The 57671-nt window shown below is 61.4% G+C and carries 49 protein-coding genes, 1 tRNA gene and 5 pseudogenes (2 of these 55 running past the window's edge); 29 read left to right on the top strand and 26 right to left on the bottom strand.

What is annotated here, in order from left to right; genetic code table 11:
* From selA to tatA (AB3X86_RS27270), 5 genes are all read left to right on the top strand, one after another.
* Positions 1-967: the 3' portion of an L-seryl-tRNA(Sec) selenium transferase gene (gene selA / locus AB3X86_RS27290; protein ID WP_368598413.1), read on the top strand. Its footprint begins 482 nt before the window's first position; 967 of the gene's 1449 nt are visible here — the last part of the coding sequence; the start codon falls outside the window, past its left edge; the stop codon is at positions 965-967.
* Positions 968-980: 13 nt separating this feature from the next.
* Complete coding sequence (gene selB, locus AB3X86_RS27285; protein WP_368598412.1) at positions 981-2894, top strand: selenocysteine-specific translation elongation factor; 1914 nt, start codon at positions 981-983, stop codon at positions 2892-2894.
* A 51-nt stretch (positions 2895-2945) separates the two neighbouring features.
* Positions 2946-3041, top strand: a tRNA-Sec gene (locus AB3X86_RS27280).
* 7 nt (positions 3042-3048) lie between these two features.
* Positions 3049-3696, top strand: a complete 648-nt coding sequence (locus tag AB3X86_RS27275; RefSeq protein ID WP_368598411.1) for a hypothetical protein — start codon at positions 3049-3051, stop codon at positions 3694-3696.
* A 295-nt stretch (positions 3697-3991) separates the two neighbouring features.
* The gene (gene tatA, locus AB3X86_RS27270) at positions 3992-4225 is read left to right on the top strand and encodes a Sec-independent protein translocase subunit TatA (RefSeq protein ID WP_368598410.1); all 234 of its coding nucleotides are present in this window, start codon (positions 3992-3994) and stop codon (positions 4223-4225) included.
* A 198-nt stretch (positions 4226-4423) separates the two neighbouring features.
* Here the strand turns inward: tatA (AB3X86_RS27270) and AB3X86_RS27265 are convergent.
* Positions 4424-4630 (bottom strand): annotated as a pseudogene (locus tag AB3X86_RS27265) (DDE transposase); the annotation flags it as partial.
* 459 nt (positions 4631-5089) lie between these two features.
* On the opposite strand from AB3X86_RS27265, the gene hemA reads away from it, so the two are divergent.
* Together hemA and AB3X86_RS27255 are read left to right on the top strand one after the other, a co-directional pair.
* On the top strand, positions 5090-6361 hold the full coding sequence (hemA, locus tag AB3X86_RS27260) for a glutamyl-tRNA reductase (protein WP_368598409.1): 1272 nt from the start codon (positions 5090-5092) through the stop codon (positions 6359-6361).
* A 144-nt stretch (positions 6362-6505) separates the two neighbouring features.
* Positions 6506-6673: a hypothetical protein gene (locus AB3X86_RS27255; RefSeq protein WP_368598408.1), complete on the top strand. Its 168-nt coding sequence runs from the start codon at positions 6506-6508 to the stop codon at positions 6671-6673.
* Between the two features lie 58 nt (positions 6674-6731).
* Here the strand turns inward: AB3X86_RS27255 and AB3X86_RS27250 are convergent, their stop codons facing one another.
* The 8 genes from AB3X86_RS27250 to AB3X86_RS27215 all read right to left on the bottom strand — a co-directional run bounded on the left by AB3X86_RS27250 (position 6732) and on the right by AB3X86_RS27215 (position 16741).
* On the bottom strand, positions 6732-7676 hold the full coding sequence (locus tag AB3X86_RS27250) for a LysR family transcriptional regulator (RefSeq protein WP_368598428.1): 945 nt from the start codon (positions 7674-7676) through the stop codon (positions 6732-6734).
* A 563-nt stretch (positions 7677-8239) separates the two neighbouring features.
* Positions 8240-9274 carry a LysR family transcriptional regulator gene (locus AB3X86_RS27245; RefSeq protein ID WP_368598407.1) on the bottom strand — a complete coding sequence of 345 codons (1035 nt, stop codon included), beginning with the start codon at positions 9272-9274 and terminating at the stop codon, positions 8240-8242.
* 206 nt (positions 9275-9480) lie between these two features.
* Complete coding sequence (locus tag AB3X86_RS27240; RefSeq protein ID WP_368598406.1) at positions 9481-11577, bottom strand: FUSC family protein; 2097 nt, start codon at positions 11575-11577, stop codon at positions 9481-9483.
* A gap of 14 nt (positions 11578-11591) precedes the next feature.
* A complete protein-coding gene (locus AB3X86_RS27235) occupies positions 11592-12191 on the bottom strand; it encodes a lactate utilization protein C (RefSeq protein WP_368598405.1) in 600 nt (199 codons plus the stop codon).
* Entirely contained in the window at positions 12188-13561 is a 1374-nt protein-coding gene (locus AB3X86_RS27230; RefSeq protein WP_368598404.1) for a lactate utilization protein B, read from the bottom strand. The genes AB3X86_RS27235 and AB3X86_RS27230 overlap by 4 nt, the downstream gene beginning before the upstream one ends.
* The gene (locus AB3X86_RS27225; protein ID WP_176384753.1) at positions 13558-14301 is read right to left on the bottom strand and encodes a (Fe-S)-binding protein; all 744 of its coding nucleotides are present in this window, start codon (positions 14299-14301) and stop codon (positions 13558-13560) included. Before AB3X86_RS27225 ends, AB3X86_RS27230 begins: the two co-directional genes overlap by 4 nt.
* Before the next feature lie 30 nt (positions 14302-14331).
* On the bottom strand, positions 14332-15321 hold the full coding sequence (cydB, locus tag AB3X86_RS27220) for a cytochrome d ubiquinol oxidase subunit II (RefSeq protein WP_368598403.1): 990 nt from the start codon (positions 15319-15321) through the stop codon (positions 14332-14334).
* Between the two features lie 13 nt (positions 15322-15334).
* Entirely contained in the window at positions 15335-16741 is a 1407-nt protein-coding gene (locus AB3X86_RS27215; protein WP_368598402.1) for a cytochrome ubiquinol oxidase subunit I, read from the bottom strand.
* 427 nt (positions 16742-17168) lie between these two features.
* On the opposite strand from AB3X86_RS27215, the gene AB3X86_RS27210 reads away from it, so the two are divergent.
* Together AB3X86_RS27210 and AB3X86_RS27205 are read left to right on the top strand one after the other, a co-directional pair.
* Positions 17169-17921 (top strand): response regulator, encoded by a 753-nt coding sequence (locus AB3X86_RS27210; RefSeq protein WP_368598401.1) that lies wholly within the window; start codon positions 17169-17171, stop codon positions 17919-17921.
* A 194-nt stretch (positions 17922-18115) separates the two neighbouring features.
* The gene (locus tag AB3X86_RS27205; RefSeq protein WP_368598400.1) at positions 18116-20566 is read left to right on the top strand and encodes an ATP-binding protein; all 2451 of its coding nucleotides are present in this window, start codon (positions 18116-18118) and stop codon (positions 20564-20566) included.
* 37 nt (positions 20567-20603) lie between these two features.
* Here AB3X86_RS27205 and AB3X86_RS27200 read toward each other — a convergent pair whose 3' ends face one another.
* From AB3X86_RS27200 to AB3X86_RS27155, 10 genes and pseudogenes are all read right to left on the bottom strand, one after another.
* Complete coding sequence (locus AB3X86_RS27200) at positions 20604-20993, bottom strand: response regulator (RefSeq protein WP_368598399.1); 390 nt, start codon at positions 20991-20993, stop codon at positions 20604-20606.
* 59 nt (positions 20994-21052) lie between these two features.
* Positions 21053-21832, bottom strand: a complete 780-nt coding sequence (gene tatC / locus AB3X86_RS27195; protein WP_368598398.1) for a twin-arginine translocase subunit TatC — start codon at positions 21830-21832, stop codon at positions 21053-21055.
* 28 nt (positions 21833-21860) lie between these two features.
* Positions 21861-22451, bottom strand: a complete 591-nt coding sequence (gene tatB, locus AB3X86_RS27190; RefSeq protein ID WP_368598397.1) for a Sec-independent protein translocase protein TatB — start codon at positions 22449-22451, stop codon at positions 21861-21863.
* Positions 22452-22461: 10 nt separating this feature from the next.
* Positions 22462-22626: pseudogene (gene tatA / locus AB3X86_RS27185) on the bottom strand (Sec-independent protein translocase subunit TatA); the annotation flags it as partial.
* Positions 22627-22696: 70 nt separating this feature from the next.
* The gene (locus AB3X86_RS27180; RefSeq protein ID WP_368598396.1) at positions 22697-23365 is read right to left on the bottom strand and encodes a YoaK family protein; all 669 of its coding nucleotides are present in this window, start codon (positions 23363-23365) and stop codon (positions 22697-22699) included.
* A gap of 87 nt (positions 23366-23452) precedes the next feature.
* The gene (fumC, locus tag AB3X86_RS27175) at positions 23453-24964 is read right to left on the bottom strand and encodes a class II fumarate hydratase (protein WP_368598395.1); all 1512 of its coding nucleotides are present in this window, start codon (positions 24962-24964) and stop codon (positions 23453-23455) included.
* Between the two features lie 830 nt (positions 24965-25794).
* Positions 25795-26265: an acyl-CoA thioesterase gene (locus AB3X86_RS27170; protein ID WP_368598394.1), complete on the bottom strand. Its 471-nt coding sequence runs from the start codon at positions 26263-26265 to the stop codon at positions 25795-25797.
* Positions 26266-26354: 89 nt separating this feature from the next.
* Complete coding sequence (locus AB3X86_RS27165; RefSeq protein ID WP_368598393.1) at positions 26355-27680, bottom strand: NAD(P)/FAD-dependent oxidoreductase; 1326 nt, start codon at positions 27678-27680, stop codon at positions 26355-26357.
* A gap of 73 nt (positions 27681-27753) precedes the next feature.
* Entirely contained in the window at positions 27754-29406 is a 1653-nt protein-coding gene (locus AB3X86_RS27160; protein WP_368598392.1) for an NAD-dependent malic enzyme, read from the bottom strand.
* A gap of 614 nt (positions 29407-30020) precedes the next feature.
* Entirely contained in the window at positions 30021-30335 is a 315-nt protein-coding gene (locus tag AB3X86_RS27155; protein ID WP_368598391.1) for a DUF4148 domain-containing protein, read from the bottom strand.
* Between the two features lie 208 nt (positions 30336-30543).
* Here AB3X86_RS27155 and AB3X86_RS27150 point away from each other — a divergent pair, with 208 nt between their 5' ends.
* Positions 30544-30765: a hypothetical protein gene (locus tag AB3X86_RS27150; RefSeq protein ID WP_368598390.1), complete on the top strand. Its 222-nt coding sequence runs from the start codon at positions 30544-30546 to the stop codon at positions 30763-30765.
* Positions 30766-30770: 5 nt separating this feature from the next.
* Complete coding sequence (locus tag AB3X86_RS27145; protein WP_176369008.1) at positions 30771-30911, top strand: hypothetical protein; 141 nt, start codon at positions 30771-30773, stop codon at positions 30909-30911.
* A 646-nt stretch (positions 30912-31557) separates the two neighbouring features.
* Here AB3X86_RS27145 and AB3X86_RS27140 read toward each other — a convergent pair.
* The 4 genes and pseudogenes from AB3X86_RS27140 to AB3X86_RS27125 form a co-directional block, all read right to left on the bottom strand.
* On the bottom strand, positions 31558-32073 hold the full coding sequence (locus AB3X86_RS27140) for a YMGG-like glycine zipper-containing protein (protein ID WP_368598389.1): 516 nt from the start codon (positions 32071-32073) through the stop codon (positions 31558-31560).
* 609 nt (positions 32074-32682) lie between these two features.
* On the bottom strand, positions 32683-32997 hold the full coding sequence (locus AB3X86_RS27135; RefSeq protein WP_368598388.1) for a hypothetical protein: 315 nt from the start codon (positions 32995-32997) through the stop codon (positions 32683-32685).
* A gap of 222 nt (positions 32998-33219) precedes the next feature.
* Positions 33220-34317 (bottom strand): annotated as a pseudogene (locus AB3X86_RS27130) (mechanosensitive ion channel family protein); the annotation flags it as partial.
* A gap of 570 nt (positions 34318-34887) precedes the next feature.
* Positions 34888-35199, bottom strand: coding sequence for a hypothetical protein (locus AB3X86_RS27125; RefSeq protein ID WP_368598387.1), 312 nt, complete (start codon positions 35197-35199; stop codon positions 34888-34890).
* Positions 35200-35519: 320 nt separating this feature from the next.
* Here AB3X86_RS27125 and AB3X86_RS27120 point away from each other — a divergent pair, with 320 nt between their 5' ends.
* Positions 35520-35702 (top strand): hypothetical protein, encoded by a 183-nt coding sequence (locus AB3X86_RS27120; RefSeq protein WP_368598386.1) that lies wholly within the window; start codon positions 35520-35522, stop codon positions 35700-35702.
* Between the two features lie 57 nt (positions 35703-35759).
* Positions 35760-36170, top strand: a complete 411-nt coding sequence (locus tag AB3X86_RS27115; RefSeq protein ID WP_368598385.1) for a hypothetical protein — start codon at positions 35760-35762, stop codon at positions 36168-36170.
* Positions 36171-36629: 459 nt separating this feature from the next.
* On the opposite strand, the gene AB3X86_RS27110 is transcribed toward AB3X86_RS27115, so the two are convergent.
* From AB3X86_RS27110 to AB3X86_RS27100, 3 genes are all read right to left on the bottom strand, one after another.
* Positions 36630-37109: an Lrp/AsnC family transcriptional regulator gene (locus AB3X86_RS27110; RefSeq protein WP_008919388.1), complete on the bottom strand. Its 480-nt coding sequence runs from the start codon at positions 37107-37109 to the stop codon at positions 36630-36632.
* Between the two features lie 76 nt (positions 37110-37185).
* Complete coding sequence (locus tag AB3X86_RS27105) at positions 37186-38130, bottom strand: 2-hydroxyacid dehydrogenase (protein WP_368598384.1); 945 nt, start codon at positions 38128-38130, stop codon at positions 37186-37188.
* 41 nt (positions 38131-38171) lie between these two features.
* A complete protein-coding gene (locus tag AB3X86_RS27100; protein WP_368598383.1) occupies positions 38172-38762 on the bottom strand; it encodes an amino acid synthesis family protein in 591 nt (196 codons plus the stop codon).
* Between the two features lie 159 nt (positions 38763-38921).
* Between AB3X86_RS27100 and AB3X86_RS27095 the strand changes: the two genes are divergently transcribed.
* The 16 genes and pseudogenes from AB3X86_RS27095 to AB3X86_RS27020 all read left to right on the top strand — a co-directional run.
* On the top strand, positions 38922-40703 hold the full coding sequence (locus AB3X86_RS27095; protein WP_368598382.1) for a helix-turn-helix domain-containing protein: 1782 nt from the start codon (positions 38922-38924) through the stop codon (positions 40701-40703).
* Positions 40704-40848: 145 nt separating this feature from the next.
* Positions 40849-41829 carry a flavin reductase gene (locus AB3X86_RS27090; RefSeq protein ID WP_368598381.1) on the top strand — a complete coding sequence of 327 codons (981 nt, stop codon included), beginning with the start codon at positions 40849-40851 and terminating at the stop codon, positions 41827-41829.
* A gap of 16 nt (positions 41830-41845) precedes the next feature.
* On the top strand, positions 41846-43357 hold the full coding sequence (locus AB3X86_RS27085; protein ID WP_368598380.1) for an aldehyde dehydrogenase: 1512 nt from the start codon (positions 41846-41848) through the stop codon (positions 43355-43357).
* Between the two features lie 37 nt (positions 43358-43394).
* On the top strand, positions 43395-44462 hold the full coding sequence (locus AB3X86_RS27080; protein WP_368598379.1) for an LLM class flavin-dependent oxidoreductase: 1068 nt from the start codon (positions 43395-43397) through the stop codon (positions 44460-44462).
* 19 nt (positions 44463-44481) lie between these two features.
* Positions 44482-45321: an alpha/beta fold hydrolase gene (locus tag AB3X86_RS27075; protein WP_368598378.1), complete on the top strand. Its 840-nt coding sequence runs from the start codon at positions 44482-44484 to the stop codon at positions 45319-45321.
* Positions 45322-45323: 2 nt separating this feature from the next.
* On the top strand, positions 45324-45680 hold the full coding sequence (locus AB3X86_RS27070) for an NIPSNAP family protein (protein ID WP_176124996.1): 357 nt from the start codon (positions 45324-45326) through the stop codon (positions 45678-45680).
* Positions 45677-46861, top strand: coding sequence for a glycine betaine/L-proline ABC transporter ATP-binding protein (locus tag AB3X86_RS27065; protein ID WP_368598377.1), 1185 nt, complete (start codon positions 45677-45679; stop codon positions 46859-46861). The genes AB3X86_RS27070 and AB3X86_RS27065 overlap by 4 nt, the downstream gene beginning before the upstream one ends.
* Positions 46854-47789: an ABC transporter permease gene (locus tag AB3X86_RS27060; RefSeq protein WP_368598376.1), complete on the top strand. Its 936-nt coding sequence runs from the start codon at positions 46854-46856 to the stop codon at positions 47787-47789. The genes AB3X86_RS27065 and AB3X86_RS27060 overlap by 8 nt, the downstream gene beginning before the upstream one ends.
* Positions 47790-47874: 85 nt before the next feature.
* Positions 47875-48897, top strand: coding sequence for a glycine betaine/L-proline ABC transporter substrate-binding protein ProX (gene proX / locus AB3X86_RS27055; RefSeq protein ID WP_368598375.1), 1023 nt, complete (start codon positions 47875-47877; stop codon positions 48895-48897).
* A gap of 114 nt (positions 48898-49011) precedes the next feature.
* Positions 49012-49404: a 4-carboxymuconolactone decarboxylase gene (gene pcaC / locus AB3X86_RS27050; protein ID WP_008919376.1), complete on the top strand. Its 393-nt coding sequence runs from the start codon at positions 49012-49014 to the stop codon at positions 49402-49404.
* Between the two features lie 422 nt (positions 49405-49826).
* Positions 49827-50931, top strand: a pseudogene (locus AB3X86_RS27045) (S-(hydroxymethyl)glutathione dehydrogenase/class III alcohol dehydrogenase).
* 16 nt (positions 50932-50947) lie between these two features.
* Positions 50948-51385, top strand: a pseudogene (locus AB3X86_RS27040) (alpha/beta hydrolase-fold protein); the annotation flags it as partial.
* Positions 51386-51798: 413 nt separating this feature from the next.
* The gene (locus tag AB3X86_RS27035) at positions 51799-54228 is read left to right on the top strand and encodes a beta strand repeat-containing protein (RefSeq protein ID WP_368598374.1); all 2430 of its coding nucleotides are present in this window, start codon (positions 51799-51801) and stop codon (positions 54226-54228) included.
* A gap of 1759 nt (positions 54229-55987) precedes the next feature.
* Positions 55988-56395, top strand: a complete 408-nt coding sequence (locus AB3X86_RS27030; protein ID WP_368598373.1) for a BON domain-containing protein — start codon at positions 55988-55990, stop codon at positions 56393-56395.
* Positions 56396-56688: 293 nt separating this feature from the next.
* Positions 56689-56847: a hypothetical protein gene (locus AB3X86_RS27025; protein ID WP_368598372.1), complete on the top strand. Its 159-nt coding sequence runs from the start codon at positions 56689-56691 to the stop codon at positions 56845-56847.
* 270 nt (positions 56848-57117) lie between these two features.
* On the top strand, positions 57118-57671 hold the 5' portion of the coding sequence (locus AB3X86_RS27020; RefSeq protein WP_368598371.1) for an alpha/beta hydrolase. 463 nt of this gene lie beyond the right edge of the window; the window shows 554 of its 1017 coding nt (coding positions 1-554); it begins with the start codon at positions 57118-57120; its stop codon lies off the right edge, out of view.

The following is a 57671-nucleotide window of genomic DNA, read 5'->3' as shown; positions in this document are numbered from 1 at the left end:
CAACAACGCGGCCGCGGTGCTGCTCACGCTGTCGGCGCTCGCGGCGAAGAAGGAAGTGGTGGTGTCGCGCGGCGAGCTCGTCGAAATCGGCGGCGCGTTTCGCATTCCCGACATCATGAGCCGCGCGGGCGCGAAGCTGCGCGAAGTCGGCACGACGAACCGCACCCATCTGAAGGACTATGAACAGGCGATCAACGCGCGCACCGCGCTGCTGATGAAAGTCCACGCGAGCAACTATGCGATCAGCGGCTTCACGAAGGAAGTCGGTATCGACGAGATCGCGCCGCTCGCGCACGCGCGCGGGCTCGCGGTCGCCGTCGATCTCGGCAGCGGCACGCTGGTCGATCTCGCCGAATGGGGCTTGCCGCGCGAGCCGACGGTGCGCGAGACCGTCGCGGCCGGCGCCGATGTCGTCACCTTCAGCGGCGACAAACTGCTCGGCGGACCGCAGGCCGGGTTGATCGTCGGGCGGCGCGACCTGATCGCCAAGATCAAGAAGCATCCGCTGAAGCGCGCACTGCGCGTCGGCAAGCTGACGCTCGCGGCGTTGGAGCCTGTGCTGCGGCTGTATCGCGCGCCCGAGAAGTTGGCGGAGCGGCTGACCACGCTACGGCTCCTCACGCGTCCCGCCGAGGACATTCACGCTGCCGCGCAGCGCGTGCTACCGGCGCTGCAGCAGGCGATCGGCGCGCGCTACACCGTGGCGGCGGAGCCGATGTTCAGCCAGATCGGCAGCGGTGCATTGCCCGTTGACGTGCTGCCGAGCCACGGCCTTGTCATCAGGATGACCGACGGCAAGCGCGGCGGCCGTCATCTGCTCGCGCTCGAAAAGCAGTTGCGCGGGATGGCGCGGCCGGTCATCGGCCGGATCGCGGACGACGCGATGAGGCTCGATCTGCGCTGCCTCGAAGCCGCCGATGAGGCGCAATTGATCGCACAGCTAATCGCGCAACCGAAGAGCAACTGAAGGACAGGCACGCATGATCGTCGGTACAGCGGGGCATATCGACCACGGCAAGACCAGCCTCGTGAAGGCACTGAGCGGCGTCGATACGGACCGGCTCAAGGAAGAAAAAGCGCGCGGCATTTCGATCGAGCTCGGTTACGCATACGTGCCGCTCGAGAACGGTGACGTGCTCGGTCTGATCGACGTGCCGGGCCACGAAAAGCTCGTGCATACGATGACCGCGGGCGCGAGCGGCATCGACTTCGCGCTGCTCGTGATCGCCGCCGACGACGGCGTGATGCCGCAAACGCGCGAACATCTGGCGATCGTCGAACTGCTCGGCATCCGGCGCGGTGCGATCGCGTTGACGAAAGTGGATCGCGTCGACGAGGAACGACTGCGCGAAGTGCACGACGAAGTAAGTGCGTTCGTCGGCAATAGCGTGCTGCGCGACGCGCCGGTCTTCGATACCTGCGCGACTCGCGCGGGCGACGCGGGCGTCGCCGCGTTGAATGCGCATCTGCGCGAGCAGGCCGCGACATGGCGTATGAAGCGCGACGACGGCCTGTTCCGCCTCGCCGTCGATCGTGTGTTCACGCTCGCGGGGCAGGGCACGATCGTCACCGGGACCGTAGTGGCAGGCAGCGTGAGCGTCGGCGACACGATGCTGCTCGCGCCGAAAAATCAGCCGGTGCGTGTGCGCAGTATCCACTCGCAGAATCGCCCCGCCGAAACCGGCCGCGCCGGCCAGCGCTGCGCGCTGAATCTGGCGGGCATCGACAAGAGTGCGATCGAGCGCGGCGACTGGGTCGTCGATCCGCGGCTGTCTCAAGCGAGTGAGCGTATCGACGTCACGTTGACGCTGCTCGCCGACGCGCAGCACCCGCTCGAACACTGGACGCCGCTGCACGTGCATCTCGGCACGCAGCATCAGGTTGCGCATGTCGCGCTGCTCGAAGGCGACACGCTCGCGCCCGGTCAGCGCGCGCGCGTGCAACTCGTGTTCGAGCGGCCGCTGTGCGCGGTACCGGGCGATCGCTTCGTCGTGCGTAACGCTCAGGCCAATCGCACGGTGGGCGGCGGGCATGTGCTCGATCCGTTCGCTCCGGCGCGCAAGCGGCGCTCGGCGGAACGCTTCGACTGGCTCGACGCGATACAGACGCTGCTCGACACCGGCTCGCTCGATGCGCCGTTCGCGCGCGCGCCACACGGTTTGTCGCGGGCGTTGCTGGAGCGCCTGACGGGGAAGCCGGCAGCCGCGCTCGCGTTGCCCGCCGGGACGCGCACGATCGAACTGCCGGGCCATGACGCACTGCTGCTCGCGGACGCGGCATGGCATGCACTGGCCGGGCGCTTGACGAGTGCGCTCGCGCAATACCACGAGCGCTCGCCGGATGAGTTGGGCCCGGACCTGTCGCGCTTGCGGCGCATCGCGGCGCCGCTGGTCGACGACGCGCTGTGGCGCGCGTTGGTCGACGATGCGGCGGCGCGTGGCGAGTTGATCAGACGCGGACCGTGGCTGCATTTGCCCGGCCACACCGTGACACTCGATGCCGCCGATCAGGCGCTTGCCGCGACGCTGCTGCCCGAGATCGAGGCGGGACGTTTCGATCCGCCGTGGGTGCGCGAGCTCGCGAACGGGCACGGTGTGCCGGAGGAGCGCGTGCGTCAGTTGCTGCGCAAGCTCGCGCGTCAGGGCGAGCTGTTCCAGGTCGTGCATGACCTGTTCTATCACCAGCAGGTGATTCGCGAACTCGCGTCGATCGCGGCGACGGAGGCGCACAAGAACGCCGGCACCGTGGCGGCCGCGCCGTTTCGCGACGCGACAGGACTCGGCCGGAAACGCGCGATCCAGCTTTTGGAGTTCTTCGACCGGGTTGGGTATACTCGCTTCCACCGTGGCCTGCACCTCGTGCGCACGGATAGCCGCTGGCTCGATCTGCGTTGATCTGGCTTCTGCGGCCTGTTTCTATCGGGCACGCGTCATTCAATCACCGTAGGAAGGCATTCGTATCCGGTGGTGCGGCTGGGCTTCAAACCCAGTTGAGGGCGTCAGACGCTCTCAGGTCGGTTCGACTCCGGCTGCCTTCCGCCACAAGGCTTTGGGTGATTTTGAACGAAAGCTGCGGGATCTCGGCCGTTCCATCTGGTCGGACGTTGAACGTGGCCTGCCCACACTTATTGCCGCCAGCAAGGACATTCAGGGATTCGTGGAATCCATCAAAACGTTCGAGGCGCGACTTCCGTTCTTAATGCCTTGCTCCCTTAAGCCATATATATGGGATCTCTTCGTCATGTCGCTCGGCTGCATTCGCCTGTTAAAGGAGATTTTGGACGAAGCAGTTGACTTAGCAATCGACGAGGAAATAGAAAGAATCACAGCCGATATTCTTGAGCGTGGCAACCTCAGATTGATGCAGAGAGAAACTCTCGCGAAAGAGTTGCTTGACGGTTTTCGGCTCATTGAAGGGCGCGACCACCCTGACAGGACTCTATTCGAACACGCTTCCAGTTCCGAAACGAACGGGCGCAAATGCCGTCCTGGGACGCGGTCACCGACGCGAGATCCAATCATCTTGGGTATACGCTCACGTTCCGGATCTGTGTCGATAAATTGCGAAATCGACCCACGACAAGCGCGACAAAATGCTCGAAGCGATCAGTCCAAAAAGCGCCACATTGCTCTGTGCGTGTATTGCATCTCAAAAAAGATCACAGTGACGAGAATGGCAGATTTTCTGTTCATTTGACGAACTCCTCATTTTCCATAAAGACATGGACGACGGTGCGCGATGAATGAAGCTGATAAAAAGAGTATCAGATAAACCGGTGACGCAGCTGGACAGCGGGCTTTCGCGATGCGTGCGGTGAATCCGGAACCTGCATTGTCGAACGTTTCAATCGTAATCACGGTAGGGTCGAGATGCAATGGTCGAGTAATGAGGCGGTGGTGAAATCCATTTAGCGCCTGTATGGCCGCGAAGGAGCGCAACGTTTCCAGTCGTGACCAGCGCAGTTTCGATACATTTTCAAGGAGAGCTTGTCATGGGTTCCCTCGGTATCTGGCATTGGCTTGTCGTGCTGACCATCATTTCTCTCGTGTTCGGCACGAGCAAGCTCCGCAATATTGGCAGCGACCTTGGTTTTGCCATAAAAGGCTTCAAGGACGGTGCGAAGGAGCGCGAATCGCTCCACGATTCAATGAAGGTCGACCAGTTGTTCGGGCCGGCCATGCACGACACGGGCGCAGCGCGTGGTGTGAATGAGGCGCGTCGATAGGGCGCATCTGCAATCGATGAAATTCCATCATCAATAGGTTCGACCTGGATCGGGAAGAACAAAGTTTAAGAAGCACGGCATAGCATTGCCGAGTGGAGGGGCCCCAGCAGCAGTGCATGCGATGAGTGTACAAAGCGAAAAATTTGCGTACCTGGCCGGCCGCCTCGCGAAAAAGGACGGGCATATTTGTAGTGCCGTTCAGTTAAGGTTTCTTCTGAGGAAGCGAACGGTATAACGAAAGGCTCGAGCGCAGGTGCGCCCGGGCCGTCTTTCATTGGGAAGTTGATTGAGCCGCTCACGCAGGCGCTTGAGCAGCGCAGGCAATTTGCCGTACGAGGGTGTCACGGCCACCCATGCCATTTCGTACTGGATGGTGTGGACCGCGCGGATAAAGATCAGTGTAGTGGTCGACTTATTTCGGACAGGCAGATAGGTTCCTTCACTTTTGGTGAACCGCTTCAGCGATCCGCTAAACATTTCGAGAAGCGGTGGATGAAGGTTGAGAGTCGCTGGCATTACAAAGGGCTGTCGCCAGCGTCCCACATAGCATCGCGCGAGGGATATGGCGAATCTTCACTGACATGCGTCTGATAGCGACAAGTCCGCGTGCCGAGCCGGATCTTTCGGGATCCAGTGGGGTGAGGAGGCCGATGGCATGTGTCGCCAATTCGGTGAGCGCGGTTGTTCCTCGTCGTCAACATGCACACCGCTTCAGTACCTTAGAAAGCGCCGTCGCGTTCCAAAAGCGTTACATCTGCAATTCGCGCACCATCATCTGGTAATGCGTCCGCAAAAGCGACGATGCATTCTACGACCGATGGCCAAAGACCAAAGCCCACGTGGTAAGAAAGCGAGAGGTTCACGGTGCAACTGACTGCGATCGGAATCAATCACCAAACGGCGCCCGTCGCCTTGCGCGAACGCGTGGCGTTTCAGTTCGAAGAGATCAAACCCGCGCTCGCCCAGTACAAGGCAGCGTGGTCCGGGAAGCGCTCGCTGAGCGCGCCGGAAGCCGCCATTCTCTCCACCTGCAACCGCACCGAACTGTACTGCGCGACCGATGCGCAAAGCTCACGCGACGAAGCCGTGAGCTGGCTGGCGCAGTATCACGGTATCCGCACGGAGGAGCTCGCGCCGCACGTCTACGCGCTGCCGCAGTCCGAAGCGGTCCGTCATGCGTTCCGGGTGGCGTCGGGGCTCGATTCGATGGTCCTGGGCGAGACGCAGATCGTCGGGCAAATGAAGGACGCGGTCCGCACCGCCTCCGAAGCCGGCGCACTCGGCACCTACCTGAATCAGTTGTTCCAGCGCACCTTCGCCGTCGCAAAGGAAGTGCGCAGCACCACTGAAATCGGCGCGCAGTCGGTATCGATGGCCGCCGCCGCAGTCCGCCTCGCCCAACGCATTTTCGACAAGATCGCGAACCAGCGCGTGCTGTTTATCGGTGCGGGCGAAATGATCGAACTGTGCGCGACGCATTTCGCCGCGCAGCATCCGCGTGAACTCGTCGTCGCGAACCGCACCGCCGAGCGCGGCATGCGGCTCGCCGAGCGCTTCAACGGCCGCGCCATTCCGCTCTCCGAACTGCCCTCCCGGATGCACGAGTTCGACATCATCGTGTCGTGCACGGCGTCCACGCTGCCGATCATCGGTCTCGGCGCGGTCGAGCGCGCGGTCAAGGCACGCCGTCACCGCCCGATCTTCATGGTCGACCTCGCGGTGCCGCGCGACATCGAATCCGAAGCCGGCCAGCTCGAAGACGTGTTCCTGTACACCGTCGACGACCTCGGCGCAATCGTCCGCGAAGGCAATGCGTCGCGCCAGGCCGCGGTCGCGCAGGCCGAAGCGATCATCGATACGCGCGTGCAGAACTTCATGCAGTGGCTCGACGCGCGCAGCATCGTGCCGGTGATCCGCCACATGCACACGCAAGCCGACACGCTGCGCCGCGCGGAAGTCGAACGCGCGCAGAAAATGCTGGCGCGCGGCGACGCTCCGGCCGCGGTGCTCGAAGCACTGTCGCAGTCGCTGACCAACAAGCTGATCCATCCGCCCACCTATGCACTGACCTCGGCGCCTGCAAACGAGCGGTACCTGCTAAAGGAAATTGTCGGACGCTGGTACTCGCCTCGCTGACCGTGGCCGCTTCCTGCATCGATAGAAACCGCACGCATTCGCTGCACGATACACGGGGCACGACGCTCGGCGATTGGCTGCTGCTGCCGGCAACACGATGTGGCGTGTAAGGCCTAACGCCTCATCATATTCCCGCGCGCCATCGTGCCGTCGCTGTACGATGACGTGATCACCGCGAGTCAGCAATGCGGTTTCAATTCGCAACACCGCGAGCAATCCACGCAGATCGCGTCGGCCGTCGGCATGGTTGCGGCGGGGTTCGGCGTGACCATCGTGCCGGATTGGATTCGCGATCTCCACAGCAGGGCGTGATGTACCACGACATCGAGGGTAAGCAGCCAACGGCCCGGGGCGGTATCGACGCGTCCGTTCAGGCCGCGACGCCTGGTGCTTCGGTTTCCCGTGCAAGTTCGCTCAAGGCCGCCTCGTCTTTATCAAGACGGGGCGGGAGCCAGTCGCAAATGAAGTTGATCCACGATCGTGTGCGCGCATCGATAAACCGGCGAGAGGGATAGAGAATGCAGATTTCGCGCGTATCGATGGTGTACTGGGGCAGTACGCGCACGAGCGTGCCGTCGCGCAATTCGTCGAGTGCGGCATAGGCGGGCAACGGCGCAATCCCCATCCCCTCGCGCGCGGCCGTTGCCAGCGATTCCGCAATGTTGATGCTGACCACGCTGTCGACGGCGAGCGTGACGCTCACCCGGTCGCGGCCTTCGAGGCACCAGCGTTGCGACGACGAGGTGGCGGTACGCAGCGTCAGGCAGTCATGCAACTGCAGATCGTCCGGCGATTGCGGCACGCCGCGCGCGGCGAGATATCCAGGTGACGCGCAAAGAATGCGCTGCGACCGGCCAAGCTGGAACGACGCAAGGTCGGCGTCCGGCGGCGGCGAGAAAGCGACGATTGACGTATCGCAGCTGCCGTCGAAGAGATTGGCAAGCGCCTGCGACAGGCTCAGTTCCACGTGGACGTCGGGATGGCGTTCCCGGTAGGCCTGGATCGCAGGCATGATGTGCCGATGGCCGAGACTTGCGAAACTGTGCACGCGTAGCAGTCCGCTCGGGTGGTCGGCGGCGAGGGCGGTGTCGTCTTCGGCCCGCGCTACGTCGGCCAGAATCATGCGGCAACGTTCGGCGTAGGCCAGTCCTTCGCGCGTCGGGGAAACGCGGCGCGTGGATCGGTGCAGCAGCCGCGTGCGCAGATGCTCCTCCAGTTCACTGACTGCCCGCGACGCGGTACCGAGGCTCACCTGTAGCGAGGCCGCTGCGGAGGTGAAGCTGCCGGTATCTATCAGGCGGACGAAGATCTGCATGTTGTGCAAGGTGTTCATGCGACGGTGTGCAATCTCAAGTTTGGGAGTGTATGAATTCTTCGGCGCTGCAGTTTCGACGGCGTTTCAGCGTCGATGCGGCGTGTTCCAAATGAAACGAAAAACGCCGCGGCGCGCTGCCGACACGCATTCCCGCACGATCGGTGTGAGGCATCGCACACCGGTGTCGCAACTGTATAGAAAGCGTCCGGCCTCCGAGATGGCGCTGCAAGGGCGGCGGCCGATTCTCTTTGGCCAGCGCAAGTCGCGCGAGAGACGGGGCGTGCGTTCGGCTCCATCTTCGTCGTGCCGACGGGAACCGGGCGCATCGAGTCGACACGCGCGCGGCTTGCCCCGCGCCAGACGACGCCCCTGGAATGCAATCATGACGTGTGCGCAGCCAGCCGTGCATTGGACGAGGTGGCGGGCGAGCTGCAACGACCGCGCAAGCGCCGGCTCAGCAAGCCGCGAGATGGGACGATGTCGGCGCCGTGGAGGTGTGAGCAAGGCGCTTCTCGGGCCCAGGCGAGGTTTGCGCCACGCCCGGCCGGCGTTTCATTCAGCCGTCAGAAGGCCGTTTGCTTGCGCAATTGCCGGCGCATCGCGAGTGTCCCGTCAAGCTGTTCCGGGGTCAAAGCTGGATGCGCAGGCAGCCAGCCGCGAGGGTTGCCGAGGCTCGCGAGCGCAGCTTGATCGCGTGCGAGCGCGGGGGGCAGATACTCGCGCATGTAGTCCAACCATGTGCGCGTTCTGGCGTCGACGTAGCGGCGCGATGGAAAGAGTGCGCAGATATCCTTGCTGTCCAGCGTGTATTCCGGCAGCACGCGCACGAGTGTCCCCGCGCGCAAGCCGGCGAGCGCCGAGTAGACGGGCAGGGGCCCGATGCCCATGTGCGCGCGGATCGCCGCGGCCAGCGACTCGGCGATATTGATGCGAAATACGCTGTTGATCTCGATGTTTTCGGTTTTGCCACTACCCGCCTTTTCGAGCACCCACCCGCTCGACGAACACGTAGGCCTGCTAAGGGCGAGGCAGTCGTGATCGATCAGGTCGCCGGGATGCAACGGCGTGCCGCGCCCGTTCAGATAGCGTGGCGAGGCGCACAGGATGCTGCAGCTCGAACCTAGCTGGTGCATGACGATCTCCGAGTCCGGCAGGCCGGAGACCGCGAGAATTGAGGTGTCGCATTTACCGTCGAACAGGTCCGGCAAGTTTTGCGAAAGCTGGAGATCGATCGTCACTTCGGGGTATAGGCGGCGATACGCGTGAATGGCGGGAACGAGGTAGTGCTGTCCAAAGCTCGCGAAGCTATGGACCCGCAACATGCCGCGAGCGAGACTGCCTGCCTCGGAGACCTCGTGCTCCGCTTCGTCGACTGCACGTACGATCAATCGGCAGTGGCCCAGGTAGGTGCGCCCTGCATCGGTCAATGCAATGCGGCGCGTGGAGCGCGTCAGCAGCCGGACCTTGAGGTGTTGCTCCAGTTCGCTGACTGCTCTCGATGTCGAGGCCGCGCTTGAATCGAGCGAATCGGCCGCCGCCGTGAAACTGCCCATGTCCACGACGCGCACGAATATCCGCATGTTCTGCAACAGGTTCATAAACCGTTCCTGAGGGCTGGAGGTTGGCGGCGCGCTTTGCCCCGGCATCAGTGCCGGCTGGCGTTCGAATCGCCGCGGGATGGGCGAAAGTCTGCAGGTGCGCGATTACTGCGTTGTTTCGCGCCACGCACGGCGGTATTGCAATTGAAATCGGGCTTGACGGGACGCGGCTCCGCAGCGCTTACGGGGTGCCGCCGACACCAACCTCAGCGCAGAAGGCGGGCGCGCAGCAGGTGTGCGACACACGCGCTTTCGGTGACTTCGCGTTCGATCTCGCGCGCGTGGCACGACGATGCGTGAGGTGCCGAGTCGTCGCGCGGATGGTGGAGAAGCTCGTCGGTGCAGGTATCGCGCGTGAGCCTCGCGTGCGCCTTGTGAGCGAGTGCGGCAAGTCGTGCGCGTTCCGTGTCATCGAGCAACGCATCGACATATTCAAGCGGGCACAGCGCGCCAACCAGCGTTCGGAGGCGCTGCATCAGCACACTTGCGCACGCAGCCCGTTGATTCACGACCAGCGACTCGAACCGCGTGGCGCCGATCGTGGCTTCCAGCGTGTCGATATCCAGGCAGGCGCGTCGGCGCACCTTTCTGAGCGTTTCGCCCCCGCGAGCCACCGGCTGAGCGAGACGGCGCGCAACCGCGTCGAGATACGCGGCCGTGCCCTCCAGCGCGCGCGCCGCGCTGCTGCCGAGACGATGATGGTCGCGCTCGGGCCACGCGAAGAGGCTCACGACGAAGCCGACGAGCACACCGGCCACGCTGAGCTCCGCCCGCGCGACAGCCAGCGCCCAAGGCGCTCCGGCGAGCGTGCCGAGATGCGCCACCAGGATGAAGTGTGAGGTCAGGAACAGGATGTACGAGAGGTAGCTCACTGCGCGCGCCGCCAACGTTCCGGTGGCGAGCGGGAGCACAACGAGGGCGAGCAGCAGCGGGTCGTGAAAGATAAACGAGAACGCCGTGGCCAGCGCCGCGCCAAGCAGCGTCCCGCCGATGCGCAGGCCGGACACCTTCACCGTTTGCGCAAGCGTGGGCTGCAGGATGAACAGCGTGGTGAGCGGCAGCCAGTAGCCCTGTTGCATGCCCGAGTGGCGTGCGAGCGCGACCGCGAGCATGGCTGCGACGGACAGCCGCGCAGCGTACCGGGCGTAGGCATTGCTGGCGACGAGTGCCACCATCCGCGCGGTCAAGCGGCCAGGGCGCGGCGCCTCGTGCGGCGCTGCGCGCGGGCCTGCTGCGATTGCGCGCGTAGCATCCACGCGCAAGTCGCGAGCGAGCAGAACGGCGAGGCGCTCGAGGAGATCGACATTCGCCCGCAGCCACGTCAATCCCTCGCCGGGCTCGTGGGTCGCCAGCCAGGCGGGCTCGCAGCCACGCAAGGTTTGTTGCACGCGAGCCAGCCGTTGCTCGACGTCGCCCGGCAATGCGCGAGGACCGCGGCGCAAGCGTGCCGCGCTCGCGTCGATCTGCAACGCGAGTTGGGCGTAGGCGGGCGCAAGGAGGCCGGCTGCTTCACGCCGGGCGGCATCGTGGCCGCCGTCGAGCAGCGTTTCCAGGCCCGCGAGCAGGGCGATGGCCTGCTCCGCGTCGTCGATCCACCGGCCGCACGCCGAAGGCGCCTCGCCGCAGCAGTTCGCGACGGCCGCTGTCATCGCGTCGAGCTTCGGGCGCAGCTCCGCGCGCCCTTGCTCAAGCCGCGCCCGGTTGCCGTGGGCCGCCTGTCCGAGGCGATCGACGAGCGACGACATTGCATGGAGATACGCAAGCGTTGCCTGCTGCGCGCGTTTGCCGGCGCTGGTTTGCCAGAGCGTGCCTCCCGCGACCGTCGCCCATACGCTTCCCGCAAGATAGAAGGCGGCGTAGCGCGTCGCGGCGTCGAGGCCGTGCGCCGGAAAGCATGCGGATACCGCACACGCCGTTGCCGTGAGCAGGCCGCGCAGTCCCGACGCAGGGCCTCGTGCACGAACGCAGGCGCCCGCGTAGACAACCACACCGACCACGGCAATCGGGAGCACGGGCAGCGCTTGAGCAGCGATCGCGCAGGCCGACGCAAGTGCGCCGGCCATACCGAACAGGAGCCCCTTGCAACTGCGCTCGACGCCCGGGCCGCTGGGCTCATCTGCGAGGCATGTCCAGAACGCGGCGATCGCGGACCAGCACAGCAGCGGCATGTGCAGCGCCGCGGCCAGCACGGCGGGCACGACGCAGATCACGCCGCCCCGCAGTGCGTCCGCCATTGGCAACTGGTGGCGGCCGTGGTGCCAGAAACGCAGCAGTTGCGCGCGTGCGCTCACGAAGAGTTGCATTGTCGTGGGTCCGGCTATCGGGTCGCGTTGGCTCGCGGCACGGGAATCACGGTGAGCGACCGGATGCCTTGGGCCCCGCGAATCAGCACACCCTCGATATCCGCCGTTGCCGACGGGCCGCTCATCAGGCATGCGTAGCGGGCTTCGAAGAACTCCCGCCGATGATAGGCATGGTGAAGGTTGTCGACGATATGGGACGGATCGACGAGCGCCACGAGGTGCTGCGACAGATAGCCGAGCGCATTGACGCGATACTCGTGCTCGCTCAGCCAGATGGAGCCGGTTTCCGCGACCGCGAACGCGGGACGCACGATGCCCACGTCCACATCCTCGAGATCGTGCGGACGCTCGACATCCTCGATGCGGCGGGTGCCCTCGACCTCGGGCACGGCGGAGCAGACTACGCGCGCCTGCGGGAAGCGCGAACGGACACAGGCTTCGAGATCGCCATCGGCGGGCATGTCGCACCAGGTACCGCCAAGACGCGCGAGCGACTTCCTGAACGTCTCGAGCGTGGGCGGAAGATGCTGGTCGAACATCGGCACTTCCGGCAGCGGACGCGGCGCGGGCGCCACTTCGCGAAGACGGGAGAGAATCAGATCACGGCTGCTCATTTCTTGTTCCTCTTCAGGTACCAGTCACGGAAGGTTTCGCTCGGCGCTTCGGGCACCTCGCGGTTCTTGCCCCATTCGTTGAGCGGGTTGTAAAGCACCACGCGCGGCAGCGTGGAAACGGCCTTGTTGGCGGTTTTGATCGCGGCGCGGTAGAGCTTCGGGTGCGACAGCACCTGGCCTGCGACCATCATGGCTTCCTGCTTGACGAACGGCAGCTCGTGCTTTTCGGCGATGATCTGCCGCCACTTGTAGATCTGTTCGTGAATGTTGATCTTCACCGGGCAGACGTTGGTGCAACTGCCGTTCATCGTGGAGGCGAATGGCAGCGAGCTGTACTTCTTCAGGTCGTAGGTCGGGTTGATGATCGCGCCGATCGGACCGGAGTACACGCCGCCGTAGCTCAGGCCGCTGCTGCGCCGGTACACCGGGCAGGTGTTCATGCACGCGCCGCACCTGATGCACTTGAGCGAGTACCAGAAGTCGTCCATCGCGAGCCGCTCGGAGCGGCCGTTGTCCACGAGCACGAAATGCATCTCGCCGCCCTCGCGCGGCCCGCGAAAATGCGACGTGTACTGGGTGATGGGCGAGCCCAGCGCGTTGCGCGACAGCATGCGGATAAACAGGCCGAGATGCTCGAGCTTCGGAATGAGCTTCTCGATACCGATCGAGGCGATATGCAGCGGCGGCACGTTCGCGCTGAGGTCGGCGTTGCCCTCGTTCGTGCAGACCGTGACGCCGCCCGTTTCCGCCACGGCGAAATTGCAGCCGGTCATGCCGGCGTCCGCGTTCAGGAACAGCGGGCGCGTGGCGTTGCGCTGCGCCTCGGCGAGCTTCGGAATGTCCTTTTCATTCGGGTCCGTGCCGAACTTCTCGGCAAAGGTCCTGGCGACGTCGGTGGCCAGCTTGTGGACCGCCGGCACGACGATGTGCGAGGGCATCTCGTCGTCGAGCTGCTGGATCTGCTCGCCGAGATCGGTCTCCACGACGGTGATGCCGCGCTCCTCGAGATACGGGCGCATTTCGCACTCTTCGGTCAGCATCGACTTGCTCTTCACGAGCACACGTGCGTTACGCTCGCTCAGGATCTCGTACACGATGCGATTGTGCTCCTCGGCATCTTTCGCCCAATGCACCTTCACGCCATTGGCGGTAGCGTTGCGCTCGAACTGCTCGAGATAGTCAGGCAGATGCGTGAGCGTGTGCTCCTTGATCGCCGAGGCGAGCGAGCGCATTTCCTCCCATTCGGGAATGCCGTGGACTTCGATGTCGCGGGCGCTGCGCAGCCCCCACAGACGCTTGTCGTGGAATTCGATGTGCTTTTCGTCCGCGATGAACTTCTTCGAAAAACCCACGTGATCGACGCGTTTCATGCTCGTGCTCCATTCAGGATCTGGGCGATATGGATGAACTTCAGACCGAGCCCGAGGCGGTCCGCGCAACCCTTCTGGTGCATCAGGCACGAAGAGTCGGCCGAGACGATGTATTCGGCGCCGTTGCGCTTGTGGTCGCGCACCTTGTCCGCGCCCATGCGGGCCGACACGGGCTCCTCCGAGACACAGAACGTGCCGCCGAAACCGCAGCATTCGTCGGGCCGGTCCGGCTTGATGAACTCGATGCCTTTGACGCCGCTCAGCAGCGTCATCGGTTTGGAAAAGACGGGCCCCGCGATTTCCGACATGCTGGCCGTCTTCAGGCTGCGCAGCGTGCCGCAGCTGTTGTGCAGACCGACCTTGTGCGGAAACTCGGCCCAGGGGAATTCGCGCACCTCGAGGACGTCGTGGATGAACTCGACGAGTTCATAGGTGTTGCGGCGCACCTTCTGCGCGTCGCTGGTCTGATCGGCCGCCGTCAGGTTGTCGCGGACGTGGTGCACGCAGCTGCCGCTCGGCGCGACGATGTAGTCGTAGCCTGTGAAATTGCGCACGAAGAGATTTTCGGTGGCGGCGGCTTGATTCTCGCAACCGCTATTGCCCATGGGCTGACCGCAACAGGTCTGATCGAGCGGATAGTCGACGTCGCAGCCGAGGCGCTCGAGCAGTTCGAGCGTGGCAATGCCGACATCGGGAAAAAACGAATCGATGAAGCATGGAACGAACAGGGCGACCTTCATGGCAGCATTTCCTCAAATGGAAGGGTCGATTCAGTGATAGGCATGATTGCTGGAGACGCGGCCGCGGAATACCGCATAGGCCACGTACGTATAGGCGACGATTAGCGGCAGGACGAAGAGACCCGCGCCCCAGAACATGAAGGTTTGACTGGAGGCCGGTGCGGCTGCCTGGTCGATCGTGAGATCGAACGGAACGACGTACGGCAGGTAGGATGCCGCGAGCGTCACGAGAAGCAGCGCGCAACTGAGCGCCGCAAGGACGAAAGGTGTGCGTCCTTCACCACGGCGCGCGGCGAGCGGCAGGCCGACCAGCGTCGCGAGGCTCAGCAGCGGCAGAACGAAGAGCGCCGGGTGAAGCTGCCAGCGCGCCTCGATCACGCGATGGTCGAAAAGCGTGACGGCGAACATCGCGGCGAGAACAAGGACCGTCATCGGCGTCAGGCGGTTCAGAGCCGAGCAGCCAAACTGGCGCAGGTCGTACTCGCCCTTGAGCACCAGCCAGCCGGCACCGAGCAGACCATACGAAAGCACCGCGCCGAGACCGCACCACAACGGGAACGCCGAGGCCCACTCGAAGCCGTTGCCGGTGTAGTGCATGTTCTCGACAGGGACGCCCTGCGCGTACGCGCCGAGCGCAACACCCTGTGCGAATGCGGCAAGCAGCGAACCCGCGAACAGCAACACGTTCCACACCCAGCGCGAACCGTGCGCCCTGTGGCGGAATTCAATTGCGACACCGCGCATGATCAGGCCAGCCAGCATGGCGGAGAGCGGAGCGTAGAGCGCCGGGAGAGCGATCGAATAGATCGACGGGAACGCTCCGAACAGGATGGTGCCCGCGATCACGAGCCAGGTTCCGTTGCCGTCCCAGACGGGCGAGATCGAGGCGACCATCTGGTCGCGCCGGGCGGTGCTCGCGGCGAAGCCGCTCAAAATGCCAACGCCGAGGTCGAAGCCGTCGAGCACGATATAGGCGGCGAGGGCGAAGGCGAGCTCGAACAGCCAGAACCAGTCAAGCATGTTGTTCTCCCGATTAGTGATTGGACGATGAAGCGCGCGTTGTCGCGGGCAGACGGGGTTCGTACGTCTGCGGAATGACGTGCCCGTTCCAGACGGTGAGCACCTTGCCGCTGAAAACGCCGCTGCGGATGATGCTCAGGATGTAGTAGACGCCGAAGCAGAAGATGAACCCGTAGACGAGCACATACATGATCAGCGACGCGAGGGCGAAGTGAGCGGAGAGGCCTGGCGTCATCGCGTCCGCGGTGCGCAGCACGCCCCAGATGGTCCAGGGTTGACGGCCGACTTCGGCGGTGAACCAGCCGGTGAGGATGGCGACGAAGCCCAGCGGGAAGCTCAGGGCGACTGGCCACAGCAGCCACTTGCGTTCCTCCAGCTTGCCGCGCCGTGCAACGTACGTGCCGATCCAGGCGAGGGCGAGCATCAGCATGCCGCAGCCGACCATGATCCGGAAAGCGAAGAAAGGAACAAGGATCGGCGGCCGGTCGGCGACGGGGAAATCCTTGAGGCCGACTTCGCGCGAATCGAGCGTGCCGGAGGCAATCACGCTGCCGAGCACCGGGATCTTCCACTCGTAGCGGTTGCGTTCGGCCTTGGCGTCGGGCACCGCGAAGATCACTTCGGCAGCCGGCTGCTCGTCGACCCAGCGGCCTTCGACGGCCGCGAACTTGGTGGGCTGGTCATCATGGATGTAGTCGCCCGTCAGGTGGCCGAACAGGATCTGCAGCGGCACGAGCACGGCGGCAAGGCCCAGCGCCATGCGGAACATGACGATGGCCTCCACGCGGCTCGTGTCCTTGAGCAGGTACCAAGCGCCGACGGCCGCGACGCAGAACGCCGTGGTCAGATAGGCCGCGAGCAACATGTGCGGAAAGCGAACCCACACCACGCTGTTGAAGACGATGGCGGCCCAGTCGGTGGGAACATAGACACCGTTCTGCACGACATAGCCGACCGGATGCTGCATCCACGAGTTGTTGACGAGGATCCAGAACGCCGAAAGCGTGGTCCCGAGTGCCACGAGCATGCACGACATCAGATAGAACCACGGCTTGACGCGGTTACGTCCGAACAGCATGACGCCGAAAAACGTGGCTTCGAGCGCGAACGCAGTGAAAGACTCATAGCTGAGCAATGGCCCCTGAATCGGTCCGCTCGCACGCGACAGCTCGCTCCAGTTCGTGCCGAACTGGAACGCCATGACGACGCCGGACACCACGCCCATGCCGAACGCGACGCCGAAGATCTTCAGCCAGAAGTCGAACACTCGCCGGTAGACGGGATTGCCGGTCGCGAGCTGCATGGCCTCCAGCACGGACAGCCACGCAGCGAGGCCGATTGTGAACGACGGAAAGATGATGTGAAACGAAACCGTCGCGGCGAACTGTATCCGCGATAGCAGGAGTGCAGAGGTTTCCACGCGCTCGCTCCAGTGAAGTAGTGTTGGCTGGAGTTTGGGTCTCGCATGTTGCTAGTCGGTTTCGAGGCGGCGCTGGAGCGTTACAGCTGTAACGTCGGGTGAAGCAATCTACGGTCGCGGTGGCGCGTAGCTACATCGCGCACGCGGCCATTCCTTCCGACATGGTGAACAGCCCGAGCAGGGGGCTGTTCAGTTCAGTTCCGTTTTTCGGCGGTTTTCCTGGAACGCTGCTTTCAGTGCCCAGTGTCGTTTGTGCGGTCTTCGGTCTATAGCATTGTCTCTACCGATTCCGCCCCGAGCCGTTAAAATGTGCGTACGATCAAACCGATACGCCGACTTTTCCCTTACAGGACGGTCGCCGGACTATCGGCAATTCGAAATCGCTTGAGCTAGCTGCCAGGCCTTTACTGTCGCGAGGTTTCCAGTCATGGCCGACATCACCTTGCCTCACATACTCGTCGTCGACGATGACCCCGCAATTCGTGACATAACGACCGAATACCTGGGACAAAACGACTTTCGCGTGTCCGCCGTGGCTAGCGGAGCAGAAATGGCGGCCGCGCTCGGAAACGGTGCCGTCGATCTGATCATCCTCGATCTGCGCATGCCGGGCGAAGACGGTATCCAGATAGCCGGCCGCATCCGTGAAAAATCATCGCTCCCGATTTTGATCCTTTCGGGTCGCCACGAAGAGGCAGACCGCGTGATGGCGCTGGAACTGGGAGCGGACGACTACATGACAAAGCCGTTCAGTTGCCGCGAGCTGCTGGCGCGTGTTCGTGCCCTTCTGCGCCGATCCAGGAACACGCAGGCTGCCACCGGGCGGCAGGCAAAACCGCGAGGCTACCGTTTCGCAGGTTGGGAACTGAACATCAACACGCGGCGCCTTGTCTCCCCAGCGGGCCGCACGGTGGGATTGACCAACGGCGAGTTTTCGCTGCTTGCCGCGTTTCTCGCGGCGCCCGGCCAGATCCTGACGCGTGACCAACTGCTCGAATCCAGCCGACTCTACGACGAGGTCTACGACCGCGCCATCGATGTGCAAATCCTGCGGCTGCGCCGAAAAATCGAGGAAGACCCATCTAACCCGCGTTACATCAAAACCGAACGCGGCGCGGGCTATGTCTTCACCGCGCAAGTTGAAAAGCTGGCCCCGCCGGTCGAGTGGGAAATGCGCTGACCCGCAGCTTTCTCGCCGCGTCCCCTGCGCTTAACATGCAGTACGCGATTAGCGGGACTTTTCGGTCGCAATTGATGTAGCCCGAAACGGAAACGGCTAGGTCATTGCTGGTAATTGTCCCCATCGAAAATGCTCGCGGCAATACGGCGCGGCCACGTTTGTCCGATCGTCGCGAACTGAACACAAGAGCCTCGATGAGCAAGGAAAGAATCAGGCGCAGGTTTGCATGGCCGCATCAGTACAGGTTGTTGGCAGCAGGGTGCCTGCTGGTACTCCTTTTGTGGATCGGCGCGGTCACAGAGAGCTTTCGATCGCGCCAACTGGTGCTTCAGTCCAACGCCAGGGAACTGTCGAGCCTCGCGAGCGCGCTCGCAGAGCAAACAGCCCGATCGCTGCAGGGCGTCGAATTCATACTCCGGCGCACTTCCGGCTGGTCGCACGACGCAAAGTACCCAGCGGACGGGCAGGCGGTGAACCGCTTTCTTCGCGAGGAAATCGCCGGCGTACCCCAGATCAGGCAACTTGACATCGTCGATGCCACGGGCCAGCGGATAGCGACGACCCTCCCGGGCAACCCCGCCGCCAATGTCTCACAACGGCCCTACTTCAAGGCTGTGCAGCGCGCATCTGGCAACGCGATGGTGGTGAGCGAGCCGCTCGTCAGCATGGTCGACGGGCGCCCTACGTTTGCGATGGCTAGCCGTCTCGAGGACGCAAATGGCCGATTCAAGGGCGCCGTTGTCGCGCTGATCGAAGACGGCTACTTTCGCGACTTCTACAGGCGGGTCGATGCAGACGAACGCACCGGCATCACTCTCCGGCGTGAGGACGGCGCGCCGGTCGTGGCGTCCATAAGCGGGAGGCAACCGGGCGAGCGCGGGCGGCCGTTACTCTCCGCCCGCAAACCGGTGCCCGGATTCCAGTTGACGGTCGACGTCACCCGCGACGAAGCGCTCGCGCTTCAGACATGGCGCATAACTACGATCTACGACTTCATCGGCACCAGTGCGCTTTCGCTACTCGTGGCGGCGCTCGGCCTCGCGCTCATGAGGAGGCTGCAGCAACTCGGACGCTTCACGCGCCGGCTCCAGTCGAGCCAGCGACGCTGGAGAGCCGTGTTCGACAACGCGCCGGCGGGAATCATGCTGTTGCGGCCGCGCGGGCGCTACCTCGCCGCCAACCCCGCGTTTCAACGCATGGTCGGTTACTCGTCAACGGAGCTCAAGAATCTGACCGACACCGACATCGCCCATCCCGAGGACGTCGAACTCACCCGGCAGCATGTCGAGCGGCTGCTGCGAGATGGCTTGCCAAGCATTCGCTTCGAGAAACGCTACCAGCACCGCGACGGATACACGGTCTGGACAGACGTGCGGCTCGCGCGCGTTACTGTGTCGGACGAGACGACGGACAAAGACTTGGAACGCCAGGAAGATGTCATCGTGGCGACCGTGGAAGACGTCACGCAGCGCCGCCAGGACGAGCAGGCGCGCCGTCAGCTAGAAAGCCAGCTCAGGCAATCGCAGAAGCTGGAAGCGCTAGGCACGTTCGCCGGCGGCATTGCCCATGACTTCAATAACATTCTTGGCGCGATCGTCGGCTATGGCGAGCTCGCGATCGAGGCACTCGCGGACCAGACGCCAGAGCACCACTATGTCGCGCAGATGCTCAAGTCGGCTGACCGCGCACGCTCGCTGGTCGAGCGGATTCTCACCTTCAGTCGCAGCGGACTCACCACCCGGCAGCCCGTACAGGTTCAGCCCGTCGTTCACGACTCGATCGAAATGCTGAAGGTGCGCCTTCCCGCCGGCATCCGACTGCAAGTCGAACTTAACGCACCGGAGGCTCACATCGAAGGCGATCCGGCGCATCTCGACCAGCTGGTGACCAACCTTTGCGTCAATGCGATCCACGCCATGCCGGGCGGCGGAACGCTCAGCGTGGTCCTCGACACGCTCGATCTCGACGCAGCATGCTCGCTGTCGCACGGCGCCGTCGAAGCGGGGCATTTCGTCAGGCTCGCCGTGTCGGATACCGGTGTAGGCATGACGCCCGATCTGCTCGAACGCATTTTCAATCCGTTCTTCACGACGCGCAAAGCCGGTGAGGGAACCGGGTTGGGACTGGCGCTCGTCGACGGGATCGTTCGCGAATATGGCGGCGGCATCGACGTCCGGACGGTGGTCGGTGCAGGAAGCCAATTCACGCTTCTGCTTCCAACAATCGATTCACATACCAGTCAAGCACCCGGGGACAAAGAGGCTTGCCCCCACGGTGAAGGGCAGACCATCCTGCTCGTCGACGATGAAGAAGCGCTGGTGCGGATCGGCGAGGAGCGCCTCGCGGAACTGGGCTACGAGCCGGCAGGCTTCGTCTCCAGCGACGCGGCGTGGCAGGCCTTCCGCGCCGATCCTCAGCGCTTCGACGCGGTCGTCACGGACCAGACGATGCCGGAGATAACCGGCGTCGAACTCGCCCGGATGATCCGTTCTGTACGCGCCGAGATACCCATCGTTCTTGTCAGCGGATTCAACAGCCCCGCGCTGGAAAGCCAGGCGCGCGAGGCTGGCGTCAACGCGCAATTGCGCAAGCCGTTGCCTAAGGCAGAACTTGCGCGCACGCTGAAGCATCTACTGCCCGACTAGGCGCTCGCATCGCCACAGCCGTCGGCGCCACGCGTCGTCACCCAGAGCCATTCGCGACCCGGCCGACCAACGCCGCAGCGGCTTGTAGCAACGCTTCGCGCCTGAACGGCTTGGCCAGCGCCCGTTCTACGCCCAACCGGCTGGCAAGCATCGCCATGGCATGAGCCTGTGTCGGGAAATAGCCCGAAATCGCGATCACTGGCACCGAGGGAAAGACAGTCCGAACGAGAGCGATCCGCTCAGGATCCATCGCCTTCGGCTGATTGATATCGACCACCGCAAGATCAATCGGGCTTACTATGAAATCCGGAACGCTCGCGCCCGCTGACTCCAGCACGTCATAGCCCGCATCCCGGAACGTGAGGGAGAGCAGCGCCCGCATTGATGTGTCGTCCTCCATCACCAACACCCTTTTTCGATCTTCCACAATCGATCCTTTTCGGTTGTCACGAATTGGCCTGAGTGCGCCATCGACCTACCTGCGCGTCACTGGTCGGCCGATTTCCCGATGCTGCCAAACATCCTTGCTGCCACGATCCCGAGCTCGTAAAGGAGCACGAGCGGGCCAGCAAGGAGCAACTGCGACACGACATCGGGCGGCGTCACGACTGCGGCGACGACGAATGCGCCGACGATCATGTAAGGACGAATCTGCTTCAATGTGGCGATATCCACGAGCGCACTGCGGACCAGCACGACGATGACGACCGGCACCTCGAAAGCCACGCCGAACGCGATGAACAAGCGAACGGTAAAGCGCAGGTAATGGTCTATGTCCGTCATCATCTGAGCGCCGAGCGGCGCGTTATAGTGCGCCATCAGATGAAGGATCGCGGGAGATACAAGGAAATATGAAAAGGCCATCCCGGCGAGAAACAGTGCATAGCTGCAGACCACGAGCGGCCCTATGAGCTTCCTTTCATGCCTGTAGAGGCCCGGCGCCGCAAACGACCACAACTCATGCAACACGACCGGCAACGCGACGACGAATGCCACCATCATCGTGACTTTCATCGGCACAAAGAACGAGCCCGTCACGTCCGTGACGATGAGCTTGCCGTTTTGTGGCAGGTTGTCGGCCAGAGGCCGCACTACGAGGCGGAAGATCTCCGGCGCCCAGTAGACGAGTCCCACGAAAGCCCCGAGGACCGCGGCGGCTGCTCTCATCAAACGCCGGCGCAGCTCCACGATGTGGGTCAGATACGGCTGGTCGGTTTGTACGGCTTGCTCGTCGGCTTGATAGGGGAGTTTTCGTGTACTGCTCATCGTGTGTCACCTTTTGCGTTTCCCGCTGTCACCGGGCAATTCCCATTAGGATGCGGTTCCTTCTTCTGGCGGCCGCATGGCGTAGCGGACGCGGCTGCGCAGCACCGATGTGTCGGCGGCTGCGGCGCGGAGGGTGCCCATCGCCTGCGCCTGTCGTAGGTGCATTCGCACGCCATGATTCCGTTGCACGACGTGATAGCCGCGCGGGCCTAACCGCTTGATCGTGCTCGGGTGGAGCGGCCATCGGGGTCTCTGACGTGTCCGCGTCCAGCAAAGTCACGGCGTTGCGCGTGAGCGACCCGCCTCGGTCCGCGAGCGCGGCGAATTCCTGTACGCCCGACTCGATCTGCGATTTCATTGCGCGCAGTTGCCCGAGCTCGAGATCCTCGGTGACCTGCGACCTGAGATCATCGAGGTATCGCCGCGAACGCCCAATGAGGACAGCCAACGCGCGCGCAGCAAGCGGCAGGCGCTCGGGCCCAAGCACGACTACTGCGACCGCCGCGATCAACAGCAATTTCGAAAAATCCACGTCTAACATCGAACTGCTCTCCAAAATGGTGAAACGGCGGGCAACGAAGCGTCGCTGAAGATCAATGGCCGCGTCCGCCGCGCTCACCCGTGAGCTCCGCGTTAGCGCTTCGCGAAAGTGACTCGGCCTCTTTGACTCCATCCTTGAAGCCCTTCACCGCAAAGCCAAGGTCGGAGCCGATATTTCGCAACTTCGCCGTTCCGAAGACCAGAGAAACGATGACCAAAACAATCAACCAATGCCAGATACTCAGCGATCCCATGACAATGCTCCTTAAAAATGCGGTCGTTGTGATGAACCGGAAATTGGGCTGGTAGCCCGTATATGTGAAGTTAAGCTTCTTGCCTGCAATTGCGGGTTTTCAGCGCGACAAGGCAAATCAGTGCGATGAACGCGAGGGACGAAGGGCCGAGCAACGCGATATCGTGAAACCGTTGCGTCGCGACGGCACCCGCCGTAGCACCGCAGGCGAAGCAGAAACATATTGTTGCGAGCACAGCTGCGCTGCGTATTCCCGCGAAATCGCGCCGCGGTATCGTCGATCGAAAGAAACCTTGCAAGGTCCTCAGCAAGTTCCCTGTCGTCATGACCGACGAATAAGGCTGTGTGCCGGAATGCGTGAAAATGGTCGTCTGCAAAGCGGCAACGAATGAGATTCCCGGTATCAGCAATAGCTGCGGCATGCCGACTATTGCGGCGGCGAAGAGGAACACAGCTTCGAGCAGCAGCGCAACGATGGCTGAAAGCGACTCATCTCGTGAAGCAGCCAGACGCAACAGGTGCGCGCCGAACACCCCAACAGCAAATCCGCCCAGAGGCACTAGATGCGCAAGTGCTGCGCCGCGGTTTTCGGCGGCGAGACTGACCGCCGTCACCACGATGTTTCCCGTCATCGAATTCGCAAATATGCGGCCATGACCGACAAATGTGAACGCATCGAGAAATCCGCCGCACAACGTGAGCAGTATCGCGATTGCCGGATGCGCTTTCACTGATTCCATCTTCATTTCCTGACGGCGGAAGCCCGATCACCATCCAGTCCGAGTCGGGGCTCCCGCTTGTGAATGACATCGCTGATACGTCGCGCCCTATTTGTGCGCAACGTAAGGCGTCACCATTTTGCGCGGATCGACGATCCGGTCGAAGTCCGCTTCGCTCACGTAATTGAGCTTGAGTGCCGCTTCCTTCAGCGTGAGGTCATTGTCGTACGCGTAGTGCGCGATCTTCGAAGCCTTGTCGTAACCAATGACCGGCGACAGCGCAGTCACGAGCATCAACGAGCGGTCCACGTACTCCTTGATCTTCTTCAGATTCGGCTTTGTGCCTTCCACGAGGAACTTGCGGAAGTTCGTGCTGGAGTCCGTCATGATCGTGATCGAGTGCGTGATGTCGAAAATGATCAGCGGCTTGTACACGTTCATTTCCAGGTATCCGCTTGCGCCGCCGATTCCCGTGGAAACGTCGCTGCCCATCACATGCGCGGCCACCATCGCGAGCGCCTCCGCCTGCGTGGGGTTGACCTTGCCGGGCATGATCGACGAGCCGGGCTCGTTTTCCGGAATGATCAGTTCTGCGAAGCCGGCACGGGGCCCGCACGACATCAACCGGATGTCGTTAGCGATCTTGTAGAGCGAAACCGCCAGCGTGCGCATGGTGCCCGACATGTGAATCAGCGCATCGTGAGCGCCCTGCACGGTGAACTTGTTCGGAGCGGTCACGAACGGCAGGTTCGTGAGGCGCGCAATCTCCGCCGCGACAGCGGGCGCGAATTGCGGCGTGGTGTTCAGGCCGGTGCCTACGGCAGTGCCCCCCAAGGCAAGGCGATAGGTTCCCTTCAGCGCATCGTCGAGCCGTTCGAGGTTGTCGGTCAGCATGCCCTCGTAGCCGGACCACTCCTGACCAAGCGTGATCGGCGTTGCGTCCTGCATGTGCGTGCGACCGATCTTGACGATGTCCATCCACTCCTTCGCCTTCGCGCCGATGGAATCCCGCAGGTTCGCTATGGCGGGCATCAGGCGGCGCTTCACGTTGATCGCCGCGGCCATGTACATCGCGGTCGGAAAAGAGTCATTGGACGACTGCGACATGTTCACGTGATCGTTCGGATGAACCGGCGTATGACTGCCGAGCGGCGTGCCCGCGATCTGGCAACAGCGGTTGGAGATCACCTCGTTCACGTTCATGTTGAACTGCGTGCCGCTGCCGGTCATCCATACGTGCAGCGGGAACATGTCGGCGTGCTGGCCGTCGATGATTTCGTCGCACACCTTGACGATCAGGTCGTGCTGCTGGTCAGTGAGCCGCTTCTCCGAGTAATTGACGTTGGCCGCTGCCTTCTTCAGGATCGCATACGTGGTGACCATCTCCCTGGGCATCAGATCGGGGCCAATACTGAAGTGCTCGAGCGAGCGCTGGGTTTGCGCACCCCACAGTTTGTCGGCAGGCACATTGACGATGCCCATACTGTCAGTTTCCTGGCGGAAACCCGTCACCGATGCCGATGCCGATGCAGTCGCACCAGCCGATTGTGCAAACGCGTTTGTGCTGGCAAGCGCCACCGAGGCAAGAAGGGTGGATTGCATCATTTCCCTGCGATTCATCTGCGTTCCTTTATCTATCCAATTGCGACGCCGTGTCTGGACTGTCGAGAGATTCAACGCCGCTGGACTGCAGCGGCACCCGAGTCGGGAGCGCCGTTTCCGATATTCGACTGCGCTTCCCGATGACAAGCATTTGACCCGCGAGCGGTTATCGGAGCGTTTCGGATTTGAGCGTTGCCATTGCAATTGAAACGCGGGGAATGATGGTAGTTGCAGCCGTAACAAGCGGCGCAATTAGGGAAACGGGAAGGTAGCTGGCGCTAACGAAAGAGCGGCTTTCCGTTTGACTGTGCGGCGATTTGCCTACCGAGGGAACCTGTCGGATGAAAAAGCGAAAGTTGACGATTTTTTTTTCAGCGACGAATTTGCCCTTTGCGGCTCGCACGCAGAGCGGCGTCACGCTGTAGGGTCTTATCGATACGGGCGTCGAGCGGACGTTTGTGGGGAACCGGGGCACCGCGGCTTTGCGCTCGATGACCGGGTGCTCGCTTAGAAACCGTAACGACCTGCACGATGCCGACCTTGTCGCCGGCTGCGCTGGCGCTTCAGTCAACCGTTGCTGATCGTCGCTTACGGCCGACAAGTACAGCGGTGGTTTCGAGAGAATCTACCATCGCTCGCTGTAGCATGCAGTGCTGCGGGCGCGTGTTTCGAATCCCGTGAGATAAGGCCAGGATGGGCAGTTGGAACTCCCCCATTGATGGGCGCGTAAATTCCGACCCTCGTAAAGCAGGACGAGATCGATATTTTGCTCTCTTTCGTTTTGCGCGAAAGGCTTTTGGCAGCCTCCTCGGCCGGATAGCTACCGCCATCGAATTCGGGCAGGCCAGTCAGCGCATCGTGTCAACTTCGACACGCGCAGCGGCTTCCTCGACGACCACACTCTGCGCGGCCGGCGCATTGCTCATGCGATACCGCGCGAATGCCTCGTCCGCATCGCGAATGCGTGTGCGTCCGTGCGGTGCCGGCTCGCCGTTCTCGCCGAGGTTCACGAAAACCATCTTCTCGACCGTCAGAATGCTCTTGCGCGTTATCTTGTTGCGCACTTCGCAGCGCAGCGTGATTGACGTACGGCCAAAGTGGGCCGCGGTCATGCCCAGTTCGATGATGTCGCCTTGGCGCGCGGAGCTGACAAAATTGATCTCCGACATGAACTTGGTCACCACGCGCTGGTTTTCCAATTGGCAAATCGCGTAAATGGCGGCTTCTTCGTCGATCCAGCGCAGCAGACTGCCGCCGAACAGCGTGCCGTTCGGGTTCAGGTCTTCCGGCTTGATCCATTTTCTGGTGTGGAAATTCATAGCTTCTGTGGAGCTGAAAGTGGGTCCGGCACCGTGCCGAACCTGGGGTTAGCGCTAGGGAATATAAGAATGCTGGTCGCGTGTCATCATCAATGCAGCTTGATGCGAGGGCTCGTCGCCCGGCGCAGCCAGTTCGCCATGGTGTCGAGCACCATGCGCCGGATGCCGTACAACGCCGCCACGTGCATGCGCTCGAGCAACGCGTGCAAGCCGCGCGCAATCAGGCCGGCGACATACAGGCCCTCACCGCTGCCCGCGACGAGGTTTCCAACCGCGCCGAATCGGCTCAGCGAAACCAGAGACCCGAAGTCGCGATACCGGAACTGTGGCAGCGTCTTGCCCTCAACGCGGGATGTGAGCGCTTCGACTAGAAAAGCGGCCTGCTGATGCGCCGCTTGCGCGCGCGGCGGCACGCCACCGCTTTTTCCCGGCCATTCGCATGCTGCGCAGTCGCCGAGCGCGAAGACGTCTTCGTCGGTTTCGGACTGGAGCGTATCGCGCACAACCAGTTGGCCACGCCGATTGATGTTCAAGCCGTCGAGCAGGGAAAGCACGGGCGGCGCGGTCACGCCAGCGGACCAGACCGTCAAGTCCGCGCGTATGCGCTTGCCGCTGCCCGTGACGACACTGCCGGGGAGCACGCGCGCGACGGACTCTCCAACCATCAACGTCACGCCCAATTGGCCGAGACGTTCGGCCGTTGCGCGTGCCACGCGCTCTGGAAGGGCTGGCAGGATGCGCGGCCCCGCCTCGATGACGACGATTCCCACATCGTGCGTCGGGTCGAGATCGTGAAGTCCATATTGCGACAACTCGTAGGCGGCGTCGCGCAGCTCCGCCGACAGTTCGACACCCGTTGCCCCTGCACCGACGATGACCACCTGCATGCGCGGCGCGACGGCGGCGTTGTCACTGCCGCGCGCGCCGCCGGCCCGCCTGCACGCTTCGATGAAGCGCCTGCGAAAGCGCTCGGCCTGGGCGACCGAATCGAGCGCGATCGCATGACGGGCCGCGCCCTCTACGCCGAAATACTGAGTCGTACTGCCAATCGCAACCACCAGCGTGTCGTAGTCGAGCGCGCGCTCCGGCAGCAACTCGACACCGTGATCGTCGCGCACGGCCCCGAGCATCACCTGCCTGGACGAACGCGAGAGCCCGACCAGTTCGCCCTGCTGGAAATCAAATCCGTGCCAGCGACCTTGGGCGGCATACGAAAGCTCGTGGGAGGCCGGGCTCATACTGCCAGCTGCCACCTTATGCAGCAGGGGCTTCCAGATATGGGCGGGTTGACGATCGACCAGCGTGACGCAAACATTTCGCTCGCGTTGACGCTTGCGCAGGCCGAAGCGGTTACTCAGCCGGGTCGCCAGCTCGAGGCCGCCGGCGCCACCGCCTACGATAACTATGCGATGCATTCAGGCACCTTCGTTTCAGTGGGCTTGATGTCGGTGCGCCGAACTGCGCCGCGCGGCGCAGTTTGAGACGCGGTCATGCGGCGGCGCTGAAGTCCACGACGCCTGGATAATCCGGACGATATGCGCAGGCGCGGATGTGAGCCGCCATGTCGGCCGGGCGCGGGGCACGGGCAAAGCCTCGGTCATGGATGAAGTTCGCCACGCGCGTGGCGACGCGCAGCGAAGCTTCGAGAATCGATTGCTGAGGCGGATAGATCAATCCCTTGTCCAGGTCGGCGGCGGATACCTGTTCGGCCACTGCCCGCGCGGCAATGATGAACATTTCATCGGTCACGCGCGTGGCCTCGGTCGCGTAGATCGCCATGCCGAGTGCAGGGAAGATATAGACATTGTTGCCTTGCCCCGGGACGAAGGTGCGGCCGTTGAACGTCACCGGCGCGAACGGGCTGCCGCTCGCAAAGATCGCACGACCATCGGACCAGCGATAAGCCTCTTCGGCCGTGCATTCGGAACGCGAGGTCGGGTTCGAGTAGGGGAAGATGATGGGCCGCTCGTTGAGCGCGCTCAGGGCCTCGATCACATCCTTGTCGAACAGATGGGGCACGGTGCTCACGCCGATGATGCCCGTCGGGCGCAATGCCTGGATCGCGTCGACGAAGCGGTCGACCGGAGCGTGGTCGAGCGCGAAGGGGCGCTGGAAGTCAGCCAGATCGTCGCGCGAACTCACCAGCAGGCCGTTCACGTCGAACAGCGCAGTGCGTTGCAGTGCTTCCTCGCGCGACAGGCCTTCCTGCATCATCGCCTGCGCGATCAGGCCCGCGATGCCGGTTGCCGCGGCGCCTGCGCCGAGGAACAGGAAGCGCTGCTCCGAGAGCTTCTGACCGGTGATGCGCAGGCCGCCGTAGATGCCGGCGAGGGCGATCGCAGCTGTGCCTTGAATGTCGTCGTTGTACGTGCAGATGCGATCCCGGTAACGGGCGAGCAGCGAGACCGCGTTGAAGTTCGCAAAATCTTCCCACTGAATACAGCACTTTGGAAAGCGCAACTGAACCGCTTCGACGAATTCCGCCAGAAATGCGTCGTATTGTTCGCCGCGTACGCGCCGACGGCGCAGGCCGAGATATAGCGGGTCGTCCAGCAGTGCCTGGTTATTCGTCCCTACGTCGAGCATGACCGGCAGGCAGGCTTCCGGTGGCACACCCGCGCACGCGGTATAGAGCGCGAGCTTGCCGATCGGAATGCCCATGCCCCCGACGCCCAGGTCGCCCAGTCCCAGGATGCGCTCGCCGTCCGTCACTACGATAAAGCGAACGTCTTCGACCGGCCAGTTGGCGAGCAGTTCGTCGACACGGCCGCGAGCCGTGATGGGAAGGTACACGCCTCGCGTCGCACGAAAGATATGGTCGAACTTCTGACACGCCTCGCCAACGGTCGGGGTGTAGACGATCGGCATGAACTGGGCGGGATCGGACATTACCGTCGCATAGAACAACGTGTCATTGCGCGCCTGCAGATCGGAGAGCAACAGGTATTTCTGCAAGTCGTTGTCCAGTGCTGCGACTTCGGCCTTGACTCGGGCAATTTGCCGATCGAGCGGCAGCACCGCGGGAGGCAGCAGCCCCTCGAGCCCATAGCGGCGGCGCTCCTCTTCGCTGAACGATGTGCCGCGGTTGCGGCGGGGATCCTGAAGGATTTGACGTGCGGTCAGTGCGTTACTCGTGCTCATAACATGCTCCACAATTTTTCCAGATGACATCGGCGGCAGCCGTTCGCAAGCGCGCGGTGGTTGCGCTCAGGCAATGTCCGGTTGGTTCTTGCCTGCGTTCGGGGCTAATTCTTGTTCCCCTTGAGCAGGTTGTCCATATCTCCCGATTTACAATTGAAATCTGCTTGATGTCATCGATTAAAAAACACCTGCTGGTAAGCGGTTTTCGACTTGCAACGGATTGCCAATTAATCGGGCAGAGCCGTGCTTTGCCTGGACCGCGTGAGAAAAACAGGAGACATCTTCGCAATTGTTACGACTGAAACCGCGCACGTGCCGCGCTGAAACGTGTCATCCGCCACGGAGGCGCAGGGCGCAAGTGCGTCCACCTCTATCGTGGTTTAGAGGCACGCACTTAACCGCGCATCGGAACTTCGCTCCACCGCATGAAGTGTGGGCGCGAGGCCATCTCGGGCCAATGTCCGACAGGCATTCGATGCGAGGTTGGCCCGCTGCCGGACATTGCCGCGCTAGCGAGCCGGATATTTATGTAGGAACGCGCCGGGTAGTGCGCGCCCAGACTGGATGCTCAAGCCAGAAGCTTTAGCATCTGCCGTACATCCCATATCGATGCGTCACTGATGGCTGTAAATCGTGTCCACGCTCTCGCTCGACACTGCGGGGCGTCCTGCATCGGAAGAACCACTCGCAGCACCACCGTAACCGTCGTTCGCTTTGGCTTGCTGCGCCGCCACCTTCGCTTCAGCTCCCTGGATGTCGGCGGGGTAGAACGGGTCTGTGCCGCGAGCCGGGTTATAGCCGACCTTTTCAAGCTTGACCAGTTCGGCGCGCACCTGCGCGCGGGTGACTGGCTGGTTCGATTGAGCGAACACAGCGACAGGAACAGCAAGGGCAGCAGCGACGACAACAGCTTGAATAAGGGACTTCATGGTACTTACCTCCAGACTTTGGTTGGTTTCCTTTACGAACAGCCCTGTTCGTAGATCAGTGAACACAGTCTAGTCAAACGGGTACCTAAGATTAAGCCGCATCTCTGAAGGGACTTTTTCAAGAAGCAAAGGAAACCGTGGTAGGCGACGAAGGTGCCGCTGGCCGCTCTGCAGAGTGGTCCGCGCTTATCGACTAGTCCGAGTAACGTTGGCGATGCACGATGGCGATGAAACGGGTTCGAGCGCCTATCACGGTTGGGTGATCACGCCGAGCCAGAATGGTTGTCATCTTCTGACCGGAGAGACGCAGCAATGCCAGTTCTTCGTTGAGCTGTCGGCAGCAGGAATCCAGGCGCGCTCTATCGCTGTGACGCAAGGATGCGTTGAATTCCTCGGCCGAGCCGCCGAAGCGGAAGTCGAACGGAGATAAGTGCCATGAAGGTCAAATTGAATGGCAAGGCGATCGTAACGGATTCCACCGCCAGCATCGGTCGCCCGATTGCGGAAGGGCTGGCGCGCGCAGGCTCTGTCGTCGTAGTGAACGGCCGGACCTGGGAACGGTCGATGCCGCGCTGAGCGAAATGCGTCCAGCCGCTGGCCGATATTCTCGTCAACAACGCAGGGACAGAGCGCCCGAACGACTTCTTCGCGCAGGACGATAGTGAATGCCTAGACTTCCTCCAACTCAACCTGATTAGCGGCGTTCGACCCGCGCGCGTTACGTGCCAAAAACGGCGGAGCTGGACTGGGGGCGCGTCGTATTTATCAGCAGGGAGTCGGGCCATCCATGGGCAACCGACCAAAGTCCATAACTTTCGGCTAAATGTAAGATGTCTCTTTGCCTCAACTTCGGTCGCTTGTTCCCCTGGCTGGCTATCGTGCCCGCGCCGGCAACGTAAGTGCCGCCTTGTGGAAGGACGCCCCCTGCGAGCGTCGCATGGGCAAAGAACAGTCCGGTGACAGAAAGAGTTATCTTAATGGAAGCATTTCGATTCGCGTTTCACGGGAAAAGTCGCGTCGCTCACACAAGTAGTTGTGTCTAAATTGAGTAACTTATCGCAATAGGTTGATCTTGCGTCGATCTCTGGAGAAAACCAACAGATCGAGCACGCGCCCGCGAAGACCGGGAGACGCGCTGTCCCGAAAGTGGCTGGAAACGGTTCAAGGCAGCTGTGCGCCACGGCGGGGAACGCGTGCCAGGCCGCTAGCCTCAACAGGAGACTCACAAGTAACCCGGTGGCGGGGGCGTGTCGTAGGCCGGCGGAGGTGGCGCATTGTAGGCCGGCCGAGGTGGCGGTGCTTCGTCGCGAGTCTGAGATACAGCGGCGGCGCCCGGGACTGGCACACGCTCGCCATTTGCGTACATGCATTGAATGTACGCCTGGTCATAGCGAGTTTGAAGGCAGGTGGCGGCACGCTGTGCTATGCCGGCGCCGATCATGCTGCCACCGAGCAAGCCCATACCTGCACCGACTGCCGCGCCACGGCGGCCGTTGAACGCGGCACCGGCGGCGGCACCAAGCGCGGTGCCGACGGCCGTACCGCCGAGCGCGCTGCTTCCTGAGGCCGATTGAGTGTTGGCGCCGCCTGTCTGCCCGGAAGCGAATTGCTGGCACATCGCGTCATCGCTGCGAAATTGTTCGAACGATTTGCCGGTGCCGGGCAGCGCCATCACTGTGGGGGCCATCGGCGTGGCAGCGCAACCGGCGAGCGCGACGATAACGGTTGCGATAGTCATTGCAACTACGACGAATAAGCCCCGTTTCGCGCTCGGAATCAGGGAAATCAAATTGTTCCTAGTCATGTCATTTCGTCCCGGCCGGTTTCGCAGGCACCTCTACCCAACCGCTCGAACATTCCTTGACGTATGGGTAATATTTCTTCGTCGCTGGGCAATACCACCACGAGCCCACCGCCGGAGTTTCCTGGGCCTTTTCAACATACGCGGTCGTCGGCGATGGCTGGATCGATTGGACGACGACGGGGGATGGCGCTGCGTAGAACATCGGCGCGGGCGCGATCATGACCGGAGGCGGCACCCATACCACTACCCCGATGCGCGTATGCGCTTGCGCACTGCCACACAAGCATGCGGTTATAGTTGCCAAAAAATGTATAACTATCCTCAATCGCACAGCAGTGTCCCTATTCAATGAAGCGGGTTTAGTCGCGATCCGGCGCACAACGCCTGGCGATTCCAGACAGGAACGCGAAGGACCACTAACTTGCCGACGTACCGATGCAGCTGACGGAAGCACAGTTTTGTTCGACGTCCTACACCGGCGTCGCGTTACGCAAGACGTGACAAGACTGGAAAGGTTTGCCTATAGCGCGCTTCGACGTCCAATCAACTTTCCTGATAAATCGAACGATAGGAGGCCAGACGCGACGCAGTTGTTGCGCCGGAAACCGATGAATGGTATTTCACTGCGCGGGCTCTGCTGAACGCCTGCTGTCGAGCCGCCAGGCTCGCCAAAGTCACGTGCATGTCCGCAGGACTGGGCGAATAGCCATCGATGCGTTCGCAGTCCGCCTGCTGCAGTTGAACGCTGGCTTTGCGCGCCAGTTCACGCGCCAAAGGATCGTTGTTCTCTGCGGATCTGACAGTGGAAAGAGGGAGGACTGACACGACCGTGAAAACGGGCATGGATGCGTTCGCCATGATGAACTTCCTATCTTGGGCGTCGGAGACAATGACGCGGATTATCTGGAAACGACCTCGGGAGAATCTGGGGATCTTTCTGCCTATGGTCTCGAGGAGCGTAATCTTCTGATCCGCGTATTTCAAACGACTTACATAAATTCATTGTTTCCGGGTATGCAACGTTCGTCGCCAGATAGTGAGGGAGCCGTCGTCGCTGCGCCTTAGCCGGAAAGACCGGCGCTACGCCTCGACGCCGCTCCGCAGTATTCCGGGCGTTCGCCGATACGCTCGTTGCGCCTGAAGAACTGCCACGGGACGGCCCGCCCGCAGCCCCGCCACGCCCATTGCGGAGGCACCCCGGTGCGGTGCATGGAGCAAAACCGTTCGCAGGTTCGACAAAGGGATATCCGCGGCACGGGGCCGCTTCAGGATGGCGAACATGAGTTCACTTTTGATGCCGGGAGCGTTCCTAGGACTCCTTAAATGCCCCGTTGACCGTGAGCGTGATGCCTTCGGGCGTCAACTGACTGAACATGACGGATGGCGCCGGATGCGCCAGAACCGAAGGGTGATCCCTGCAAGCATCGAGAAGAATGTGGCAGGACCTGCTCCGGCTCGACGCCGAGGGCGAATATGAGCACCAGGGAGGCGATACCCTGTGTGGTGTTTCCCATCGTGACGTTGCGCACGTTCTGCGAGATGAGCTGCGAGTTCGGCACGATCGCGGTTGACCTGTCTGCAAGCTGGATCTGAGTGGCACGCACACTAATGCGCCGTATGTCCCCCTCGATGCCGGCGATACTGATCATGTCGCCCCACCTTCACCGGCCACTCCGCGAGCAAGATGAATCCGGAGATAAAGTTCTTTGCGATCTCCTGTAGACCGAAACCGATTCCCACCGACAACGCACTGACTATCCATGCAAGGTTGTGCCATCTGACGCCTAGCACAGACAAGGACTGCAGCACGACGAGCACGTAACCGATGTTCGCAAACAACGTGAGCAACGACGCCCGCATGCCGGGACTCATTTCTGTTTTGGGCAACAACTCCCTGTCGAACCATCTGCGCACGGACCGCACCAGATATATTCCGACGCCGCATGTGAGCAGGGCGCTGAAGATATGAGCGGGGATGATAGTGAGCGCACGCAGCCGGTCGCCGCCCAGTGCCAGGGCGTCTATTGCGACAACGCAGACGGCAGCCTGAATCAGACCCGCAAGTGTCGACCGACCTTCCGGTGAATTTCCGGCTGCGGCCATTGCAGTACGTACCCGGTTCGCATGAAACAACGAAGCGCCGATGGTCAACGCGACGATCAACGCGACTAGACCGCGAGTGCAATGTGGAAGAAATCGCGACTGCTATCAGTCAACGCCAGGCGCGGCCACAGGTCGTCGCCGTGTTGCCACGTCTCGTTTGCCCCGCCGGTGTTCGTCGGGTGGTCGATGAAAGAGGCAACTGCAAGACAAACATCCATAGCGGCCGCGAGTGTCGTGCGCATTTGCGCAGGACTTCGCGGCCGCGAGCAGCTTCTATCAGTTCTATTGGGGGAATTGCGGAAGCGGTGACGAGGGGGGCGTCGGCAGTTTAGGGAGCTGTGTCGGCAACTGTGATGGAAGCTGGCTCTGGGCTTGAGACGTTCCCTGCGCCAGCTGCTGCGACGAAGGCTGCTGTGACGAAAGCTGGCTCCGGGCTTGAGACGTTGCCTGCGCCAGCTGCTGCGACGAGGGCTGCTGCGAAGCGAGCTGCTGATACGTTACGCTTTGGGCGAATACTGAGGAGCTGCTAAGGATAACGAACGCCGCCAAATAAAGTTGTTTCATGGTTATCTTCTGGTTTTTGAGAAATCACGTTAACTTCGCCGGCCTGCGAAACCGGCCATCTCAACTGTCGCGCCGCTAACTTCAAATATCCGATAACACGCTGCTGCCGGAAACGGGTTGCACTGACGAATGCTTTGCGGACGAACCTCTCACGCCCCCATATTGTTCAAACGCCTGTTGTTGAGCCTGCATCCGCGCCTTGGCGCACGCAAAGTCCATCGGATAGCCGGCGGCGGCGGTTGTTCTGTCCAAATAGCTTGGACCCTGCTGCCGAACCGGAACGCGCACTTGTTCGCTCATTGGCGAGCCAGTGCTGTGTGCGAATGAAACAGCCGGTACGGATAGCACAGACGCGAGAACGGTACTTGGGATGAACTTTCTTGCCTTTGCCATGATGGTCTCTCCACTAGCGCGTCGGATACAAGAGAACGCGGATTTCTGAATAACGTGCTGGCGCAGCACAGTGTCTTGCCGCCAGTTCGTTGAGCGAGAGTCTATCGAATTACTAACCACTGACAAGCAACTGCGCGGCAACGAACAGTTCCTCCGGGCGCAACGTCAGAAGCTCGCACGGACCAGCCCATCGCCGCGTTCGTTGGCAAGATGGAAACAGACAATTTCGAGCGGCGATTCAAGGTCTGCGGCGCATATACTTCCCGCCGTCACCTCATCCATCAGGTGCCGGATTCTTATTGTCCAGAGAAGGAATACTTATGGAAAAGCAATTCATCGCGAGGATCGGTAAAGCAAGACCAGAAAGCGCTCACCGGATCGTACGGGCCGCGCTTCGCAGTGCTGCTACGGCGTCCACGCCCAACGGCGCCATTGACCTGCTTGGCGAGGCCCTGCTGGAACTGGAGCGCCTGCTCGCACTGAATAGCGAGCAGATGCACTGAACTTCATCGGTTCACGTGGCCGCCCCAGAACAGATGCAACCCTCCAGTGAGGTATCAATGAAGAAGTCACTTGCCGCGCTGCTCCTGCCGATAATGGTCCATGCCAATGCGGCTACCGATGTGTCAATCGAGACCACAGTCGTGGGCGCTCCGGCCACTGACTCGAACGGTGGTTTCATGGTACTGGCGTCGGTGGATCAGAAATGTCGCTACTACGGCGACCTTTGGGAAAGGCCGCGGGAACCCCGCGGCCTGGTTGAACAGATCAAGGCGATGCCGCGTGGCGGGAAAATATACGAATGGGTAGCTGTCGTCAGGTATTCGGCATGCGTGCAGCCGGACGGGAGGGAGTTCAGTAAACCGGTTTCACTGGTTTCACCGGCTGGCAAGCGGTTCCATATCGGAGATAGTGCGGTCCTGCGAGCGGCAACGCATGCCGCGGAAGAGGGCAGATCAGACCATAGTTGACGACTCTAACCAAGAGTGATGAGAATATCACATATGTGGACTGCGGGTGTGTTGCCGCTGTCGCCATGCGGTGCCCGCAAATGCGTGGTGATCAGGGCAGGGTAAAGGCAGCGCATGCGAGTCAACCCAGTTTGCGGCGCCGCTCGCGTGCCGAACAGATGCTTTAACGCCGAAAGGTCGTACCTATGATTGCCTCATCGCCAATCATTGTTCTGGGGAGCCGAACGCTTTCAGGAAGCTCGGCCGGAAAATTCCGTAAGGTGGCCAGACGCGTCTGCAGGGTGCACCCCCGCGAGTCCGCTGGTCTTCCTTTGCTCGACCGCGCACCGTGGCTGGTGGTGCGGGCTGTCGATCAATCTGGGCGGCATTCCTGGCAGGCCGATTGCTGAGCAGTAGTCCAGTCCTCGGCCGTTACGCACGAACGGCATGCCGAGTCCGATACCCCTCGCCCACACGAGATCAATCCAACGCGATCCACTCAGGCACGTTGCAGGTGACCTGTTTGACCATCTTCGTCACGACGTAAGTAAAGTAGCGCTCAATGCCGAGATCATCCAAAAGCATTGCGTCGATGAAGCGCTGATAATCATCTATGTTTCGTGTGACCGTGTGCACGATGTAGTCGATGCCACCCCCCGTCGCATAGCACTGCACAACTTCCGGCGCGGAACACATGCGTGTCTCGAAGCGATGCAGGTCGTAAGCGGTATGCCGCGAGAGTGTCACCTCGACGATGATATGGCTGATATCAACTGCGCCAACCCAATCGAACTCTGCCCGGTAGCCGCGGATAATTCCACCTTCTTCGAGCCGACGGACGCGTTCCCAGGCAGGCGAAATAGAGAGATGGATCGCTTCGGCCAATCGCGATTTGGTTATGCGCCCTTCGCGGGCGAGGATCTGCAAGATTGCGATATCGTAGCGATCAAGCTTCAGCATGTGCGGCCTTCGGTCGACAAAACGGAAATACGCGATGTCATGGCAAGGAGCGGAGGTGGAGACGCTGCATGCCAGGTCAGTAACCGCGAGTCAAGTCGACATTGGCGGGGATGCGCCCGCCACTCCGATACGCGCGAACATTGTCGGCGAACACGGTGGCGGCTGTTTCGTTGTCCGTCGGCGCTGAAATGTGCGGCAGCACAGTGACCGATGAATGGCGCCACAATCCGGATTCTTGCGGCAACGGTTCGACACTGAAGACGTCCAGCACTGCGTGCGAGATATGTTCACGCTCGAGCATCGTGAGCAGATCGTTCTCGACAAGAATTGGCCCGCGCGAGAAGTTGATAAGCGCAGCGCCTCGCTTCATTTGAGTCAGTCGCTCGATATTTAGCAAGCCCTGCGTCTGCGGTGTGAGAGGCAACAGGCACACGACGATGTCGCTCTCGCGCAGTATGAGATCGAGCCCGCTCTCGCCGGAACAGGTCTCGATGCCAGGCAGGCGCTTTGTCGAGCGACTCCAGCCGCGCACCTTAAACCCTGCGTCCGCCAGCCGGACTGCCGCAGCCGTTCCAAGTTCACCCATACCCAGTAGACCGACGCTGACTTGAGATGGTTTGCGGTATGGCAACTGCCTCCAGAGCAATCTCGCTTGCTGGCGGGCGTACGCGGACATGTCCCGTTGAAGGAAGTACGTCCATGCGAGTACGGCTTCGGACATCGTTCGCGACATTTCCGGGTCGATCAATCTCACGACTGGCGGCGCTTTGCTCCCAAGCGCGGGCAGGAGTTGGTCGACGCCTGCCCACATGCTCTGGATCCATGCGAGCTTGGGCAGGGCGGCGACTTTGACAGGATCGGGTCTCGCGACCACCGCGATTTCGACCAGTTGACGCTGCGCGTCCGTGAGCAGATCAAAGGGAACGATGTTCTCACCCGGCATGGCCGCGCGGAGCGATGCGAGGTAGCTGTCCTGTACCTCGGACGGCATGCTGCTAATAAACGCAATCGGGCCTGTCATGGTTGATCTCTTTCGCGTGGGCGTTGCGATGCGACGTAAGCTCAGGCGGACGCCTGTTCGTTGGCCATCTCTTCCATATCCTGGAAGCGGTCTGCGATTCGGGGATGGACCCGTCCGCCGTCGGAGGCGCCGATCGCGATCACGATTTCGTCCGGGCCGGGCGCATCTGCAATCTGGAAGGTGCTCGTAATGAAGTGGGAGCGCTTACCGGTTTCCGATTTGTGAATCATCGGCACTGAAATCAGGGCGCCTGGTCCGACACGCGTATTGGTGAAGCTCAGAAAGGCGGTGCCTTCGACGGCGTGGCGAAACACGTTGCCGAAGCGCAGTGTATGGATCAACGCCGAGGCGTGCTCGATTTCGCCGTTCACGCCGACCACGGCCGCTTTCCCATACGCCTGCACCCCTTCGGCGGGTATGAGGTTTGTCAGTTGTCGCGTCAGGGTTTCCCCGAGAGAGGGTGCCGACGCGAGAATTTCGGCCCGCAGGTCTTCAACGAAACCCTGTCCTGCCCACGGGTTGCGAATCACTGCCGCCACGATGACCGTCGTGACGGGCTTTCCCGCTGCCTTACCCCCTTCGACGTAGGTTGTCTCGATGAAGGTCGCGATTTTTCGAAGTTCGGCGCTCACTGGAAGTCTCCTGGTGCATTGGGCTTGAGATCGGCTCGGGAACGAGCACGCATCAATGCTATGCATCGTGGCGCGACGTGTCTTCCTCTCAACGCAGGAAGATTCTTTTTTTCTTTCCTACGGTTTCGTGTAATTTCCTCGGAAACATAGGAGGGGACGATGTCCGATCAGCAGAAACAGGTCATGGCGCTGAGCCGGGTTGCCAGCCAGATCAGTGCGGACGAGAACATCGACGAGCTATTGGCCGGTTTGATTCGGTCCGCCTGCGAGCAGGGCGCATGGCATCTTGGCTCGATCATGTCTGTCGACCTCGCTCACGGCTATGCGCTTGTTCTGACCCGGTATGAGTCGAGCATGCTGCCGCAGCAGACCGAGGATCGCTGGGAGCTGGCGACGAGTCCTTGTCTGATCGCATTGCAGACGCGCGAGCCCGTCTATATTCGCGACGCACTCGAGACGACACAATTCCCGGGCTATCGACGCGAAGCCAAGGTACGCGGTTACCGCACCGTTCTGGTCTTGCCGATGACCAGCAGCGATACGGCAGGTCGGCCAATGGTACTGACGGTTGCGTCGCGCGCCGTACGCGAAGTAGGCGAGGAGGACCTCGCGTTCATGTCGGCGGTTGTGCAACTCGGCGCGATCGCGGTCGAGCGGGCGCATCGTCATCGGGCGCAAACGCAGGCCAATGAGCAGCTTCAGCGCATCATCGAATCGCAACGCACGTTGCTCAGAGAGGTTCTGGCGGGTGAGTCATTGGCGACCTTGACCGTGTCGCTCGGCGACCTCCTTGACGGGCCGGTGGTGGTCGTGGATTTCTTCTCGAACTACCTCCTCGGATCGGGATCGCCTCTTCCCTCCATCTACGACGACGCAGCGTGGGCCAAATGGCTGACGGGTGCCAGAGGCCGGGAATTCGTTCCGATCGTGCGTGATGCGATCGAGTTTCAGCGCAAGTCATCCGTGGTGCTGCCGATCGGACAGGGAAGCTCTGTCGAAGCCACGATCCAGCCGCTCACCATCGACGATGAACTGGTGGGAGCCCTGCTGACGTTCGGCGAGGGCAAACCGTCGGACCTGCAGAAGCTGATGCTCGAGAGCGTCAGCTTCGCCCTGAGCGTTCAACTGATGCGCAGCGTGATCCGCTTCCGCATAGAGACGCGCACGCTCACCGAACTGTTCTTCGAAATCGTGGAGCGTCGCTGGCGCAGTGAGGACGACGTATTGGGGCGAGCACGGCATCTTGGTCTCGCCCTCACCGCGCCACTTCGGATGATCGTGATCGACTTTCCGGGCCCCGCTGGTCAAGGCACCAATCTCACCGTCGAGGGCCATAGAACGGTCACCTTGCTCGCAAGGCAGCAGAACATCACGATGCACGTCGTGATGGTTGGTAGTGGACTTGTCTGCCTGCTCCCCGACGAAGAAGATTCCGACGCTACCGCATTGACGAGGCTCGGGCAGCAAATCTCGGATGCGGTCTCCGGGACTTTTGGGTGTGCGCCAATCGTCGTACTTGGCGAACGCTTCGAGGGAATGGAACCTCTGGCGCAGGAATGGGAACGCTGCTGGCGGATGATCCGGGTTGCCCGCAACTATGGAAAAACCGGCTTCCTGCGGATGCCTGATCTCGGCCCTGTTCCCATCCTGATGGGTGCAGCGGATTCTGCAGACGTTCGGATTTTCGTAGACGGTGCGATCGGCAAGCTGATCGAATACGACAAACGCACCCGCTCGGATTATCTGCAAACACTCTCGGCTTATCTGCGCTCGGGATGCCGCAGTCAACTCTGCGCCAACGAGATGGGCTTGCACGTCACGACACTGCGCTACCGCCTGTCACGTATCAACGAGCTTTTTCACATCGACGTCGAGTCGCCTGACCGGCGGTTCGCCGTCGAACTTGCGATTCACCTTCATCAACTGACAGGAACCCACTGAGTCGATCGTGCGATATGCATCCGTGAAAACCCTGCCTACAAAACGATACTAATTAATTGCGGTTTTCCTTCGGGACGGAGGAAGAAGCTCGGATTTTCATCACATATCGTTCACCTCAAGACAAACACGTTTTGAGGTGACGGGAATGCAAAAGGACGCCGGAGAACAGGTCAAACCAATCGATCCCGTGGCGTTGCGCCGTGCTTTCGGCACCTTCGTCACAGGGGTGACGGTCATCACGACGCGTGATGCGGAAGGCCGTCCGCGCGGCATGACGGCCAATTCCTTCACGTCTGTCTCTCTTGACCCGCCGTTGCTGCTGGTGTGTATCGGCAAGGGTGCATCGAGCTACCCCGTGTTCCAGCAGAGCGGGCATTTTGCAGTCAACCTTCTGCACGACGGGCAGGTCGATGTCTCGAATCTTTTCGCGTCCAAATCTGCCGACAAGTTCGCATCGGTTGTCCACGACGCCGTGCACACAGGCGCGCCCGTACTCACCGATTGCCTGACGTGGTTCGACTGCACGGTTCATAGCCTCGTCGATGCCGGTGATCACGCCATCCTGGTGGGTCGCATTCAGGCATTCGGCACGAGCCCCGCGGACCCGCTCGGTTTCTGTCGCGGTCGATACGCGCAGGTCAAGGATCCGCTGCCGCCGGGTTGGTTGTCTTCGCACAACATGATCGTCGGATACCTCATCGAGGCCGACGGCAGTCTGTTGCTTGCACGAGATGGCAAGGGAGGCTGGGTATTGCCAAGCGCCACGAGCCGCATCAGGGAGGGGCGGCTTCCTCTTGCCGGCGGCAGAGAACTCGCGCTCGAGCCCTATGACACGTTCCTGTACTCGGTGTTCGACATTGCCGATAACGATCCCGGATACCTGATCTATCGCGCGAGGATTGCCCATCCGTATGGAAGTTGCGGACTGCCGGAGCAGTTCTGCTTCTTCCCGATGAACCAGCTTCCCTTCGAGGACATCACGTCGCAAGAGATCCGCGCGATGTTGCGACGCTACGTCCATGAGACCGAACGCGGGAGATTCGGCATCTACATGGATTCACTCGACGGCGGTCGCGTCGCCATGGTCGGCGACACGCAGCCGTGGCTTCAATCTGCTCATTCTTGATACGTGGAGTCAACCGATGCAAACGACCATCCAACGTCTGCAAGGGTCCCGCCTGGGACTGTTCATTGACGGGGAATTCACCGCGGCGCACAGCGGGGAATTCATCGCCAGCTACGACCCATCGACAGGCAAGCCGTGGTACGAGTTCTCGCAGGCGGATTCGGCCGATGTCGATAAGGCGGTTCGCTCGGCGCAGGCTGCATTCGTCAATCCGGCCTGGCGGCGCATGACGCAAACGGAGCGCGGCAAACTGGTGCGGCGCCTCGGAGAACTGGTGCTCGCCCACGCGGACGAGCTTGCGATGATCGAGTGCCGCGACAACGGCAAGCTCCTCAAGGAGATGCGGGCGCAAATGCGCGCGATGCCCGACTCGTATTTCTATTTCGCCGGCATGGCCGACAAGCTGCAGGGCGAGACGATCCCTGTCAACAAGCTCGATACGCTCAACTACAACGTCCGCGAGCCGATCGGCGTCGTCGGCATGATCACGCCTTGGAACTCGCCGCTGATGTTGCTCACGGGCACGCTCGCGCCCTGCCTTGCCATCGGCAACACGGTCGTCGTCAAGCCGTCCGAGCACACGACGGCGTCGACCCTCGCACTGGCCGAACTGGCGATCGAGGCCGGTATTCCACCGGGCGTATTCAACGTCGTCACGGGCGACGGGCAGACCACGGGTGATGCGTTGACCCGTCATCCGGGCATTGCGAAATATGTCTTTACGGGCAGCACCGCCACGGGGCGCAGGATCGCCGGGAATGCCGCGCAAAATCTCGTGCCGTGTCAGATGGAGCTGGGAGGCAAATCTCCACACGTAGTATTCGGTGACGTCGACATCGAGCGTGCTGTGAACGGTGTCGTCTCCGGTGTATTCGCTGCAGCGGGACAGACGTGTGTAGCGGGTTCGCGTTGCTTCGTCGAAGCACAGGCGTACGACGATTTCGTCGAAGCGCTGGTGGAACGCACGCGTCGGATCACGATCGGCCACCCGGTCAGCGAAGGAACTGATATCGGACCGCTCGCGCTGTCGTCGCAACTCGACAAGGTTCAAAAGTACGTGGGCTCGGGCGTACACGAAGGCGCAAAAGTTGCCGTGGGCGGACAACGCCCCAATGATGACGCGCTGGCCGGCGGCTGGTACTTCGAACCCACGGTCATGACGCATGCACGAAACGACATGCGCTTCATGCAGGAAGAGATCTTCGGCCCCGTAGTCGGCGTGATGCCGTTCTCGAGCGAAGAAGAACTGATTGCGCTCGCCAACGCGACCGAATACGGATTGGCTGCCGGCATCTGGACCCAGGACATCAGCCGCGCCATGAGATTTGCGCGTGACGTCGATGCAGGCACCGTGTGGATCAACACGTATCGCTCGGCCGCCTACATGTCCGCAAACGGCGGCATGAAGCATAGCGGCTATGGAAGGCGCGGGGGATTCGAAGTGATGCGCGAATTCTCGCGTCTCAAGAACATCGTCCTCGATTACTCCGGCGCGATGCAGGACCCCTTCGTCATTCGCCTGCGCTAAGCGTGACGCGTTCAACACATGTTCTCAGGAGCTTGATATGAAATTCGCGGTTTCGCTCAGCATGGAACGCTTTTCGCCGAACGATACGATGAATGACGCAGTGACCCATATGCTGGCACTCGCGCGAATCGCCGATGAAGGCGGCTTCGAAACACTCTGGACGGCAGAGCATCACACGATCGAGTGCACGATTTCGCCCAATCCGTTCGTGACCCTGACCTGGCTTGCGCAGCACACGGAAAATATCCGGCTGGGTACCGCTACATTGGTGGCGCCCTATTGGTCACCGATTCGGCTCGCTGGCGAAGCCGCATTGTGCGACCACCTGACCGGCGGCCGACTTGAATTCGGCATCGCACGTGGCGCATACCAGTACGAGTTCGACCGCATGGCGGGCGGCATCCCGCAACAGGAAGGCGTGGGTTATATGAAGGAGCTGGTTCCTGCCGTCATGAAGCTCTGGCAGGGCGACTACGCACACGATGGCCAGTACTGGAAATTTCCGCTCGCGACCTCGGTGCCGAAGCCGTTGCAAAGACCGCATCCGCGCATCTGGGTGGCAACCCGTGATCCTGGAAGTTTCGACTGGGCGGTGGGGGTGGGCGCAAATATCCTGTCGACGCCGCTCTCGGCGCCGGCTTCAGAGGTCGCCGTTCTCGGTGAGAAATTTCGCAAGGCGGTCGCGGATCATCCGGAGCGCGCGCGTCCGCGGTTCATGATGCAGCGCCGAACCTGCCTCTACGACCGGCCGCAAGACTGGGAGGTAGCCGTGCGGCACAGCGTCGATTACGGACGAACGTTTGAGAATCTCATGCAGAACATCGGCACCGTCACCAACGGCTTTCCGGAAGCCGTTCCATACGAGAGCGTGGTCAATCGCGCCAATTACGATCCCGCGGCCATCCGCGAAAACCTGATGTTCGGCACCCCGGATGAGGTCATCCACAAACTCGAGGTCTACGAAGCGCAGGGCGTCGACCAGTTTTGCCTCGGACTCACGTTCAACCTTCCGTTTGAACTCCAGGTCAAGACGTTGCGACTGTTCATCGATGAAGTGATGCCCCATTTCGCCGCGCGCACACGCGAGGCACAGTACGCAACCTGACACTCGCAGGCGGACCAACATGCTGACTCGCAAACCTGTCAATGACGACGTCGTCACGCAAGGTCGCCTGAAAGCCGGCAATGTCGAACTCAACTACCGGCTGCAGGGACGTGGCGCACGGCAACTGATCTGTATTCATGGTGTCGGCTCCTATCTGGAGGCATGGGAGGGCGTTGCCACGCATCTGTGCGATGACTTCCGCATCCTGACCTTCGACCTGCGTGGCCATGGTGAGTCGTCGCACATCCTGGGCCGCTACGAGATCGATGAGTTTGTCGACGACACGCTGGCACTCGCCGATCACGTGGGGTTCGAGACGTTCAACCTCGCGGGATTCTCTCTCGGAGGACTGATCGCGCAACGCATGGCGCTCTCGCATCCGCAACGTCTGCGTGGGCTCGCTTTGCTCGCGACGGTGTCGGGCCGTACGCGAGAAGAGCGCAGCCGGGTGCTGGAGCGGCTTGCCGCTTTGCAGAATGGTGAGCGTGGCGCGCACTACGACGCATCGCTATCACGCTGGCTGACGGAAGATTTTCAGGCGAGAAATCCGGAGATGGTCGCCTATCTGCGCAAGCGCAATGCAGAGAACGATCCGCATTGCTATGCGGCCGCATACCGTGTTCTGGCTGAGACGGATTTCGGTGGCCTCATCGACCAGATTCGCGTTCCGACTTTGATCGCCACGGGTGAGGACGACCAGGGCTCGAACCCAAGGATGGCGCGGTACATGCACGAATGCATAGAAAACTCACAACTGGAGATCTTGCCGGGCTTACGTCATTCGATCCTGATTGAAGCGCCAGAGGTTGTTGGAACCTTGCTGGGTCGTTTCTTTGCAGAAGCTATGTCGAGGAGTTGACCATGGTAGTGGAAGAGCGCATTTACAGCATCCGAAGCGGCGCAATGCTGCGCTACCTAGATCTTGTGCGCAACGAGGGGATTGCAATCCAGCAGCGGATACTGGGCCGACTGATCGGATACTTCACGACAGAAATCGGCACGCTGAGCCAGGTTACACACATGTGGGCCTATGCGAGCCTCGAGGACAGAACCCGCCGACGCAGCGAGTTGGCCGAAGACCCTCAGTGGCAGGCGTTTGTGCCGCGACTCGCGCAATACATCGAGCGTGCGGAGAACCGCATTCTGGTGCCGACCGATTTTTCCCCGCGGCCCGGATTCGCACATCATGCGACGACACTCGAGGAGACGCAGTCATGACCGAGCGCCTGGTAATCGAACATCTCTACAAGATTTTCAGCGACAGGCCCGAACCTGCACTCGCCATGTTGCGCGCCGGAAAATGTCGCGCCGATGTGCTGGAGAAGCTGCGGCACGTCGTCGGTCTCGATGACGTCTCGCTAAGCGTTCCTTCCGGAGCGATCTACATGATCATGGGTCTGTCGGGTTCAGGAAAGTCGACGCTTGCCCGTTGCATCAATCGGCTTCACGAACCGAGCGCGGGCAGGATCCTGCTCGATGGCGAGGATCTCTGCGCGCTGGGAGACAAGGAGTTGCGTGAAGTACGGCGAAACCGGATTTCGATGGTTTTTCAGCATTTCGCGTTGCTTCCGAACAGGCGCGTGATTGAGAACGTCGAGTTTGGTCTCAAGCTTCGGCGGATGCCAGCGGCACAACGTCGAAGACGTGCTGAGGAGGTACTCGCTGTGGTGGGGCTGTCGAAGTGGGCGTACCACATGCCGCATGAGCTAAGTGGCGGTATGCGCCAGCGTGTGGGTCTTGCCCGCGCGCTCGCGACGGAAGCCGACATCCTGATCATGGATGAAGCGTTCAGCGCGCTCGATCCACTGATTCGCACCGAAATGCAGGAGGAACTGCTTCGCCTGCAGCGCACCCTCAACAAAACGATTCTCTTTATTACGCACGACTTCCAGGAGGCGCTCAAGCTCGGTACACGCATCGCCATCATGTCAGAGGGACGCGTGGTGCGTGAAGGTTCACCGCAGTCGATCGTACTGGATCCGGGAAGTGATTACGTCGCCGCATTTACGCGTGAGGTGGACCGTGCGCGACTGTTCGACGCGCGCTCCGTCATGACGGTGCTATCACCCGTGTGGCGAGATGCGGGCCGGATCCTCATGGCAGCGAGCCCGCTTGGGCAAGGGCCAGGGTTCGTGCTCGACGCCGAAGAGCGCGTGCTTGGGGTCCTGACAGGCTCCGAAATGGCGCAGGCGCGTGACGGTCGAGCCATCCCTGAACCAGACAGGCGGTTTGCATGTGTTTCCGCATCGACGCGCTTGGTGGACGTGGCACACCAGTGCGGTCAGGGGAGTCCGGTCGGGGTAACCGACACAGACGGCAAACTCATCGGACTTCTGGACGCGAGCCAAGTTCTCGCAAGAATTGGCGCCGGCAGTGGCGCAGAGGTACATCATGCTTAGTGCTGACCAGCTTGCAATTTTCCCGGTGGATCAGTGGATTCAGGAATGCGTCCACTGGATGGCCACTCACTTGCGGCCTTTGTTTCTGACGATTCGATGGCCAGTCGAGCAATTGCTGAACTTCAATGACAGCATTCTCCATGCCGTGCCTTTTCCTGTGCTCGTAGCGCTCACCTTTGCCGTGTTCTGGCGTTTGGCGGGTTTGCGCGTGGCGTTATTTGGTTGTGTGGTCCTTGTTGTCATCGCCATGCTCGGTGTGTGGACCGAGGCGATGACAACACTGTCCCTTATCGCGACGGCCATTCTTTTCTGCGCGTTACTTGGCATTCCGATCGGAATTTTATGTGCGCGCAGTCCACGCGTGTGGATGGTGGTGCAGCCTGTACTGGACATCATGCAAACCACGCCAACCTTTGTTTATCTCGTGCCAGTCGTGATGCTCTTTGGTGTCGGCACTGTGCCGGGAGAAGTTGCCGTCGTGACAGCGGCCATGCCGCCACTGATCCGTTTCACACATCTTGGAATCAAGATGGTTGAAACCGAAATCGTCGAGGCGGGTAAGGCCTTTGGTGCGGACAAGTGGCAGCTCCTATGGGAAGTGCAATTGCCGCTCGCGATGCCGACGATTCTAGGGGGACTCAACCAGACCGTACTGACGGCCATGGTGATGTCGGTCGTTGTATCGATGATCGGCGCGGACGGATTGGGACTCGTGGTGTTGCAAGGTCTGGGGCGGCTGGACGTAGGACGTGCAGCGGTAGGAGGGATCGCAATCGTCCTGCTCGCGATGATGCTCGATCGCTTTTCGCAGAAGATCGCCAAAAAACAACCTGACAAGCAGCGTCATTTTCGCACTGTCATCAAGCGCTTTTTCCGAGGTGGTCACGAGGAGGCACATACGCCCGGCGATGCGAGTGAAGCGCTGTAAGGGCGTGCATCAGTGCAGCAACGGGTTTCCCGGGAGCATGTTGTGTCATTCGACGAATGAACATTTGAACGATGGAGGAGTATCAATGAACGCATTGGTAAAAGTGATCGCTGCGGTTGCGACCGGTTTTTTGTTCGCAGGTACGGTGGACGCGCAGACACTTCCGGGAAGTGGAAAGACCATACGCTACGCGCAAGATGACAGTCTTGGCGGGAACTACGTAGTCGCTCAGATAACGTCGCAGGCCCTCAAGAAACTCGGCTACGACGTCCGGCTGAGCACCATGGATACGACGTTGTTTTTTCAAGCGGTCGCGCAAGGTGACATGGACCTGGCAACAGACGTGACGTTGCCTCAGCGCGAGCCGGGGTTTCGCGCGATCGCGCAGCAGGCGGCGGTGGTCGGTGACGGCATGATCATCGGTGGAGGAATCAACGGCTATCTCGTCGACAGGAAAACTGCGCTTGCTCACAACATTACGAATCTGGAGCAGATGAAGGATCCGAAAATCGCTGGGCTGTTCGGCCGCGATGGCAAGGCGGAAATGATCAGTTGCGATCCTGCCTGGAGTTGCGGCGTCGTCGTGGACTATCAGCTCGACAAATTCGGCTTGAAGCAGACAGTCAGTCCCGTGCGAGGCAAGTACGAAGCCCTCATGGCAGACGTCATTACGAAGGTGCAAAACGGGAAGCCTGCGTTTTACTACGCATGGAGTCCATCGTGGATGACCAATGCTTTGAAACCCGGCACCGATGTCGTATGGTTGCCCACTCCACAGGACGCGCTTCCGCCCAATATCCCGAACCGCGGTACGGCATTGGTCAATGGAGTGGTCGGCTGCGCTGGCGGAGCCAATCCGTGCCGAATGGCCATGGGCTCGTGGAACTATGACACGGTGGCAAACAAGGCATTTCTGGCGGCGAATCCCGCGGTCAAAGCCCTGATCGAGCAAATCCGGTTTCCACTCGCGACGTGGTCTGAATGGGAAGGCGTGATCAGTAAGGATGGCGGGTCCGTGAGCGTTGTGAAGAAGCTTTCGGATGCGTGGATCGCGAGCAACCAGTCTCAATTCGATCAATGGGTCGCCACAGCAAGCAAGGCTCATTGATTTTACGCATCTCCTCATCAACGATTCGAGAGGTTTGGCGCAGATTTCGATAACGGGGGCAGGGCATTAGAAGTCGTGAGACTGCCACGCCCCATATTCGAACAGGAGATTCGCATGATTCAGGAATTATTTGAAACCGGTATGAAGATCCGGCGAGAGGTGCTGGGTGACGCGTATGTCGACTCGGCCATTGCGAATGCGGATGACTTCAACATGTCGATGCAGACACTCGTCACCCAGTATTGCTGGGGGGCAGTGTGGAGTAGGCCAGGGCTGGATAGGCGGACACGCAGCCTGCTCAATCTGGCAATGTTGACAGCCCTTAACCGTCCGCATGAGCTGAGGCTTCATATTCGGGGGGCTCTCAACAACGGGGTAACAAAGGAAGAGATCCGTGAAGTCTTTCTACAAACGGGAATCTACGCGGGGATCCCCGCGGCGATCGACAGCTTTCGGGTTGCGCGAGAAGTATTCAAAGACGACTTTGAGAATTCTCAGGTTTCTTGATACGTTTTCCGACGCCTCGAAGATCAATTGCAGATTGGAGCTGTCGAATCTATCGAAAGTAAGCAATGCCCGCCCACCACGAGCAGATCGACGGGAAGCCCGCTTCTTCATGTGTGTGTTCTCGGCAATCATCCTCTGATGCTCCTCGAACTGATCCCACGTGATGTACCCTGGGTGATGGTCGCGCAACAGGACGCTCCAGTCTGGGCGGCGATAATCATTTTGGCCGGTCGTGTATAGCGGCGAAGGTTTTGTCCGGTAGGGAGGAGGATTCCCAGTCGCGATACCCGGCCTGCCTCGTGGCGGCCACCGACTTTCGGCCAATTTGCACTGTATTTTCGTCAACACGCGGAAAACTAACCTCGTTGCTCATGATCGTGGTCGATGATTCCGACCAGTCGTAACGTGAGTGACGAGGACATATGAAGACCAAAGCAGCAATCGCATGGAAAGCCGGCGCCCCATTGACGATCGAGGAAGTCGATCTCGAAGGTCCGCGCGCCGGTGAAGTCCTGATCGAAGTGAAGGCGACGGGCATCTGCCACGGATTACTACACGCTCTCGGGCGCCGATCCCGAAGGCATCTTTCCGGCGATTCTCGGCCACGAAGGCGCCGGCGTGATCGTCGATGTCGGGCCGGGAGTCGGCACGCTGAAGAAGGGCGATCACGTCATTCCGCTCTACACGCCCGAGTGCCGCCAGTGCAAGTTCTGCCTGTCGCGCAAGACCAACCTGTGCCAGGCGATCCGCTCGACGCAGGGCAAGGGCCTGATGCCCGATGCGACTTCGCGCTTCTCGCTCGACGGCAAGCCGCTGTTTCACTACATGGGGACGTCGACGTTTTCGAACTACATCGTCGTGCCGGAGATCGCCGTCGCAAAAGTGCGTGAAGACGCGCCGTTCGACAAGATCTGCTACATCGGCTGCGGCGTGACGACCGGCGTTGGCGCGGTTGTGTATTCGGCGAAGGTCGAGGCAGGTGCGAACGTGGTCGTGTTCGGGCTCGGCGGCATCGGCCTGAACGTCATTCAGGGCGCGAAGATGGTTGGCGCGGACAAGATCATCGGTGTCGACATCAATCCGGGCCGCGTCGAGCTCGCGCAGAAGTTCGGCATGACGCATTTCACCAACCCGAACGAAGTCGAGAACGTCGTCGATCACATTGTGCAGTTGACCGATGGAGGCGCCGACTACTCGTTTGAATGCATCGGTAACGTCAAGCTGATGCGCCAGGCGCTCGAATGCACGCACAAGGGCTGGGGCCAGTCGTTCATCATCGGCGTCGCGGCGGCGGGCGAGGAGATCAGCACGCGGCCGTTCCAGCTGGTGACGGGCCGCGAGTGGAAGGGCTCGGCGTTCGGCGGCGTGCGCGGACGCACCGACGTGCCGAAGATCGTCGAGTGGTACATGGAAGGCAAGATCAATATCGACGACCTGATCACACACCATCTGCCGCTCGAGCGCATCAACGAGGGCTTCGACCTGATGAAGAAGGGCGAGTCGATCCGCTCGGTCGTGCTGTACTAAGAGATGGAGCGTCGCGATGCTTGAACTACTATCGTCGCACGCCTGTCATGGCGGCGAGCAGCGCTTTTACCGGCACGAGTCGCGCACCATCGGTCTGCTGATGCGCTTCTCGGTCTATCTGCCGCCGCAGGCGTTGCATGAGAACGCGGGACGTGTGCCGGCGTTGTTCTATCTGGCCGGACTGACCTGCACGGAAGAAACGTTTCCGATCAAGGCCGGCGCGCAGCGTTTCGCGGCCCAGCAAGGCATCGTGCTGATCGCGCCGGACACGAGTCCGCGCGGCGCGGGCGTGCTAGGCGAGAGCGATGCGTGGGACTTCGGCGTTGGCGCGGGCTTTTGCGTCGACGCGACCGAGAAGCCGTGGGCGCGGCACTACCGCATGTACTCGTACGTGAGGGACGAACTGCGCGAGACGGTCGTGAGCGAATTACCGGTCGATGGCGCGCGCCTCGGATCGACCGTATAACGCTTCGCGTCAAATGCCATGAGGTACGGCTTGACGCCGTACACGTCCTACGATGGGTTCCATTGCAGCGCATGTGAGCACTGAACCGCTGCAAACCGCCCTTGGACCTTGAAACAGAAGCGGCGCGAGTTGCCATCGCCCTCCGCTGTACAAAGCTTATGAACCGACAGAAAAGGCCGCAACGTCCTTGAGCAACTCGACCTCAGATTTCGTGAGCGCATCATGGATGCAGCAACACGACGAATGGCCAAAAAAGCCCGACAAGCAGGCACAAAACGACGAAGTATCGGCATCCATCCGCGGCTGCAACGGCTATTCTTCAGACACTGCGACCAGCGCGTCTCCGCTCGGCGCCGCGGTCGTTAGTGGCTCATCCGCCCCTACGCGGAGAGGGGAAATGTATGTCACGACCCAAATTACGTCCGGCTGCGCGTCACGCACCACATCGTTGGCAGCCTAGCAGACGCATCTGGATAGCCTTAGGCATCTCGCTTGCTGGACCGTCTTTCACCTCCGCTGTGCTTGCCGCAGGCGTTCTTCCGCAAGGCGGTCAGTACGTCGCCGGGGCCGGCACTATCTCAGGTCAGGGTAACGCGCTGCTGGTCACGCAGCCAGGTTCGACGCGCGGCGTGATCGACTGGAACAGCTTCTCTATCGGTGCCCAGAACCGCGTGACGTTCGATAACGGCTCAGGCGCGACCTTGAATAGGGTCACGGGCGGCTCGCCGTCGGCCATCCTCGGCAGGCTCAGTGCAACGGGCAGCCTCTATGTGATCAATACGCAAGGCGTGGTCGTAGGCCCGTCGGGTGTCGTGACGACGGGCGGCCGTTTCGTCGCGTCCACGCTCGATGCCGACAACTGTGCGTTCATGGATGGCGGCGCACTCACGCTGTGGGGCAACTCGAATGCGAGCGTGATCAACCTCGGCAAAATCAGTTCGAGTGGCGCCGATGTCTTCCTGATCGCGCGAGGCGCGGTCGTCAACGGAGGGACGATCAAGGCGCCTGACGGTACGGCCGAGCTGGCCGCAGGCGAACAGGTGCTGCTGCAGGACTCGACCAGCAGCAAGCAGGTGTTCGTGCAGACAGGCAGTGAAGGTACGGTCGTCAACAGCGGACGCATCAGAGCCGCGCAGATCAGCCTGCAGGCCGCCGATGGCAACGTGTTTGCGCTCGCCGGCGGTGGTGCGCGCATCCGGGCCACGGGCACGGCGAACCGCGACGGCCATGTCTGGCTCGTCGCTGACGGCGGCCGGGTCGAGCAGGCGGGCGTCGTCACGGCCACGAACGCAGACGGCAGCGGCGGGACGGTCGACACCGACGCCGCGCAACTGGCGTTCGACGCAAAGGCCGCCGTCCGTGCCGGTGAATGGAATCTGTCGACGCCCGCCTTCACGATCGATCAATCCGCTGCACGCGCGCTGCGCCGAAGCCTGAATGCTGGCACCTCCGTCGATGTCGCCACGACCGGCGCGATGGGCGCAACGGGCGACATCGACGTCGCATCGAACCTGAGCTGGCGCGGTCCCGCTTCGCTGACGCTCGCCGCGTACCGCAACGTGTCGGTTGACAGCGGCGCGACGATCGCGAACAACGGCGCGGGCAATCTGAACTTGCGCGCCGACGCGAGCGGAATCGACAATGGCGGCAGCGTCACAAACAATGGCACGCTCGACTGGTCGAAGAGCGCGGGCGCGCTGAGCGCTTTCTACGACATGAACGGCAGCTACATCGCCGGCACGCAGCTGAGCAACCCGGCGTGGACACCTCCCCCATTCAGCGGGCTGGTCACGCAAATCACCGCATACAAGCTGGTGAACTCGCTGACCGATCTGACGAACGTCGCCAACGATCTCACCGGTAACTACGCGCTCGGCAGGAACATCGATGCGAGCGCGACGAGCAGCACGCCATTCGTTGCGATCGGCACCGTCTTCACACCCTTCATGGGGCAGTTCGACGGACAAGGCAATACGATCGGTTCGCTAACGGTCGCGCAGGTGGTGGCTTCCGAGTTCTCACGCTTGATGGGTATGTTCGGTGTAATCGGCCCCCCGGGCGTCGTGCGCAACCTCGACATTTCGGGCACGGCGAGCACGACTCCCCTCCAGATGGCCGTCGTCTATATGGGCTTGCTGGCCGGCATCAACAACGGCACGGTCGTTCGGGTCAACACGTCCGGCACGGTTCGTACCGTCGCATTCAGCAATGCGGTCGACTTTTCGATCGCCGGTGGGCTCGTAGGCACCAACGCCGGCTCGATCCTGCGTTCTTCGAGCAGCGCCGCCGTGTCAACGGGGGGTGGGCTCGGTGGTCTGGTGGGCACCAATAGCGGCCTGATCAGCCAGTCCTTCGCCACGGGGCCTGTCGATTCGTCGGGTTATATCGCTGAGGGCGGTGGCGGCCTGGTCGGCGGTAACAGCGGCACGATCAGCCAGTCTTATGCAACCGGCTCGACATCGTTACCTTTCTTTTGCCGAGGCGCTGCCGGTACGCCATGCGGCGGCGCGGCACTCGTCGTCATTAACTCAGGAACGATCACCCAGTCATTCGCAACCGGCTCTGTGACAAACCCGACCGGCTATGGGCCGATTGGCATCGCGCGATCCAATACAGGCACGATCGGCAACGATGTGTACTGGAACTCCGACACCACGAACGCCACAGTCGGCGTCTTGTACGGCACGCCGATTCCCGCGGCGAACGGGCTGACGACCGCTCAGATGAGCACGCCGGCCTCGTTCGTCGGATATGACTTCAGTCCGACGGGGGTGTGGTCGATGCCTGCCGGCGCGACGCATCCGGTACTGCGCTGGCAACTGGCGCAATGACACACGCGGAGTCAGTGAATAGCGCGGTTAGCGAGCTATCGGCGCGGGATGACTTTGCCCACGAATTTGCGTCAAGGCACGCGTCCGCAAAGGTCGTGAACACGCCAACGATTTCGCCTCACGAATGTCCACTGTACTCGGAGAAGAGCCGCGCAGGTCGCAACCGGGCGACTGGCCGAATCGGGTCGACAGTACGCATTCGTTGAACTCGGTAGCGGCCGTTCGTAGCCCCGTCTCGGCGAACGGCCGGTGAGCGCCCGTAAGCACGCATGTCGGCGTCGACACACGAGCGTCAGCATTGGCCGAGAACACGCCAACGAGGTCAGCCGCTGACCTTGTCGCTTTGAGGCCCGAAAAAGCCCTACAGAGCGACGCAGAGCCGCAACGGATATGCAATTCGTGTCGCCTCGGCATGGTTGTCATTAACTCGGGCCGTCCGCCGTTGCGCCGTATCGCGGGCGTGACTGGTTAAAAAAAAGGGACGGCTCATCGATTTTTTAAGCATGCGCATGTCAAGGCGACACGAATTGCATGTCCTTGGCGGTTTCGCATCGTTCCTCTGGTCGGTTTCGGGGCTCAAAACGACAAGAATTGGTTGGAAAACAGCGACATAAATTGCTGAACTCCACATCAGTTGTGGAAGAAACCATAAAACTTCCGTTTCGAAGCGATATGGTGTTTTCTGTGCCGCAGGATGTAACACATAATAGACGCCAAAACCCTCCAGAGCACAGTGCTCCACGCAGTGAAGGAGAGGGTTGAGCGACGCCAGTTCAAGTCGCACGGTTTTCGCGCGGCGTCAGTTTCTGGTCGTCGCGCCGACTGAACGCCGTTGCGATGGTTCTGTTGCATTGGTCAGTGAGGCTGCCCGACTCATCCGTCCGGCGCAGCGTCGTTCCTGCGTCTGCGACCGCTGCCGCAGATGCCCGCAAGTGCTCCGAGCTGTGCCTGCCGGATGCACGAGCGGTCCGCAGGTTTATCCGCGCCCAGACCATGCTGTTTCGCGTACGTGATCAGTCGGTCGACGCTTGGGTACTGTCCCGTTGAGATCATGCGGGCCGCCTCGATCCGGATCGCCTTATCAAGCCGGTCTTTCTGCTGCTCGCGGGCGGCCCTGACAGCTTCCCGACGTCTTTCCCGCACTGCTTCCGCTATATGGCAACACAGATCCGGAAATCGGGCATACGCCTCGTTGGGCGACAGGGCGCAGGGTAGTACGTGAAAGGATTGGGGGCAGGGGAAGGGGACAACTGCCGCTGAAGACGTCCCTTCCCGGCAGAAGATCACGAACTGAAATCTGCAGGATGCTCACTGCGCAGTTGTCGGTCATTGCGGACGTTGGAGTGCCGGCCACTATGAGGGAGCTGGGAGGCACTTTGCCGCCGTTCGCTCCGTCGTAGCCTCGAATGTCAGGTAGGAGTGCCGATCGACGGCTCCGCCAAGCTAACCACGAAGATCGTCAAAAACGCCGCTGAACGGCTAGGCTGCGCCCCCAACATGGCATGTCCGGCACGCATGTCGACGAACCCAACGCAGATCTGCTTACCCCCTGCGGAACTGCCGTGCACTCCAGCGTACTCGCATGGGGATGATCTGAGCTATTCATAACACTTCAGGTTTTATCAAGGACTTTAAGGTGCGCGATCCATAAGCTGCAAGGGTTCGATGACCGCTCTGACGCGGCATCACTCGCGCGGACGCGCGACCATCAAATTTTTAACGGCGGACAAAAGGTTCGCCAAACAAGGAGATCGACCCGATGAAACTGTATTCGAAGCTCAAACCGGCCGCAGCACTCGCTACCATCGTTCTGTTGACGGGCTACGCTGGCAGCGTGTTCGCCGACGACGCGGCGGTCTCCTACTTGCCGCCCGTTCAGGCGCATCCCACCGTGCCGAAGGATCCGGTCAAGGCGCAGCGTAAGACAGAGCAGAAGGCCGAGCGTGCTGCCGACCGTCATTTCGCCACCAACGTTCGTAAAGCAATCATCAAGGCAGGCGGGGTGGACGCTTCGCATATGTCGGTCGTCGCCAAGTCGGGCGCCATCACGCTGGAAGGCTCCGTGCCCGAAGCGGCGCAGATCGATCTCGCGCAGCAACACGCGCAGCAAGTCGCGGGCGTCACCGGCGTGACGAACCGGCTGAGCCTGGCAACTGCGGGACATTAAGCCGCCATCTGCATAGCGTGTGACGCGAAGCACGAGGTGTACGGCTACTCGGCTTTCCGGCACGCGCACACACCGCCCGAGACCGTCATTTCATTGCGATTTCTGCAACGTGGGGTTGCGTGGCGTCTGGCTTCCGGAGGGCAGGCGCCTCTTCTAGCCTTCCGATCTGACAAGTGTTGCCCTTCATCCGCGCCAGTGCTCGGCGGCCGCGAATACGGGGTGACCGGACCCGCCTCGCCAAACCATGAGGCCTTCCGACGCCGATCCGCAACCAGATCGAAGGCGCCGGCCGGTTGCTGGAAGTGCTGGCCGACTTCAACACGCCGCAGCGGCCGGTTTCCGTGGTGTCTCCGCCCACTCGCCATATGCCGCCCAAACTGAAGGTGTTCATCGAATGGCTCTCGGCGCTCTACGCGGGCATTCCGGCGTTGCAGGGGCAGCGTCTTTCATGAGCGGGTGCGCGCTCAAGCGTGCAGTGGCGTGCTGCTTGCGCTGGTGTGGCTCGCGGCGGCGCCTGATGCGGGCGCGCTGCCGAGTTTGCACCTGCGGCTAACGCTTCTTAGCAAACTTTAACTGAACGGTCCGGCCCCATCGCCTGGACAATAGCGGTTATCGGGACTCGGCATCGTTTCAGACTCAGCAGGCGCGCTCGGCACTGTGTGTGGCGCGAGCGGGAGTCCCTGCCAACCGCTCAACCGCTCAACTCTCCTACGTCGGGTTTTATGGACCACGTTCAACCTGCAAGTACCGTCGATTCCGCGTCACCGCGTCTCGCGACGCCGTGGTCGTCCCACCCGGTCCTGGACCCCGACACGCAGCAGTTTCTCGATCTGGTCTCCGAAGCCGGCATGCATCCGGATTCGCTGCTCGCCCAAGAGCCATCGTTCCCCGGCCGCGCCGACCGTGACGACAGTTGCGCAGACGAATATGCCGTCACCACCGAAGCGCTGACCTTCAAGACCGGACCGACGGGCGCCATTGACGTGCACATCGTGCGACCGGCCGGCGCGCCGGGCTTACTGCCGGTCGTGCTCTACTATCCGGGCGGCGGCTGGCGCATGGCGAGCTTCGCAACCCACCGCAGGCTCGTCTCACGCCTTTCGGCTGAAGCAGAGGTGGCGGTTGTCTTCGTTCGTTGTTCGCCCGCGCCTCAGGCGCTGTTCCCGACACAGAACGAAGAGGCATACGCCGCGCTGCAATACGTCGTTGCACATGCCGAAGTGCTGCAGCTCGATGGTCGCGCGATCGCGGTGGCCGGCGATGGTGCAGGCGGAAA

Source organism: Paraburkholderia sp. BR14374, from assembly GCF_040948685.1.
GTDB lineage: Bacteria > Pseudomonadota > Gammaproteobacteria > Burkholderiales > Burkholderiaceae > Paraburkholderia > Paraburkholderia youngii.
The sequence above is the reverse complement of the archived record's forward strand: the minus strand, read 5'-3'. Positions and strand labels throughout refer to the sequence as shown.

Coding starts and splice junctions, on each gene's coding strand:
- fumC (WP_368598395.1), bottom strand. CDS start 24,964: ATGAATCGCAGGGAAATGATGCAATCCACCCTTCTTGCCTCGGTGGCG.
- AB3X86_RS27245 (WP_368598407.1), bottom strand. CDS start 9,274: ATGAACCTGTTGCAGAACATGCGGATATTCGTGCGCGTCGTGGACATG.
- AB3X86_RS27115 (WP_368598385.1), top strand. CDS start 35,760: ATGAAGAAGTCACTTGCCGCGCTGCTCCTGCCGATAATGGTCCATGCC.
- AB3X86_RS27160 (WP_368598392.1), bottom strand. CDS start 29,406: ATGAGCACGAGTAACGCACTGACCGCACGTCAAATCCTTCAGGATCCC.
- AB3X86_RS27225 (WP_176384753.1), bottom strand. CDS start 14,301: ATGAAGGTCGCCCTGTTCGTTCCATGCTTCATCGATTCGTTTTTTCCC.
- AB3X86_RS27165 (WP_368598393.1), bottom strand. CDS start 27,680: ATGCATCGCATAGTTATCGTAGGCGGTGGCGCCGGCGGCCTCGAGCTG.
- AB3X86_RS27070 (WP_176124996.1), top strand. CDS start 45,324: ATGGTAGTGGAAGAGCGCATTTACAGCATCCGAAGCGGCGCAATGCTG.
- AB3X86_RS27125 (WP_368598387.1), bottom strand. CDS start 35,199: ATGGCAAAGGCAAGAAAGTTCATCCCAAGTACCGTTCTCGCGTCTGTG.
- AB3X86_RS27105 (WP_368598384.1), bottom strand. CDS start 38,130: ATGACAGGCCCGATTGCGTTTATTAGCAGCATGCCGTCCGAGGTACAG.
- AB3X86_RS27180 (WP_368598396.1), bottom strand. CDS start 23,365: ATGGAATCAGTGAAAGCGCATCCGGCAATCGCGATACTGCTCACGTTG.
- proX (WP_368598375.1), top strand. CDS start 47,875: ATGAACGCATTGGTAAAAGTGATCGCTGCGGTTGCGACCGGTTTTTTG.
- AB3X86_RS27110 (WP_008919388.1), bottom strand. CDS start 37,109: ATGCTGAAGCTTGATCGCTACGATATCGCAATCTTGCAGATCCTCGCC.
- AB3X86_RS27080 (WP_368598379.1), top strand. CDS start 43,395: ATGAAATTCGCGGTTTCGCTCAGCATGGAACGCTTTTCGCCGAACGAT.
- AB3X86_RS27205 (WP_368598400.1), top strand. CDS start 18,116: ATGAGCAAGGAAAGAATCAGGCGCAGGTTTGCATGGCCGCATCAGTAC.
- AB3X86_RS27210 (WP_368598401.1), top strand. CDS start 17,169: ATGGCCGACATCACCTTGCCTCACATACTCGTCGTCGACGATGACCCC.
- AB3X86_RS27235 (WP_368598405.1), bottom strand. CDS start 12,191: ATGAGCAGCCGTGATCTGATTCTCTCCCGTCTTCGCGAAGTGGCGCCC.
- cydB (WP_368598403.1), bottom strand. CDS start 15,321: ATGCTTGACTGGTTCTGGCTGTTCGAGCTCGCCTTCGCCCTCGCCGCC.
- AB3X86_RS27065 (WP_368598377.1), top strand. CDS start 45,677: ATGACCGAGCGCCTGGTAATCGAACATCTCTACAAGATTTTCAGCGAC.
- AB3X86_RS27240 (WP_368598406.1), bottom strand. CDS start 11,577: ATGCAACTCTTCGTGAGCGCACGCGCGCAACTGCTGCGTTTCTGGCAC.
- AB3X86_RS27095 (WP_368598382.1), top strand. CDS start 38,922: ATGTCCGATCAGCAGAAACAGGTCATGGCGCTGAGCCGGGTTGCCAGC.
- AB3X86_RS27085 (WP_368598380.1), top strand. CDS start 41,846: ATGCAAACGACCATCCAACGTCTGCAAGGGTCCCGCCTGGGACTGTTC.
- AB3X86_RS27140 (WP_368598389.1), bottom strand. CDS start 32,073: ATGACTATCGCAACCGTTATCGTCGCGCTCGCCGGTTGCGCTGCCACG.
- AB3X86_RS27145 (WP_176369008.1), top strand. CDS start 30,771: ATGAAGGTCAAATTGAATGGCAAGGCGATCGTAACGGATTCCACCGCC.
- tatC (WP_368598398.1), bottom strand. CDS start 21,832: ATGAGCAGTACACGAAAACTCCCCTATCAAGCCGACGAGCAAGCCGTA.
- pcaC (WP_008919376.1), top strand. CDS start 49,012: ATGATTCAGGAATTATTTGAAACCGGTATGAAGATCCGGCGAGAGGTG.
- AB3X86_RS27170 (WP_368598394.1), bottom strand. CDS start 26,265: ATGAATTTCCACACCAGAAAATGGATCAAGCCGGAAGACCTGAACCCG.
- selB (WP_368598412.1), top strand. CDS start 981: ATGATCGTCGGTACAGCGGGGCATATCGACCACGGCAAGACCAGCCTC.
- AB3X86_RS27120 (WP_368598386.1), top strand. CDS start 35,520: ATGGAAAAGCAATTCATCGCGAGGATCGGTAAAGCAAGACCAGAAAGC.
- AB3X86_RS27250 (WP_368598428.1), bottom strand. CDS start 7,676: ATGCAGATCTTCGTCCGCCTGATAGATACCGGCAGCTTCACCTCCGCA.
- AB3X86_RS27075 (WP_368598378.1), top strand. CDS start 44,482: ATGCTGACTCGCAAACCTGTCAATGACGACGTCGTCACGCAAGGTCGC.
- AB3X86_RS27135 (WP_368598388.1), bottom strand. CDS start 32,997: ATGGCGAACGCATCCATGCCCGTTTTCACGGTCGTGTCAGTCCTCCCT.
- tatA (WP_368598410.1), top strand. CDS start 3,992: ATGGGTTCCCTCGGTATCTGGCATTGGCTTGTCGTGCTGACCATCATT.
- AB3X86_RS27230 (WP_368598404.1), bottom strand. CDS start 13,561: ATGAAACGCGTCGATCACGTGGGTTTTTCGAAGAAGTTCATCGCGGAC.
- AB3X86_RS27155 (WP_368598391.1), bottom strand. CDS start 30,335: ATGAAGTCCCTTATTCAAGCTGTTGTCGTCGCTGCTGCCCTTGCTGTT.
- AB3X86_RS27035 (WP_368598374.1), top strand. CDS start 51,799: ATGTCACGACCCAAATTACGTCCGGCTGCGCGTCACGCACCACATCGT.
- AB3X86_RS27090 (WP_368598381.1), top strand. CDS start 40,849: ATGCAAAAGGACGCCGGAGAACAGGTCAAACCAATCGATCCCGTGGCG.
- AB3X86_RS27030 (WP_368598373.1), top strand. CDS start 55,988: ATGAAACTGTATTCGAAGCTCAAACCGGCCGCAGCACTCGCTACCATC.
- AB3X86_RS27060 (WP_368598376.1), top strand. CDS start 46,854: ATGCTTAGTGCTGACCAGCTTGCAATTTTCCCGGTGGATCAGTGGATT.